This window comes from Bartonella sp. AP11XZML (assembly GCF_042196445.1).
Classification (GTDB): Bacteria; Pseudomonadota; Alphaproteobacteria; order Rhizobiales; family Rhizobiaceae; genus Bartonella.
The window spans coordinates 1-57,671 of sequence record NZ_JBHIQF010000096.1 but is presented as its reverse complement, the minus strand read 5'-3'; the positions used below and the strand labels follow the sequence as shown (position 1 = coordinate 57,671).

General features: G+C 37.8%; 41 protein-coding genes, 1 rRNA gene and 3 pseudogenes (1 of these 45 running past the window's edge). 14 read left to right on the top strand and 31 right to left on the bottom strand.

What is annotated here, in order from left to right; genetic code table 11:
- The 22 genes and pseudogenes from ACFIMG_RS09865 to ACFIMG_RS09760 form a co-directional block, all read right to left on the bottom strand.
- Nucleotides 1-1,329, bottom strand: the 5' end (the start) of a protein-coding gene (locus tag ACFIMG_RS09865) for a BID domain-containing T4SS effector (protein ID WP_375678482.1). Its footprint begins 1,911 nt before the window's first position; 1,329 of the gene's 3,240 nt are visible here — the first part of the coding sequence; the start codon lies at nt 1,327-1,329; its stop codon lies beyond the left edge, outside the window.
- A 317-nt stretch (nt 1,330-1,646) separates the two neighbouring features.
- Nucleotides 1,647-3,512 carry a BID domain-containing T4SS effector gene (locus ACFIMG_RS09860; protein WP_375678481.1) on the bottom strand — a complete coding sequence of 622 codons (1,866 nt, stop codon included), beginning with the start codon at nt 3,510-3,512 and terminating at the stop codon, nt 1,647-1,649.
- 303 nt (nt 3,513-3,815) lie between these two features.
- Nucleotides 3,816-5,102 (bottom strand): BID domain-containing T4SS effector, encoded by a 1,287-nt coding sequence (locus ACFIMG_RS09855; protein ID WP_375678480.1) that lies wholly within the window; start codon nt 5,100-5,102, stop codon nt 3,816-3,818.
- 354 nt (nt 5,103-5,456) lie between these two features.
- Nucleotides 5,457-6,278: a BID domain-containing T4SS effector gene (locus tag ACFIMG_RS09850; protein ID WP_375678479.1), complete on the bottom strand. Its 822-nt coding sequence runs from the start codon at nt 6,276-6,278 to the stop codon at nt 5,457-5,459.
- A 338-nt stretch (nt 6,279-6,616) separates the two neighbouring features.
- A complete protein-coding gene (locus ACFIMG_RS09845) occupies nt 6,617-8,056 on the bottom strand; it encodes a BID domain-containing T4SS effector (protein WP_375693605.1) in 1,440 nt (479 codons plus the stop codon).
- A gap of 310 nt (nt 8,057-8,366) precedes the next feature.
- Nucleotides 8,367-9,965 (bottom strand): BID domain-containing T4SS effector, encoded by a 1,599-nt coding sequence (locus ACFIMG_RS09840; RefSeq protein WP_375678477.1) that lies wholly within the window; start codon nt 9,963-9,965, stop codon nt 8,367-8,369.
- Between the two features lie 334 nt (nt 9,966-10,299).
- Nucleotides 10,300-10,455, bottom strand: coding sequence for a hypothetical protein (locus ACFIMG_RS09835; RefSeq protein WP_375678476.1), 156 nt, complete (start codon nt 10,453-10,455; stop codon nt 10,300-10,302).
- Nucleotides 10,456-11,165: 710 nt separating this feature from the next.
- Nucleotides 11,166-11,348 (bottom strand): annotated as a pseudogene (locus ACFIMG_RS09830) (type IV secretory system conjugative DNA transfer family protein); the annotation flags it as partial.
- Nucleotides 11,349-11,596: 248 nt separating this feature from the next.
- Entirely contained in the window at nt 11,597-13,225 is a 1,629-nt protein-coding gene (locus ACFIMG_RS09825) for a BID domain-containing T4SS effector (protein WP_375678475.1), read from the bottom strand.
- Nucleotides 13,226-13,741: 516 nt separating this feature from the next.
- On the bottom strand, nt 13,742-15,658 hold the full coding sequence (gene traG, locus ACFIMG_RS09820) for a Ti-type conjugative transfer system protein TraG (RefSeq protein WP_375678474.1): 1,917 nt from the start codon (nt 15,656-15,658) through the stop codon (nt 13,742-13,744).
- A gap of 155 nt (nt 15,659-15,813) precedes the next feature.
- The gene (locus tag ACFIMG_RS09815; RefSeq protein WP_375678473.1) at nt 15,814-17,448 is read right to left on the bottom strand and encodes a BID domain-containing T4SS effector; all 1,635 of its coding nucleotides are present in this window, start codon (nt 17,446-17,448) and stop codon (nt 15,814-15,816) included.
- Nucleotides 17,449-17,458: 10 nt separating this feature from the next.
- Complete coding sequence (locus ACFIMG_RS09810; RefSeq protein ID WP_375610603.1) at nt 17,459-17,674, bottom strand: antitoxin VbhA family protein; 216 nt, start codon at nt 17,672-17,674, stop codon at nt 17,459-17,461.
- A 65-nt stretch (nt 17,675-17,739) separates the two neighbouring features.
- The gene (gene virB11 / locus ACFIMG_RS09805; protein WP_375678472.1) at nt 17,740-18,810 is read right to left on the bottom strand and encodes a P-type DNA transfer ATPase VirB11; all 1,071 of its coding nucleotides are present in this window, start codon (nt 18,808-18,810) and stop codon (nt 17,740-17,742) included.
- Complete coding sequence (gene virB10, locus ACFIMG_RS09800; protein ID WP_375678471.1) at nt 18,807-19,967, bottom strand: type IV secretion system protein VirB10; 1,161 nt, start codon at nt 19,965-19,967, stop codon at nt 18,807-18,809. The genes virB11 and virB10 overlap by 4 nt, the downstream gene beginning before the upstream one ends.
- The gene (virB9, locus tag ACFIMG_RS09795) at nt 19,960-20,826 is read right to left on the bottom strand and encodes a P-type conjugative transfer protein VirB9 (RefSeq protein ID WP_375678470.1); all 867 of its coding nucleotides are present in this window, start codon (nt 20,824-20,826) and stop codon (nt 19,960-19,962) included. The genes virB10 and virB9 overlap by 8 nt, the downstream gene beginning before the upstream one ends.
- Nucleotides 20,823-21,527 (bottom strand): virB8 family protein, encoded by a 705-nt coding sequence (locus tag ACFIMG_RS09790; RefSeq protein WP_375610599.1) that lies wholly within the window; start codon nt 21,525-21,527, stop codon nt 20,823-20,825. Before ACFIMG_RS09790 ends, virB9 begins: the two co-directional genes overlap by 4 nt.
- Complete coding sequence (locus tag ACFIMG_RS09785; protein WP_375678469.1) at nt 21,481-21,783, bottom strand: type IV secretion system protein VirB7; 303 nt, start codon at nt 21,781-21,783, stop codon at nt 21,481-21,483. Before ACFIMG_RS09785 ends, ACFIMG_RS09790 begins: the two co-directional genes overlap by 47 nt.
- A 210-nt stretch (nt 21,784-21,993) precedes the next feature.
- Complete coding sequence (locus ACFIMG_RS09780; protein WP_375610597.1) at nt 21,994-22,980, bottom strand: type IV secretion system protein; 987 nt, start codon at nt 22,978-22,980, stop codon at nt 21,994-21,996.
- A complete protein-coding gene (locus ACFIMG_RS09775) occupies nt 22,967-23,452 on the bottom strand; it encodes a type IV secretion system protein VirB5 (RefSeq protein ID WP_375678468.1) in 486 nt (161 codons plus the stop codon). Before ACFIMG_RS09775 ends, ACFIMG_RS09780 begins: the two co-directional genes overlap by 14 nt.
- Nucleotides 23,449-25,794, bottom strand: a complete 2,346-nt coding sequence (locus tag ACFIMG_RS09770) for a VirB4 family type IV secretion/conjugal transfer ATPase (RefSeq protein WP_375678489.1) — start codon at nt 25,792-25,794, stop codon at nt 23,449-23,451. The genes ACFIMG_RS09775 and ACFIMG_RS09770 overlap by 4 nt, the downstream gene beginning before the upstream one ends.
- 31 nt (nt 25,795-25,825) lie before the next feature.
- Entirely contained in the window at nt 25,826-26,134 is a 309-nt protein-coding gene (locus tag ACFIMG_RS09765; protein ID WP_212112790.1) for a type IV secretion system protein VirB3, read from the bottom strand.
- A complete protein-coding gene (locus ACFIMG_RS09760; protein ID WP_375638526.1) occupies nt 26,135-26,455 on the bottom strand; it encodes a TrbC/VirB2 family protein in 321 nt (106 codons plus the stop codon).
- 398 nt (nt 26,456-26,853) lie between these two features.
- Between ACFIMG_RS09760 and ACFIMG_RS09755 the strand changes: the two genes are divergently transcribed.
- On the top strand, nt 26,854-27,579 hold the full coding sequence (locus ACFIMG_RS09755; RefSeq protein WP_375678467.1) for a hypothetical protein: 726 nt from the start codon (nt 26,854-26,856) through the stop codon (nt 27,577-27,579).
- A 1,139-nt stretch (nt 27,580-28,718) separates the two neighbouring features.
- Nucleotides 28,719-28,847, top strand: a pseudogene (locus tag ACFIMG_RS09750) (hypothetical protein); the annotation flags it as partial.
- Between the two features lie 1,021 nt (nt 28,848-29,868).
- On the opposite strand, the pseudogene ACFIMG_RS09745 reads toward ACFIMG_RS09750, so the two are convergent.
- Nucleotides 29,869-30,218: pseudogene (locus ACFIMG_RS09745) on the bottom strand (helix-turn-helix domain-containing protein).
- A 1,194-nt stretch (nt 30,219-31,412) separates the two neighbouring features.
- Here ACFIMG_RS09745 and ACFIMG_RS09740 point away from each other — a divergent pair.
- Nucleotides 31,413-32,258, top strand: a complete 846-nt coding sequence (locus tag ACFIMG_RS09740) for a TIGR01459 family HAD-type hydrolase (RefSeq protein ID WP_375612197.1) — start codon at nt 31,413-31,415, stop codon at nt 32,256-32,258.
- Entirely contained in the window at nt 32,258-33,259 is a 1,002-nt protein-coding gene (locus ACFIMG_RS09735) for a bifunctional riboflavin kinase/FAD synthetase (protein WP_375678466.1), read from the top strand. Before ACFIMG_RS09740 ends, ACFIMG_RS09735 begins: the two co-directional genes overlap by 1 nt.
- A 2,121-nt stretch (nt 33,260-35,380) precedes the next feature.
- Here the strand turns inward: ACFIMG_RS09735 and ACFIMG_RS09730 are convergent.
- Nucleotides 35,381-35,710 (bottom strand): TIGR01244 family sulfur transferase, encoded by a 330-nt coding sequence (locus ACFIMG_RS09730; RefSeq protein ID WP_375632881.1) that lies wholly within the window; start codon nt 35,708-35,710, stop codon nt 35,381-35,383.
- Nucleotides 35,711-36,496: 786 nt separating this feature from the next.
- Here ACFIMG_RS09730 and ACFIMG_RS09725 point away from each other — a divergent pair.
- The 10 genes from ACFIMG_RS09725 to ACFIMG_RS09680 all read left to right on the top strand — a co-directional run bounded on the left by ACFIMG_RS09725 (nt 36,497) and on the right by ACFIMG_RS09680 (nt 43,620).
- Nucleotides 36,497-36,670 (top strand): hypothetical protein, encoded by a 174-nt coding sequence (locus tag ACFIMG_RS09725; RefSeq protein ID WP_375678464.1) that lies wholly within the window; start codon nt 36,497-36,499, stop codon nt 36,668-36,670.
- 33 nt (nt 36,671-36,703) lie between these two features.
- Nucleotides 36,704-37,333, top strand: coding sequence for a ParA family partition ATPase (parA, locus tag ACFIMG_RS09720; RefSeq protein ID WP_375678463.1), 630 nt, complete (start codon nt 36,704-36,706; stop codon nt 37,331-37,333).
- On the top strand, nt 37,330-37,560 hold the full coding sequence (locus ACFIMG_RS09715; protein WP_273790969.1) for a plasmid partition protein ParG: 231 nt from the start codon (nt 37,330-37,332) through the stop codon (nt 37,558-37,560). The genes parA and ACFIMG_RS09715 overlap by 4 nt, the downstream gene beginning before the upstream one ends.
- Nucleotides 37,561-38,495: 935 nt before the next feature.
- Nucleotides 38,496-38,762, top strand: a complete 267-nt coding sequence (locus tag ACFIMG_RS09710; protein ID WP_375678462.1) for an EexN family lipoprotein — start codon at nt 38,496-38,498, stop codon at nt 38,760-38,762.
- Between the two features lie 3 nt (nt 38,763-38,765).
- Nucleotides 38,766-38,978, top strand: a complete 213-nt coding sequence (locus tag ACFIMG_RS09705) for an EexN family lipoprotein (protein WP_375678461.1) — start codon at nt 38,766-38,768, stop codon at nt 38,976-38,978.
- 46 nt (nt 38,979-39,024) lie between these two features.
- Nucleotides 39,025-39,294 (top strand): EexN family lipoprotein, encoded by a 270-nt coding sequence (locus tag ACFIMG_RS09700; RefSeq protein WP_375678460.1) that lies wholly within the window; start codon nt 39,025-39,027, stop codon nt 39,292-39,294.
- A gap of 3 nt (nt 39,295-39,297) precedes the next feature.
- Entirely contained in the window at nt 39,298-39,516 is a 219-nt protein-coding gene (locus ACFIMG_RS09695; RefSeq protein ID WP_375613558.1) for an EexN family lipoprotein, read from the top strand.
- A gap of 758 nt (nt 39,517-40,274) precedes the next feature.
- Entirely contained in the window at nt 40,275-40,424 is a 150-nt protein-coding gene (locus ACFIMG_RS09690) for a hypothetical protein (protein ID WP_375678459.1), read from the top strand.
- Between the two features lie 2,413 nt (nt 40,425-42,837).
- Nucleotides 42,838-43,044, top strand: a complete 207-nt coding sequence (locus tag ACFIMG_RS09685; protein ID WP_375678458.1) for a hypothetical protein — start codon at nt 42,838-42,840, stop codon at nt 43,042-43,044.
- 171 nt (nt 43,045-43,215) lie between these two features.
- Nucleotides 43,216-43,620 (top strand): flagellar protein FlgN, encoded by a 405-nt coding sequence (locus ACFIMG_RS09680; RefSeq protein WP_273790974.1) that lies wholly within the window; start codon nt 43,216-43,218, stop codon nt 43,618-43,620.
- A 404-nt stretch (nt 43,621-44,024) separates the two neighbouring features.
- Here the strand turns inward: ACFIMG_RS09680 and rrf are convergent.
- From rrf to ACFIMG_RS09645, 7 genes are all read right to left on the bottom strand, one after another.
- Nucleotides 44,025-44,139: ribosomal RNA gene (gene rrf, locus ACFIMG_RS09675) — 5S ribosomal RNA — on the bottom strand.
- Between the two features lie 285 nt (nt 44,140-44,424).
- The gene (locus ACFIMG_RS09670) at nt 44,425-44,556 is read right to left on the bottom strand and encodes a hypothetical protein (protein ID WP_375678457.1); all 132 of its coding nucleotides are present in this window, start codon (nt 44,554-44,556) and stop codon (nt 44,425-44,427) included.
- 933 nt (nt 44,557-45,489) lie between these two features.
- The gene (locus tag ACFIMG_RS09665; protein WP_375678456.1) at nt 45,490-48,630 is read right to left on the bottom strand and encodes an autotransporter outer membrane beta-barrel domain-containing protein; all 3,141 of its coding nucleotides are present in this window, start codon (nt 48,628-48,630) and stop codon (nt 45,490-45,492) included.
- 135 nt (nt 48,631-48,765) lie between these two features.
- A complete protein-coding gene (locus ACFIMG_RS09660; protein WP_375678455.1) occupies nt 48,766-50,760 on the bottom strand; it encodes an autotransporter outer membrane beta-barrel domain-containing protein in 1,995 nt (664 codons plus the stop codon).
- A 140-nt stretch (nt 50,761-50,900) separates the two neighbouring features.
- Nucleotides 50,901-53,249 (bottom strand): autotransporter outer membrane beta-barrel domain-containing protein, encoded by a 2,349-nt coding sequence (locus ACFIMG_RS09655; RefSeq protein ID WP_375678454.1) that lies wholly within the window; start codon nt 53,247-53,249, stop codon nt 50,901-50,903.
- 543 nt (nt 53,250-53,792) lie between these two features.
- Nucleotides 53,793-56,315 carry an autotransporter outer membrane beta-barrel domain-containing protein gene (locus tag ACFIMG_RS09650; protein WP_375678453.1) on the bottom strand — a complete coding sequence of 841 codons (2,523 nt, stop codon included), beginning with the start codon at nt 56,313-56,315 and terminating at the stop codon, nt 53,793-53,795.
- Nucleotides 56,316-57,478: 1,163 nt separating this feature from the next.
- On the bottom strand, nt 57,479-57,671 hold a 193-nt coding region (locus ACFIMG_RS09645; RefSeq protein ID WP_375678452.1), incomplete at its 5' end, for an autotransporter outer membrane beta-barrel domain-containing protein.

Here is a 57,671-nt window from a genome sequence, read left to right as displayed (position 1 = left end):
ATGATCAGAGCGTTTTTCCTTTGTCATTTGGACAGATATTGGATTATTTGTCGCTGTATTGCTGGTCTGTAAAATGTTTTTTTGGAAATCTTTTTGCATTTGCCTCATAGAGGAAGCCGATTGAGCAATTGGTTTGGTCATTTGTTCTTGTTCTTGCAAACTTTTGGGCATAGCTTCAACGCTGTCATGTAAAACATGAGAGGCAATCCATGGTGAAAAATAGGATTTTCCCTTTTTCTTTGTTTGAATGGATGCGTTGTCTTTGCTCTTTTCAGTTATTTCATCGTTTTTAAGAGTGGCTCTTTTTTCTTCTTTTTCTTCTGGAAGCAATGTTTTTTGCTGGGTTTTTTCTGGGTTTTGAATTTTTGGTGCTGTAAAGGAGAGGGCGTCACCGATTTTTAATGTCTGTATTTGCTCTGGGGTGAGATCTTTTTTATTTCCCAAGATGAAAATGCCGTTGGCATCAAGCATGAAGCCATTGGGTCCACTGCCTCTATAGGTACCATGATAGGTTTCTCCTTCTTTTGCAACGACAGCGAGATAATAATTTTTTTCATCCAATCCAAGCTCTCTCATAGAGTTGGTGAATTCTCGTAAGAGGAGCAATTTTTCTGGATTTGAGATATCCTCAAGCAGATGCTTCATAGGCTCTGGGTTACCATGTTCCATGGCAGCGGCGCGGACAAAGTCTTTACGTTTTTTGCTCACAAGAGAAAAGTCTAGCTCATGTCCTGCTGCTTGAGAGAGTTTTTCAACAAACAGTCTCTTTGTGCGCCTATTGCCCTCTCTGAAAGGATGCAAGTGGTGCAAATCTATCATTATACCAGCTGCTTGTTCAACGAATTCTTCGCGCGTTAGGCCTTGTAAATTATTCTTTTCAGCAAGCGTTTTATCTAACTTTTCTAGTCCCTCCTGTATTTTTCTGCCAATCGCAAAAGGTTTTGTAAATTCTTTTCTTTTCAAAATGGGCATAGAAGCAACAGAGCCATCTTCAAATGTAAAAGGCTCTAGGCGTGTTTGTCCGGCCCATTCAAATGTACGGGAAAAGAGGCGTTGATGAAGGTATTTTAGATAAGAGGCATTAAACTGCTCTGGTAGAGGTTCTTGGTGCAGTTTTATCATTTCTTTTTTTACATCATTAGAACAGCATTCTTTTAATATTTCTTTATCTTTGATGCGGTATTTATTTTTAAGCACTTTGCTATTGGGGTAGAAAAAATTTTGCGCTTCTTCATTGATTTGCTTTGAAATGGCTGCATTAATTACAGAGTGTTGTTCTTGCAATTCTTCCTGTGTAAAGGAGGCACAATGTTCTGTGTTTTCTTTCATGCATATTTCCTTTCAAATGGTAACATTATTTTTTGAAATCTTCTTTGTTTACATTTTTTGCCTTATGTTATTTTCATAGCGTTTTCTTCAAAGAAGAATGCCTATTTGAATGATTGAAAAAATTGACCTTATTCGCATGGAACAAAGTTAAAGTTTATAATTTTGAAGTATTATCGTGAAATTTTATCAATGAATTCTGTAAAATAATGGGGTGTCTTATTCAAAGTTTTCTGTATTTCACACACCGTCTTTGATGCAATCTTGGCAAGATAATTGCACCAAAGTTTTGGATAAAAAGCCAACAATTAGGAGATTTATCACGATAAAGCCATTGCTTTTGATGTTTCGGCTCTGCGCGTTCGAACCTGCTGTTGGTCTTCTTGTCTAGAAGTTGCTGCAACTTCTAGATGCCGCTTTGCTGTTGAGCGTTCAGGCAGCTTCAGGGGCTGCGATAAGCTTTGCTGCTTTTGTAATTTTTTATCGAAATCGGTAGGCGGTTGATAACGTTTTTGTTGTTCTGCCTGATGGTTTTGCACAATGGTTTCTTTTAACTGTTTTACAGTTTCAGCATACTCCTTAATGACGGTACAAAGAGTAGGAAGATGTTCTTCAGCGGCTTTGCGTGCTCCATTTTTTATGCCAAGGACTTGCTTACCAGCAAGTGGAGCAACAGATGCAGAATCCTTTTCAATTTGAAATACAAGCTCTTCTCCCATCTCCGGAATTTTTTGCATATCTTCTATTCTATATTGCAAAATAAATGGATCCTTATAAACAATTTGGCACCAATATTGGATCTCTCTTTGACCATATTGAACCGATGGATCTTTTTGAACTCTGCGGGCAATTTCCTCATTTGAGAGAGGCTTTATTTTCTTTTCTGAATTGAGCGGATTTTGTAAATGTTGATTTGTTAGCTCTTCCTCTTGTGTTTGTCGCTGATGTTGTTGTTCCGTGTGAGAACCTTGTAAAATATTTTCACTTTTTGTATATTTTGAAGTATACACATAACCGTTAATGGCAGCACATAGGGTGGGAAGAGTTTCTTCAGCTTTTCTGCGCGCATGGTTTTTTATGCCAAGAACTTTTCTACCAGCAAGCTTAGAAATAGACTTAGGCCGTTCTGTAACATCCCATAAGAGCTGTTCTCCCATATCGGGGTTTTCTTTGATTGCTTCTATTCTTTCATTTAAAATAAGTCGGTCGCCATAAACCTTTTCGCTCAAAAATCGTATTTCTTCTTGATATGCTACGAGCAATAGCTCTCTTTCCATTGTATTAATAGATGGTTTTTGTTCGTGAGACGGTTTTGGTTGTTCAATTGCTGTGTGTGGAGAGGAAGTTTTTGGGACGACAGTATCGCTTTGTTTTCTGTTTTCCATACGGTGCGGTTTTCTTGAAGGCGGTACGGCATATGTTCCACTGTCTTGTGATGATGAACTGCTTTGCTGCCTGACTTTCATATGTGATAGTGTTTTGGGTCTAACACTTGGTTCGTGTGTTTCAGGATTTTGGATTTTTGTGCCATTTTGTACTCTTTCTCTCATGCGTGGGGGAAGGGGCGGAGCCACTTTTGTCTGTAGAGAAGGGGATTCTTGAGCAGTTGGTTTGTTTTGTTCTCTATCTTTTGCACGCGGTGGTCTTTGTGGGGCCATTTTTATGCGCGTGGAGGGGGACTCTTGAACTGTTGGTCTATGTTGTTGCCTCTCTTTTGCACGTGGAGGTCTTTGTGGAGCTGTTTTTGTGTGCGGAGAGGAGTTTTCTTGGATTTTTGAGTTGGAGATTGTTGTGCCGGTTTGTGTTTTTTCTCTCATGCGTGGAGGAGGGGGTGGAGCCACTTTTGTCTGTAGGAAGGGGGACTCTTGAACTGTCGGTTTATGTTGTTGTCTCTCTTTTACACGCGGAGGTTTTGGCGGAACTGCTTTTTTTTGTGGGGGAGGTGTCTCTTGGTTTTTGGCGTTAGGAAGCATTGTGCTGGTTTGAGTGTTTGCTCTCATGCGGGGGGGTGGCGGTGGCGCAACCTTTGGGTGGGGGGATAAATTTTCTGGGCGTTTTTCTACAGTTGCTTTTGGCAAACTTTGAGAAACTTGGGAAGGAGGGGTTCTGGTGGGGGATTGTTCAGCCTGTTGTTGAAATTTTTCCATCATTTCGGTGATAAAAGGGGAGGGATTTCTTTTTTTCATGCATGTTCCTTTCAAACTCTTCCAATATTGTTTTTAAATACTATTTAAAAACGTACGTTGGTTTTTATTCTGTTTTATGCTTTTTCATTTGCTTTTATGAGAGAGGATATGAAACTGAATGGTTTCGCACGATTTGACTCTCTTGGCTCAGATCATAATCATTCTCTAAAGATTGTTTTCTCAGTGTTTGGGTTAAGGGACGGAAAAATAAATTTTGTTTCAATTTTCTCTCTTTCTTGGCGCAAACACCTCTTTCCTGTGTTACGCCAAGACGTTAGATTCAACGTGAAAACTTATGTCTGTTTAACTGGCAAAAGCCATCGCTTTTGGGGCGGCAGTTTTGCGAGGACGAATATCTGTTTCTCTTTGTTGAGTAGAGATTGTTGCTCCTTCATGCGTTACTGTTGAAGGCTCAGGGCGTTGAGCAGACTGTGAGACGCTTTGTTGTTGATGCAAGTTTTGCGCTCTGTCAGAAGATGCTTCATTGTGTTCTTGTTTTGCCTGCTGAGTTTTTGAAAGGCTCTCTCTTACTTGTGTTACAGCTGTTGCATAATTGTCAGCGGCGTCAATGAGGTGAGAAAGACCCGCTTCAGCATGTCTGCGTGCTTTATTTTTAAAGCCACAAAAGTTACGACCAGTGTATTTGTTAAAAGACTGAGGATTTCCGGCAAGTTGCTGTGCCAGCTGTTCTATTGTTTCAGGGTTTTGGAAAAGCTCTTCTGTTTGTGATTGCAAAATGTTTGCGTTACCAAAAACAACAGTGCACCAATATTTGATTTGGGCATGGTGTCTTCTGACTTTTGAATGTTGGTGAATTTTGGTAGAAATTTCTGTCTCTGAAAGCGTTTCTTTTTCGCGTTGATCTGGTTTTTGCAGAAGTTTAGCGACGGCTTCCTTCCCCATGAAGCGTTCATAGTTTTTGAGTTCTTGCTCTGGAGATTGTAAGAGGCTCTCTCTTGCCTGTTTTACAGCTTCTGTATAACAATCAACGGTGACACATAGGGCGGAATAACTCTCTTCCGCGTGTCTACGTACTCGACTTTTGAAGCCCAGCGCGCTGGTGCCGGAAAGTTTAGCAAAACTTTCAGGATATGCTGCCATGCGCCATGAGAGCTCCTCTCCTGCAGCGGGACTTCTTTGAATTTCCTGCATTTTTTCTTGCAAAATGTTTGGGTTACCATAGGCACTTGCGGATAAATGTTGGATTTCTTCTTGATAGGTTCGAACCAATGAATGGTGTGGAAGCAATAGAATGATCTCTTCCTCTGAGAGAACTCTTGTTGCCCTTTGTAATGCTGCTTGTGAAGGAATTGTTGCGTGTGTCGTTTCAGCTTCTTGCAGTCTTTTGGTAGAGCCGCCTCTTGTTAACGAAGCTGTTCGATTTGTTGATGCATATACAGTTTCTTCGCTTAAAAGAGATTGTCTTTCCTCATCTTCTTCCGGTATGGATGACAGTCTTTTGCTTTTTGAAGGCGTTTCTTTAGGAAGGGGGGCTGCAGCGCCTGAGACCTCTGCCGCCGCTTGTTCATAGAGCTTTATAAGTTCTTGTATTGAAGAGGATGGAAAAGGATGAGGGTGTTTTTTTTTCATGCATGTTTCCTTTCAAAAATTGTTTTAGAAAACCTCTTTGGTGCATTCTTGCCTTTTATGCTTGGATCGCTTTGAGACAAAAGAAATATCGAGCTGAATGAGCTTCCAAAGATCTGCGCTATTTGCAATCAGCTTAATGGACATTTGTGTCTTTTATACATTTTTTTTGTGAAATATTATCAATAAGTTATCAATATTTATCGTGAATTACAGGCGTCATTTTTAGGACTATTTTTTGTAACATTCTAAAACAATTCTTGGCGTAATCGCGATGAAACGATTTGCGCCAAGAAGCTCACTGAAAAAAAGATTAAATGAAAAACAAAAACTATCTGTTTTTATGTTTACGCCCCTTTACATGGCATAAGCCATTCCTTTTTCTCCGTGTCTTTGTCGTTGTGGACTGTGTTCTGGACTATTTTGTTCTTGTCCTCTTTCGTGATGACGATGATGATGATGGTGATGATGGCGTCTTTGTTCCGCTAGAGGGGTTTGCAATAGCTGTTCTTTTGCGTTTTCTACAGCTTTCGTATAACCATCAACGGCATCAACGAGCAATCTAAAACCATCTTCAGCTGCTCTTCGTGCTTGGCTTTTTATGCCAAGTGTTTGGTGGCCCGCAAGCTTATGTATAGACTCAGGATTTTCAGCAAGTTGATTTGAAAGGTCTTTTCCTTTACGGGGATCTGTAAGTATGTCTTGCAAGTGTTTCTGAAAAATATTGTCCTTTCCATAGACAGTTGCACCCCAATGTATGACCTCTTCTCCATATGCTTTAACATGTGGATCTTTTAAAAGTATGACAGTTATTTGCTCCGTTGTGAGGGAAGATGGAGATCTTCCTCTTTGGTGCGGAGCAACCGTTGTATAGTCGGTTTCAGAACTTTCTCTTCCCCGATCAGGATGTCTCCCTCTTGAAAGAGGAGAAACGCTGCTCACTGATGCGTATAGAACTTCCTTTTCACGTTTTGGGGGAGCAACCGTTGCATAGTCGGTTTCAGGACTTTCTCTTCCCCGATCAGGATGTCTCCCTTTGGAAGGAGAAATACTGCTAACGGATGCGTATAGAACGTCTTCTTCTGGGGTTGGTCCGCGCTGGTTTCCTCTGTTTGGTTTATTAACTGTTGCATAGAGGGCTTCTGGATTTGCAGAAGGATGTGAATGATGTTTTTTCATACATATTTCCTTTCAATATTTTTAGAAAACCTCTTTGGTGCATTCCCCACTTTTAGTTTTGATAACTTTTATATAAGGAAGATATCCAACCGAATGACCTCCAAAGATTTCGCGCTATTCGGGAATAGTGTAACGGACCTTTGTGTCTTTTATACAGTTTTTTTATGAAATTTTATCAATAAGTTATGATAAATTATAGGATTCTTTTTTAGAACTATTTTTTGTAATATTTTAAAACAACTCTTGGCGCAATCCCGATGAAACGATTTGCGCCAAGAAACTCACTGAAAAAAATTACATGAAAAACAAAAACTATCTGTTTTTACGTTTATGTCCACTTACATGGCAAAAGCCATTCCTTTTTCTCCATGTCTTTGTTGTTGTGGGCTGTGCTCTGGACTATTGTGTTCTCGTCCTCTTGCGTGATGATGGTGGTGATGTCTGTGTTCTGGGTCTCTTTCTGGATTTTCGTGTCTTTGACCTCTTTCTCTTTCATGCTCCCGTGTAAACTGTTTATGGAGCTTTTGTGTCTTATGTATATGTCTCTCAAGAGCTGAGCAAAGGGGAGAAAAACTCTCTTCAGCTTCTCTGCGGCTTGGAGACTTTACACCAAGTATTTTGTGACCTGCAAGTTTAGCTACACTCTCAGGATTTTCTGCAAGGCTCCATAAGATTTGCTCTGCATTTTGAGGGTCGTCAAGAATCTTAGCCAGTTGTTGATTCAAAGCATGTTCGTTACCATAAACAACTCTGCACCATTCTTGAGTTTCTCTTACACCATATTGAAAGTCTACGTTTTTTAAAAGCTTTGTTGTAACTACATCTTTTGGGGTTCTTGGAGGGGAGATTCTACTTCCGCCAACGCCTTGATAGATGGGATTTTCTAGTTGTTGGGATTCTTGCCCGCCGTCAGCTCCCATGCCAACCGTTGTATAGACAGATTCGAGAGGTCTTTGGGGAGAGTGCTCACCACGTTCACTAAAGTCAAGCTCTGCATAGAGATGTTCTGGTTCATGGGGATGTCGTCCACCCTGCGCACCTCCACCAACTGTGTCGTAGGGTGTTTGCCAACCTTGCGCCGCCAGATCCGTTATTGAATAGGGGGTTACGAGTTTGTCGGTGCGTCGCCCATCACTTGGTCTTTCACCAAGTCTGTCATAGGGATTTCCTAGTGGCTTTTGGGGAGCATAGGCCGTTTCTGATGGTTGTTGAAGTGTATATTGAGGTGAGGTGCGCTGTTCTTTGGGTGGCTTATTAACCCTTGCGTAGAGGTCTTCTACATTAGAAGCTCCTAGATTTTGTTGTTCAAGTGGCTTTTGGGGAGCATAGATCGTTTCTGGTGGTTGTTGAAGTGTATATTGTTGTGAGTTGCGCTGTTCTTTGGGTGGTTTGTTAACCTTTGCGTAGAGGTCTTCTACATTAGAAGCTCCTAGATTTTGTTGTTCAAGTGGCTTTTGGGGAGCATAGATCGTTTCTGGTGGTTGTTGAAGTGTATATTGTTGTGAGTTGCGCTGTTCTTTGGGTGGTTTGTTAACCTTTGCGTAGAGGTCTTCTACATTAAAAGCTCCTAGATTTTGTTGTTCAAGTGGCTTTTGGGGAGCATAGATCGTTTCTGGTGGTTGTTGAAGTGTATATTGTTGTGAGTTGCGCTGTTCTTTGGGTGGTTTGTTAACCTTTGCGTAGAGGTCTCCTATATTAGAAGCTCCTAGATTTTGTTGTTCAAATTGTCGTCTTAGTTCCTCTACATTGGTAGAAGGAGTTGGGTGACTTTTTTTCATGGCTGTTTCCTTTCAATATTTTTAGAAAACCTCTTTGGCGCATTCCCCACTTTTTTGATATTTTTTAGGACAAAAGAAGAATATCAAACTGAATGGTCTCCAAAGACTTCGCGCTATTCATATTGATATGTAGTGGACATTTATGTCTTTTATACAGTTTTTTTATGAAATATTATCAATAAGTTATAGTAGATTACAGGATTCATTTTTAGGACTATCTTTTGTAACATTTTAAAACAATTGGTGGGCGTAATGGAGATAAAATGATTGGTATAAAGAGTTTTGTTGGAAGGCAAAAGTTCACGCGTTTTTAGCCGGTAAGAGCCAGCGATGAGGAACGACTAACTTTCAAGCTGCGAGCTTGGCATTGTGCTTCTTGGGTGTTCTTTACAGTATTCGCAATTTCTTTTGCTTTGCTTTCCGATGTCCCAAGGAGGCAAGCTAGTCTGGTATAATCTTTTTCTTGTATGGCTTTACGATCTTCTGAGGATAGACGATTGTGTAGTTGTCGTGAAAAGGTATGGAGTTCTTGTCGCAGTGAACGAGAATGGAATAAAGCTTCCCTTTGTTGTTCTTCTGGTAAGGCAAAAAGGTTTTGTAAATTTTTTCCAGGTTTTTCGACAGTGTGGTTCAGGCGATTTTGTTCTCTTTGGTGTTGCTCTAGAATTGCATCTTTTGTTTGTTGTGTTATTGCGCCATAATTTTTAAGGGCTTGGCTGAGTTGTGGAACAGCCTGTTCGGCTTGTCTGCGATTTGAACTTTTCATGCCAAGTATTTTACTCCCAGAAAATTGAGAAATTGATTGAGGGTTTTGTAAAGTTTCATCGGCAAACTGGTTTCCTAAGTTTGGAGCTGCCGTTATGATATCTAATGTTGTCTTTAAGGCGTGGGTTTTACCATAAACAGTCTTTGATAAATTTTCGATTTCTTTTCGGCTCCCTTCAACATAAGCGTCATTTGAAATCCTTTCAAATAACTCTTCATGGGTAAGAGGGGCTAAAGTTTCTTTTGGGATCAGTGTTTCTTTTAAGCTTTGAACGTTGGTTTTTTGAAAGCAGAGGCGGGCACCGTTTTGTAATGTTTTGACGAGTTCTGGGGTGAGATCATCTTTGTGTCCGACGACGAAAGCCCCTTCTACTTCCATGACAAAACCTTCTGCTGAAAAACCTCTAAAGACGCCTTCATAGGTTACATCTTCCTTTGCTGCAACAACAACACGATCGTTAATTTCATCCAGTCCAGCGTTTCTCATTTGGGAGATGAATTCTTTTAAAACAAGGGATTTTTGTGGATGGGTGATATCTTCAAAAAGATCTTTCATCGGTTGGGAATTGCCATATTGCATGGCTTCAATACAAGCTGTTGTCATGCGTCCTTTTGTGATGAAAGAAAAGTCAATGGTATGTCCTGCGGCTTGTCCAAGTTTTTCCATAAACATTCGATTTACGCGCCCATTGCCTTTTCTAAAAGGATGTGCGTGCTCTAGCACCATAAAAACATCAGCGGCACTTTCAGCAAATTCTTGGCGCGATAAACCTTTTAAATTGTTCTTTTCATTAAGTGTTTTTTCGAGTTGTGTGAGTTCTTTTTTAATCTGTGGACCGATAGCAAAAGGAACTTCATAACCTTTGGGACGCATCGCCGGCATATGGGCAGTGGTGCCGTCTTCAAATGTAAAGGATGTATCGCGGGTGTGGCCCGCCCATTCAAAAGTTTTGTAGAAGAGGCTCCAGTGGATTAGTTTTAGATAGGAAGCATCAAATTTTCGTGGGGGTGGTTCATGGCGAAAATTGACGGCTGCTTTAGTGACGTCATGGGTACTGCGTTGATACAGTTTTTTAGGGTCTTTGATGCCATATTTATTTTTGAGTGTTTTGGTTCCTTTATATAGATAATTTTGCTCTAACATGTAATCTCTCCTAAGTAGGTAAGGTGGTGGTTGATGAGCGTCTTAAACGCTGCATGTGAAAAATTCCCCTTCGCGTATTCTTTTGAGATTTTGGTTGTTATGAGAGGGAGCACTTTTCCCTCCAGTGTATGGGATGTATCAATCGTTTTGTGATGCTTTTGAAAAGCTTTTCTGATGTTTCCTTTGTTTATTATCTTGTACTGTAAAATGCTGGTATTTAGGACGCTGATATGAATCCCATAAGTAGTCAGAAAATGGATTTTCTATAAATTGACTCTGGGTAAAATCTTCGTTCTTTGAGGTGTAAGGAAGAGGTCAAAAAGAAAAATGTTGCTTAAAATTGTTTTTTTCCTTTAACAAAGTTGTTTGCAAGAGCGCTTTGATGAGGAGCGTGGATATAGCGGGTGTAATCGCTCTTGGTTAGCGGATGGTGCTGGTACTTTTCATACACAGCTCTCAGATTGGTGAATCTATGGGCAAAAGCAGTCATCAAAAATTTTTCTCCATTATGTTTTTCTTATTGTTCCATATGAATATCTTGCCATACGAACATCTCTTTTGTGTATTTTTGCAACAAAATGTTTTTTATTTTTGTATTGTTGCTCTTATTATATTGCGCTGCTTTAAGATCCATAAGAGAGGAAACCCTTTCTTTGGTTGGGGAGAAAAGCCTTTTTCAGCGCTTTATCATTAAAATAGAACACTTTATGATATCGTAAAGGGGGAAAAGCTTGTATAAGAATGATTTATTCATTTTGATGTATATCTTAAATATTTTTTGGGAAAAATCGATGTTCTTGAGTGTAGGTGTTTTGAGAGTTGTTGTCTCAAAGATCAACCGTTTTTTTTCTTAAGTCTTGATATTGGTGATTAGCGTTGTGAAATGTTTTTGCTTGTTTGTAGGGGATAAATTATAAACAAAAAGCTTTGGAGGAATGTATTTGCAGGACGTTCTCAAGTGGAAATGTTGGTTTGATTATAGGTGATTTGAGGGGGGGGGGTGGACTTTCTTGTAAAGACGATGGGTACTGGTAAAACGATACACAAAATACAAAAAGGAAAAAACACGGATTTTTTATCATGTTTTCCTTATGTGTGAAGAAGCGGTCAAAAACTTTTTGTTAACGGGTTTTTAAAAAATAGAAATGTATGTTGTTTTTGTGGTTGGTCTTTTCATAGTCAAGATCTCATAATAAGAAGTTAGTTTTTCTTTTGTGGAGCAAAGCGGTTTTTTGCAGCTGCGGCTAACATTTCTTTCCTTCTGAAATAGATGGCGCAACCACATCGCGAAGGGGAGCCTTGCATCAGAATAATTTGTTCATCTTGACGCATTTCTCGAATAACTTCGTGGGGTAAAATGAGTGCTCTTTTTAAAATATTCATATAACCACGAAAATCGACTCCATCTAAGACAAATAAAATAGGCTTTTGTAGCTTTCGGCGGTAGTAATCATGACGTTTAAAAGGAATTAACAATTATCCTGTCCAATTGCTTTGGATATGGTGTATATGCTATGTGCAAAATTGGTGGTAGGGCGCTTAAGTAGTCTGTTTTTTGCATGTATGATAAGAATATTAAAATATCTCTTTCACATAGGTGTTTAAATCAAAAAAACAAAGTTTCATATTTTTTAGTTGGCCATAGCAAGTGTATTTGAACGATTTTGTGTGCGTGTGTAGAATTGGCTATGAGTGTTCCTTGCTTTTTGAACAATGTCGGTAATTTCTCGTGCTTTCTGTTCTGATATACCAATACTTTGTGCAAGTGTTTCATAATCTTTGTTTGTGATCGCACTACATTCGTTTGATGAGAGACGGTGTTCTAAACTGTTTATAAAAGTACGGAGCTCTTGGTGTAATTGAGGAGATTGAGACAAGATTTCTCTTTGTTTTTCCGGTGATAAAGCAAAAATAATTTGCAAGTTTTGACTGGGATTCTCTACCGCTTTTCCAAGGCGTTCTTGTTTAATTTTATGGTCTCGAGTGACTATATTATAGGTAGCTTCTACAGTATACACATAATTCTCAATTGCAAGAGAGAGCACATCAAGATAATTTCGAGCGTGTACACGTGCCGGATTTTGTAGACCGCATATACTAAAACCTGCAAGAGGAGAAACAGAGTGCGGTGCCTGTTTAATCTGATTAGCAAACTGTCTGCCTAATTCTGGATTTTTAATAATCTCTTCTATCTGTTCGTTTAATACGTTTGCGTCACCATAAACAGTTTTTGCGTAAGCTCGGACTTGCTTTTGAGCTTTGAGAACGTAACTATCTAGCGCAACTGTTTTGGCACATTCACTTTTTGTGAGAGGCGCTAATGTTTCTTTTGGAATAAGCGTGTTTTCAAGCTCTTTGCTGTTGGGGGCGGTAAAGGTAATGATATCACCAGGTTTTAGTGTTTTTAATCGTTCTGGTGTGAGATCATCTTTGCTACCAATGATGTAAGTTCCTTGCACATCGAGTATAAAACCCTCTGAATAACAACCTTTATAAGTTCCTATATAGGTTTCTCCTGCCTTTGTTGCTATAACAAGGCGATCATCCACGTTGCGTCCCGTATTGTTTATGTGGTCCATAAATTCTTTTAAAAGACGTATTTTGGGGGGATTGGAGATATCCTCAAAAAGATCTTTCAACAGTTGTGTATTGCTATATTGCATTGCTTCGCTACAGGCAGCCATCATACGTTTTTGTGTGACAAGCGAAAAGTCAAGCTGATGTCCTGCAGCTTTGGCAAGATTTTCAAAAAAGACTTGTTCTGTGTGCTCATTGCCATCTATGAATGGGTGGATTTTGTGAAGAGAATAAAATAGACTCGTTGCTTCCTTGACAAATTCTTCGCGTGTTAAGCCTTGCAAATTGTCTTTTTCGGCAAGCGTTTGATCTAATTTTTGTAAGAGTTCAGGGATTTCTTCACCGGTTGCAAAATTATTGCCCCATTCCATTCTTTTCATTTCTGGCATGGCGGCAATGTTATCGTCTGTAAATGCGAAGGGGATATGGCGCAGATGTCCAGCCCATACAAAGGTATTTTTAAACAATTGTTGGTGGATATGGCATAGATAAGTTGAATTAAAATATTCTGGCAGGGGTTCTGCACGCAGATTGATCATGGCTTTTTGCCTATCATGTGAGCATTTTTCCAGAAAGCGTTTTAAATCTGTTTCTCCATATCTATTTTTGAGAATTTGGGTACCAAGATAGATATAATTATGGGGTGAGGGAATTCCTTTTGTTTTTTCTTTTGCTTTGGGCATTGTTACATTCCTTATAATGTTACATTGTCTATGAGAGTGTGTTAAACTTTTTGTTTGAAAATCTCCCACGCATATTGTTTTGAAATGTTGAGACTTGGGTGAGGAAAAAATCCCTCAAATTCGTAGGTGTTTTTGAGTGTATCAATCTTTATCTTGGCATTTTTTTCTTTTACTGAGAGAGAATGGTTCATTTGGGTTGTTTTCATGCATATTGTCTTTTAATTTTTTTGTAGAAAAATTTTCCTATAAAAGCGGTGCCTTCAAAAGTTTCCTGATAGGATTCTCAAGGCATAGATATGATTGGTATTTATTATTTGGAGATGAGGAGAGTGCTTTATAAAGAAAATTGGCATTGGTAAGCACAGGCATAATACCATCATTTAAAGACTTTTCCCCATATTTTTCTTGTTGTATCAAGCGGGAATTCCTTCTTTATAGGCTTTTATGAGATAGAATCTCTGCTTTTATCCTTTGATGTTTTTGTTTTGATGCATGGCCTCCATTAGAGGGTGTTTTTTAGTTTTTCTTTTGTGGAGCAAAGCGGTTTTTTGCAGCTGCGGCTAACATTTCTTTTCTTCTGAAATAGATGGCGCGTCCACATCGCAAAGGGGGTTGTCCTTGCATCAGAATAATTTGTTCATCTTGACGCATTTCTTGAATAACCTCATGGGGTAAAATCAGGGCTCTTTGTTGGTAGTTGACGTTGTATGAACTCTTTCCTAAAGATAAGCCTCTTGATTTGTTCGTTCCGGTTACTTCAACGGTCATTTGACCACAGCGTTCTGAAATGTCTTTGGCAGTTTGGAGATCTTTAATGGCAGCATAGCTGACAAAGGAACAACTTTCAAACCATGAACGTGCTCCTGCTTCTCCAAAGTGGTTGACCAACTGACCAGAGGATTGATAGAAGAGCATCAAGGATGTACCGTATTTACGTCCACGGTCGCGGGCTTCTTCTAAAATATTCATATAGCCTAAAAGATCAACTTCATCTAAGACAAATAAAACACGCTTTTTATAGTTACCGTCTGCTGTAACCATGGCATTGAGAAAGGCGCCAATAATCACACGTCCAATAGCAGGATAACTGTTTAAAATGCTTGCGGGGAGATTGAGAAAAACATCTGTATTGCCATTGGTAATATCTGAGGAAAAAAAATCATCTCCGCAGACAAGATCTGCATAATTGGATAAAGAAAGCCATTGGGTGTCTTTTGAGGCGGTGGTATAAACCCCTGAAAAGGTTTGCTCTGCCATTTCTGTAAAAATACCAACCATTTCACGAATAAAAGGAGAAGGTGTTGTTTCTTGAATCATGCGTAATTGATTAACAACAGCTGTTTCTGATTGAGAGAGAATGCCACGCAATGTTTTTAAATTGCGCTCGCTGTCTTCATATTCATCAGAAAATACAACATGAGCAAGAAGAGCTGTTAATAGATTATGGGCTTGTGTTGAGAAATATTCCGCTGAAGAATTGTCTGATTTTTTATCTGTAAGAAGCAACTTTGAAAAGCTTACAATATTCGCTTCGCGTTGTGTGCGTGGTACGCTGTCGTCTAAAAGCCAATCGATGACATTAAAGTTTTTTGTTAACAATGAGTTAGGATCGAGAACAATGACATTTCTATTTCCCATTTTTTGACGCGCAAATTTGACCATTGGGGCAACTTCTGTTGAAGGATCAAGACAAATAATAGACCCTGGATAGGTTAAACACGTAGGAACTACTGTACTTGTTGTTTTATAGCCACCAGAACCAGCAAAAAAGATCATATGAGTTGAACCAAAATCAAGATTAAAGGTTAGCAAAGGGGCTGTTCCACCCTTTCCCCATGTTGTTTTATTGCCAGGTGCAAAGGGAATGTTGCACACATTATCTTGATCGACACGGTATCTTTCACCCACAACAATTTGCCCATTGGCAGGAAAGATTTTTGCTGCCTCTCTTAAATTCATCCAAGCGGCCTCACCAAAAATACCTTTTTTTGCACGCTTGACCTTACTTTTAGGGGGAAGGGTTGTTACGAATTGAATGATGGAAAAAAAAACACCAATGATGATGCCAAAAACAACCATGGGGTCCATGAATTGAAGAGCATAGCCCCATGTTATTCCTTGTTGGCCAACATAGGGACTTAAACGTTTTATTTCACCACCAATATAGTAAAGAGCGGTTGTTCCCAAAAAGACAACGGAGACAAAAGTGATCATTTTACGCAGGTGCAGTTTTTGCGAGAGACTATACAACAATGAAACAGCAGCCGTTAGTGCTAAGACTAATAAAGGCTCAGAACGAAGTGTCCAATAAATTTGATCGCTTTTTAGTCCATTTGTTATAAACAATAAAAAATGAGGGACAAGGAATATCGTTAAAGCACCTAAAGCGATCGGTGTTAAAATGAGTACCATTTGTGTTTTGGTATATTTCATTGTATTTTACTTTCAATTCTGTCAGAATATGTTGCGAAATGCTCTTTTCTAGGTGTGTGATATGAACTCTCATCTCTTTTTGCAAAGGTGCAGATAACGCCAAACAGTTTTCGCTTATGAGCCTTTCTCATTAAGGAGGAAGGTTTTGTCTATTCTTAGCAGGCCATAGCGAATGCTTTGGAACGGTGCATTGTGCATACTTGTGCTTGCTGGTGTACTTCTTTGGTTTGCTTAATAATTTCTGTAATTTGCCTAGCTTTACTTTCTGATACACCAATGCTTTGAGCTAGTGTTTCATACTCATTATTTTGGACTGCTTTATGTTCATTTGGTGAGAGACGGGTGTTGATCTTTTTTACAAAGTTGCTGAGCTCTTTTTGACATAAAGGATTTTTTGCTAAAGCTTCTTGTTGTAATTCTTTTGGCAAGGCGAAGAGGTCTTGCAAGCTTTGACTTGGCATTTCTATTGTTTTTGCAAGGCGACTTTGTTCTGTTGCATGTTCTTGCGTAATTTCCTTTTCAGCATATTTTACAGCATGCGTGAAATTTGCAACGGCAGTACAGAGCATCTCAAGATGATTTTTAGCGTTTGCACGTGCCTGATTTTGTAGTCCACATAAACTGAAACCGGCAAGATGAGAAATAGAGTGCGGTGCTCTTTCAATCTGGTTGGCGAGCGGTTGGCCTAAGTTTGGATTTTTGATGATTTCTATCATCTGTTTGTCTAATGTTTTTGTACTACCATAAACAATTTTTGACAATAGCTGGACCTGTTTTAGGCTTGCGTGGACACAAGAATCTTCTGCAACCATTTGGGCCGTTTCATTTTTTGTCAAAGGGGCTAATCTCTCTTCTGGAATGAGAATGCTTTCAAGCTCTTTTGTTTTGGGAACGGTAAAGGTAAATCTATCACCGGGTTTTAATGTTTTGAGTTGTTCTGGTGTGAGTTGTTCTTTATTGCCGATGATGTAAGCGCCTTTTACATTGAAAGCAAAGCTATCATAACCAGCACCCCTATAGGTGCCCGTGTAAGTTTCACCTTCTTTTGCAACCATAACAGGACGATCATTAACATTGCGCCCAAGTTCTTTCATGTTGCTCATGAATTCCTTTAAAAGAAGTATTTTATTGGGATTAGAGATATCTTCAAACAGATGTTGCATTGGTTCTAGATCACCATTTTCTGCTACAGCAACACTGGCGAGCATCATGCGTTCTTTTGTAACAAGTGAAAAGTCAAGCTGATGCCCTGCTGCTTGAGCAAGCTTTTCAAAAAAGACCTGTTGTGTGCGTCCATTTCCTCCTCTAAAAGGATGGAGTTGGTGAAGGAAGTTAAATAAGCTTATTGCTTCAGAGTTAAATTTCTCACGCGTTAAGCCTTGCAAATTATCTTTTTCGGCAAGCGTTTGATCTAATTTTTGTAAACCGTCTTGGATTTCATCACCGAGTGCAAAAGGATTTTCCCATCCTGTTCTTTTCATTTCGGGCATAGCGGCTATGGTGTCATCTTCAAATGTAAAGGGGAGATGGCGCAGATATCCAGCCCATTCAAAGGTATTTTTAAATAAGTGGTGATGAATAGAGCATAGATAGGAGCTATCCAACTTTTCTGGTAAGGGGGCTTCACGCAGATTAACCATTGCTTCTGCTGTATCATGTGAGCATTTCTCCAGAAAGGATTTTAAGTCTTTTATTCCATATTTATTTTTGAGTGTTGTGGTGTTTGGGTAGACATAATGATGGGGAGAAACTGTCTGTATATTTTTTGTCTTTGCTTTTGCTTTTGGCATTGTAGCTTCCTTATAATTTTACGTTATCCATAAGAGTGTTAAATTCCTCGAGTGAAATATTCCCCTTTGCGTATTCTTCTAAAATTTTGAGTGTTGTAGGATGAAGCGCTATTCCCTCTATCGCATGGGTGCTGATGGCTGCTTCAACGGCTTCACGGCGTTTTTTTAATTCTTCTTCTGTCATCGATAAAAGATTTTCTCTATTTTCTGTTTCGTTGGTTTTCATGCATTTTTTCTCTTATTTGCAATCGTTGCTTTAAAAGAGCCTTTGGCAGCCGGTGTGATCTTCTTTTAGTCACCTCCAAAGATGTTTCGTTGTTTGAAGGGATCGTAATAAATTTCTGTGACCTTAAATTTTCCTTCAATCCGTTTGCATTGGATGATGATATCAATCATTGAAATCAACAGGCCTCGAATATCATCACGCTCTAAATCACCACCGCCTTCACTTTCTTTGACCAAAAGGGTCATCTGCTCAAAGGCTGCAAGTGCTGTTGATGCGTGAACCGTCGTAATGGAACCTGGATGGCCTGAATTGACATTGCGGATATAATAAAAGGCTGTACCATCTCGAAGTTCTTGCAAAAGAATACGATCAGGACGCATCCGTAAAGATGATTCAAGTAACTCTTTGGGGCCAACGGAGGCTAAGCCTTGTCCATCTTTTGAATAGAACATTGAGACATGGTTAGGGTGTGGTATCACCAATTCTTGTGTGTCTTCAATGGTGATAATACGCTCTTCTTGAGGGATTTTGGCGATTAATGCTTTTGATAATGTTGTTTTACCCGAACCGGTTTTTCCCGCAATTAAAATATTTTTCTGGCATTCTACAGCTTGATTTAAAAAAGAGACAAAGTCTTTATTACAGTAGGCACTGGCTAATTTATGCTCGATGATTTTGAGTTCGTTAAAACGAGAATGATAGTCATTCAAGGGTGTGAAAGAGACCTGTTCACAGAGCGAGAAGAGGCCTTTCTTGGCGAGCTCTTCGAGAGAAAAACTCTGCGATGACGGTTTGCGAATTGTCATACTAATCGTGTCTTTTTCGACAGCGGGTGGAATGACAATTTGAATACGCTCATTGCCTGGTAGCGTTGCAGATAATATTGGGTTTTTATCCGATATGTTTTGCTTGGAATAGGATGCTACAACTTTCGCAATCCCCATAAGCTCATTAAAAGAGAGCCCCGGTGCTTCTATTGTTTTCCATCCATCAAATCCTTCAGTCATGACTTGATAGGGACGATTGATAACAATTTCAAAGAGTCTCTCATCTTTCAAAAAAGCACTGATGGGTTCAAGTTTTGTGAGAACAATCGCAACGGTTTCATCGCTCATGGTATGTAAGTTTGAGTTCATTCTAAAGTTACCGCCGAATTTTTGTAAAAGTTTCTTGAAACAGCTCGATTGATAATCTGTTTTTTGTTTTCGATGACTTTCAATTTATAAACGCTGGAAAAATCTAAATCGCGGGCAACAAAGATATTCACCATTTCCCCTTGGTTTTTGGATAATGTTGGAGGAATATTGGCGTAATTTTCTACGAGAATGTTTGCGATGTTTTGTCCTGAAGAGATTGTTTCAGTTTCTTCTTTTTCCTGTTTTTTTGATAAACGTTTATTGGCATAGTGTGTTGCATCTTTTATTAGTGAGACAAGAAGCGCAGACCCAATCCTCTCAAACCAATGGTTATCAATATCTCCATCCATACCAGAACGCCCTAAAGCATCCGTTGCCGGTGAAGCTAAGGATATAATGATACCATTGGGGGTTTTTGCTCTATTCCATAGTACAAAGAGACGTGTTTGGCCTTTTTTCAATCCGGCGCGATATTCACCAACAATTTGGGTGCCTTTATCAAGAAGCACAACACGACCATTGTCTGATAAGATATCTCTGGAGATGATACAACTGGCAAAACCTTGTTGATCACTGTTGATGGCTGTTTCTAAAATACAAGGAATAGAAGTTCCCATCGCGATGATGTAGTTTCGATTACCAAGGGTTGAAGCACGAATACCTTCAAGCACTGTGGGTTTGAGAAGATGATTAAAACGTTGTGTTGTTTCATCAGGTTTACTTTCAAGTTGGTGAGGCAAAGCACCATTATTTGTTTGTGCATCTATTTTGCCTTGTTGTGTACTTGCATAAGCTAATACAGGAGCACGTTGTGCTGCCTCCAGCAGTGAGTCATCAGAATTTAATTGATTGATGTTTGGTGTTGGTAGCTCGACTTTTGGTAATAGAGCGTTATTTCGTTGAGGCTGTTCAAAGGGGGGAGGGGTAGGCTTTGCAGGACGAAAAAGCTCTGTTTGTTTTATAACTTTTCCTTCTTTTGAAGATTCAATTGGTTGCTTTTTGTCTGTAACAAGTGTTGAATAGGCTAAATAAAGACAGACACTGAAAAGAATAATAAGAGCAATAGCTTTCCCCACATTGTTCTGTTGACTTTTCCCTTGAGCATTTTTTATTGTATCGCGATCATTAATGCTTTTTTCATCCACGGTGTTATTCATGGCTGCTTCCTAGGTTCACTTTACGTTGTACAGATGGTGATGTCGTACCTGTTTCAGGATTAATTCCTTTTGGTACGAACCTTTTGTTAAAGATGCACAATACTTCATTCCCACGTCGTAGCGTGAATTGTGCAGCTGTTGCATGAACAATAACCTTGTTGCCTTTAATCGATTTGGGAATAAGCGCTTCTTGCCCATCAGGCGATACAATGTAAATGGCAGGGATTTCAATGTTGCCTAAAAAGGTAAAGGTTGTTGTTTTCCCATTATCATAGACAGAAGCAGGTTCAATAAGAGATGAGCCTTGAGCTTCATAAGCCCAATTGCGTGGTCCAAAATCTTCATGGATATTTAAAATATCATTGACAAAGTTTTCTTCACGTTGTTTTTCTTTTTCTGCTTCGGCTAATTTCTTACGTAAGGCTTCATCTTCTGGATAACGAAACTTTACCAAGAAATACGTCTCATTGCCGGCTGAAACATCGCCTTCACGGACTTGTAGCTCGAATTGATAAGAGCGTTGTGTTCCATCTTGGCGGCTTGTGACAATTTGTAAATTTGTCACAGGCTGGACTTCACGTGGTTTGAGAAAAACAAAGTGTCCAGCCGGTGCAACTTGCCAAGCAACCGAATTTCCAATTCCTACATAGGTTACTTCTTCATCAACGGCAAATTCTAGTTGAACCGAAGAGCGAATGGAGCCAATGATTTGTACGACGTTGTAGGGGTCATAATTGACAAATCTGATGCGGTTATCTTTACGTGCACTGACAGGCGCTGTTTCTGCAAGTGAGAGAATTGTGTGAAAGCTGACAGTGATCGTAAAAATTAAAGAGATTGTTTGTAAAAGTCTGATCATTTTATCACCTCTGGATCAGATCTATATTCCGATACTTGAAAACCAAGAGGGTTGATAAGACGATCAGACGTTGAAATGTGTGCGTTCACGTAGGAAAAATTTAAGATTGAAATCCAATGGGAAATATTTTCTTTTTCATTCAAGTCTCTGATCGTTTTATAGTAACGAACTTGGATAAGATCTTTGCTTATAAAAGAGATTGATTTGATTGTGATCGTAGCAATCATGTTATGATAAATATTTTGCGGACTTTCTGGATTATTGCCCGCGTACCATTTTGCAAAACGGTTTTGTTCTTTTGGAGAAGATAAAAGAGAGACTAAGCGAAAATTGTTTTCTGCTTCTGATGCTTGAAAACCTTCACGAGCGCGAACATATTGGCTGGCAAAATAACGCGTTATCGCTTCATCATAGTCGTTAGGGGATTCTTTTAGGGCGCTTACAGTATCAATAATGCCTGTTGAGTTATCAACGCGGATAACAAAAGGCTCTACCGTTTTCAAAGGCGTCAAAGCTGCGACAGCTAAAGCCAGCGCAATTGTCATCAATCCAAAAAGCACTGTTAAAGCCATGGAGATTTTCATCCGCACGCGCATGCTATGCATGCGATCAATGTCAAATGAGCGCGCTTCTTTTATATATTCTTCAAGGGCATCACTTTTCACGCATAACCTCCACAGTTTTATCAGATCGTGCTTCATGAATAATCGGCTTTAATAAAGCTGAATTGGCTGTTACTTTTTCACTTTCCAAAGTATTGAGAATGATGGGAGTGGTAACAGGCTTTACGCTCTTTTCTGGGTAGACAATGTTTTTATTGTCCCAATGCCACTTATCTTTATTTAAAGCGCGTGTATGTTTGCCATTACAGCGTGGAGGTTTTTTAGGGCCACTCAAAGAGGCACAACCAGTAAGAGCGATTGTTAGGACCATAACAAAAGTTATTTTTCGTTTCATTTTTTGAACTCACAAATATCTTGGAATACAATGCATGAGAGCCTTTGTTCTGAACATTTTTACAAGTTTATGTGATGCAAGATTTTGATTGGTTTTGTTGTTAGATCCAAGATGTTAGATCTTATCTGGAACAGGATCATGGCGTGTGCGCCAAAGGGCGCACACAAGGCAAAAACAAAAATGCTTATTCTTTTAAAAAGGTGCTTTATCTTAAAATCGACCACGACCGCCTCCAGATTTACCTGCTTTTGCTGCCGCCCCTGCCGCACTTCTAACAGCGTTACCGGCAGCTCCTGAGATTTGTGAAGTGGCACTTTTTACTGCATTGCCACTCGCTCTTGCACCATTGGAAAGCATTGTAAAAATCTGTCCTCCTGAAGAGACACCAGCGTTAAAGTATGGTCCGCCAGAGGCCAGCGCTGTTGCAATACCAGGAAGCGCACGGAAGATAATAACTCCTATGATCGAAATGACGATGACAGGGGGAAAAAGAACGTAAATTGATTCATATGAAACTTTGAGAACCTGTAGGATAACTTGACATATAATGGTTCCAAGCATGATTACGAGAACTTGTAAAATGGTAAAATTGATCAAAGTTGTAATCCATGCATCGGAGTATTTTCGCGTTGCATTGAACAAATACAAACTAATGAATAGAGGCCCAAGACCTATAATCATGACGAGTGCAACTTGTGCAAACATTTGCACAATAAAACCACCTATACAAAAAAGAATAACCGCGAGAAGCATGATAGAACCAAGAAGACCCACAATGATCTTTTCAAAAAACCAAGCATTGTATAAGACTTCTTGATAACGCGAACTTGCCTTTAACAAAATATAATCAAAAACATTGGAGCTTGCAGGATTACTGTTAAGCGCATTCCCAATAGCATTGGATAAATCATTGAAGAAAATATCCTTGACATAAGTATTAAATGTATCCGCATTTGTTGCCATTGTTGTAACAACAACGATTTTAACAACATTATTGAGAAGACTATGCATGGAAAGCGCAACGCGACCTGTCATAACATTATAGCCATAAAGAAAGATAAAAATGATTGCGGCGAGATTTAAGGGCGCTGAAATAGCAGAAGACAGCCCACTCACCGTCGTGTCCATCACATTATCAAGGGGTTTTAAAATATACCCAGAAACGCTTTCAAAGGGAGAAAAACTAAAGTCTGACATTTGTACTCGTACTTTCAAGTTTTTCTTTTAATTTCTTTTCTTTTTCTTTTAATTGTGCCTCAAGATATTTATGCTTTTGTTGTTCCTTTTCTTCACGTAATTCATCTTTTGTCTTCGTATCTCTTGCTTGAATCATATCAAGAGACTGAAGTTTTAAAGAACTTACTTGAAGACCTGCTTGAAGAAGAGAAAGCTTTACTTGAAGATCTTGCCGAAGAGCTTGCAATTCTTCAGGTTTTATGTCTTTTTGTGATTTAAGTTGTTCAAGCTGATTATTTATTTCTTTGATTTTATTTGCAGTTTCAGTTGCGCTTTTATAAATGTTTTCAGCTGTTTCAGATTTTGCAGTATTTAATTTTTGTGTGTTCTCGAGTGCTTGTTTATAATATTCATCTACATCGGGTGTTGTTTGCGCTATTGCATGAGAAATAAAAGAAAAAGATAACAGTGTAACTAAGCCATATTTTTTCATTGATTTTTTCTCCTTTGATAAAATATGGGCAGCCATTTGTCAGGGGCAGCTCCATATTCGTTGATAATTTCATTCATGAGTTCAATGTTTTTTGTTGTGCCGCTTAAAACGGCGATCTCATCATTCATTCCACGTAAGTTAAGTTCTGCAACGACGGAACTTTGTCCTTGTTTGATGAGAAAACGACGGGATTCTCTGCTTAACTCTGACTGTATCAGTTCAAATTCACGCTCAGTAAGTTTGAAAGCTTCGACATAATCATTGTAATTTGCTTTTTGATTTGGAAAAAATATTTGGGTGGGGCATTGCTCAATGATTGTGTGCGCGATTGTTGAGTTCAAAGCATCTTTAGGGCTTTGTGTTGCAAAGAGCATCATGCCATTTTGTTTACGAATTGTTTTTAGCCGATCTTGCGCAAAAGCTTTAAATGAATCATCTTCTAAAGCTTTCCAGAATTCATCAACGACGATAATGATGCGCCGCCCATCAATCAGATCAAGAATGCGGTGAAAGAGATACATCATTAAGGGGCGCCGAATTTCTTCATTATCTAAGAAATCGGTCATGTCATAGCCAATGAACTGCGCATTTAAATTGAGATCATCTTGGTCATTATCAAAAACCCATCCTAAATCATTGCCTCTAATCCAGCGTTGCAGCCGTATGGCAATTCCTTCTTTGGATGTGTTGTCAAAAAACAGTTGAAGGGCACCAAGAGAGCGCTGGGTTGGGGGTAAGTTTTCCAAGGAATCAATGGCTTTGGCGATATCTTGTCGCTCTTCTTCTGTTACGATTTGCCCTTCAGCGGTCACCAGCTTTAAGATCCAATTACGAAGAAAGATTTTATTTTTTTCGGTGTATTCCATGCCCTTTAAGGGAGCAATACCCGTGGGCTGCCCATTTTTTAAAGGTTTGTATTTCCCTCCTCCAGCCCGTACAAAAATCTCTGCTCCTTGATCTTTATCAAAAAAAACCATAGTTGGATTGTGTTTTTGTAATTGTGCAAGAAGAAAATTAACAATCACTGTTTTACCAGATCCTGATGGACCACAAACAAATGTGTTTCCAAGATCGCCATAATGAAAATTAAAATAGTAAGGTGAACCAGCCTGTGTTTTTAGCAATGCGACAGCAGCTCCCCAAACATTATCGTTCAGTTTGCCAACAGGGAAAGAATGGAAGGGCGATAAAGCGGCAAAATTTCTGCTGGTAATGGCGCCTGAACGCGCACGATAGCTAAAGTTTCCAGGAAGCTGTGCCCACCATGCTGCTTCCAATCCTAAATCTTCTCTGGCAATCACGGCTCCCCCATTGGTTAAATGGGAACGTGCTTTTGATAAGTTTTCAGACAATATTTTGGGATGATCAGCAAAAACAGCTAAAGAAATGTGGTGTTCTCCCAAAACAAAACGGTTTGATTCTAAATCATCTAGCGCTTCATCCAGTGCATCGATTTGTGAGCTGGCACGGTCAGCTGCATTGATCATTTGATTTTGTTTGCGGCTCATAATCGCACTGGCGGCTGCCTTACTTTTAAAAACAAAGGATTGTGTTAAGATGAATTCAAATGGCACCGTAAGCAGACCATCAGTCATACCTGGGCGTGTTTTAGAAGGATACTCTTTCCATCCAAACATGCCCACAAAGCGTTCATTGCTTTCATGGCGAATTTCGATAATTTCTTTCCCAAAAATAACACGATCCGAGTAAATTGTTGAAGCAATAGTTCCAAATGTGAGAGGAATACGCTCACGTCTTCCCCCCACTAGCTGGTGGAGAAATTCACTTTGTTCGGCAAATAAAAGTCCTTCATGTTCATAGATTGATAGTAGACGGACTTCATACTCTTCCAAACCTTGCATAAGATCTTGACTTAACTCTTCGAGTTTACGAATAGCTTCCTCATCGGGCTCAGATTGTGTTTTCTTCGCTTTGCTCAAGCGCTGAAAAAATGAAACCAGCTTTTCTGTTTTATCTGCGGCCGGATTCCAAAGCAGTGAAATAAATAGATCATTTCTATACAGTTCTTGCGAAACCATTTTCTTTTTATATTTTTCATCTAATGTTGTTGCAAAAGATGAAAGAAAATGACCCTCTGGGTATATCGTTTCACGGCGGCGGATGATGTGAGAATATAAAGCAAGCCGCTCATCTGCGATATTTTTTAAAAGGGTATTTAATTGGTTGTGTAAAGAATTTAATTGATCAATATCCGCAGTGTCAAAATTTATACCCTCAACAGCCATCACAACCATTAAACAGCGTGAATTTAAAGCAACGACATGTTGGTTGATGTAGCGTATATAGGGAATATATTCTTCAGGCAAAGTTTCCCGTTTCATTATTGACTTCTGTTTCACCAGTTTCGTTCCTTCAGCTTAGTTCCTTATAAGTGCGGATAAGGCGTAAAGGGGAGGTTGAACCTCCTCCCCATCGGTTGAGGTTTTTTTGTTTTCCTCGGGTATTGAGCCATGCAAATAATACGCGAAATTGGTTGTGATCGTACTTTGTCACTTCTCGCAAAATAAAGTGCATCCCAATCCCAAGACCAAACATGGTAAAATCACTGGTCAAAATGAAAAGAATGGATGTTGCCATGACATTGAGCGCCATCGCTTCCATTGTAACACCAGCAAACATGGCTGGGCGCGTACAGGCAAGGAAAAGAGTATCTTCGTTCATTTATGTTGTGCCCGCTAATTTACCGACGAGAGTGGGGGCACCAAAAACAATAGCAATCCCCAGAACACAGTAAGCTGCTTTGCGTAAATCAATAAAGCCGTACATCCAACCAATCCCCACAGCAGCAACACATATAATAGCAATAAGCCTTGCCGTTGGACCCGTCATCATTGTGACGATGTTGTCTAAAACACCATCAAGCTTCCCGAAACCACCTCCATTAGTAGAAGAAGCAGCATAAGAAGGATCTGATACAAGCAATGCTGTAAAAAGCAGCATGGTCACGATAAAAATGATGTTTTGGAATCTATTATCTGTCATTTTACCTCTCTTTAACAAATAATATTTGTTCATATGTCGACATTCCATTGCCTCTAACAAACTGGAGAGTGCTGTCATTTGATGACAGTTTAATTCTTCTCGTTTGTTTGTTTTAAAAGCCTTGATCGTGGATCTGTTCACTCTCAAGCTCTTCTTCGTAAAGAGACAGAAGTCTTTTCAAATTGAGATTGTGTTACATGAAAATGGCAATTTTAAGTTGTGTATATTGGTAAAAATAACAATATTAAAATAATGAAAGAAAGAATATCATTCTTTACAAAATGTAGTTAATCTGCAACACTTATATTTGGATTTTTTCTTTAAAAACAAGGGGATTGCTGATCAATAATCTGACATGATAGGAAAAAAACGAATTTTTTGAGCGAGCGTGTTAAGAGATGCTATTTAAATTGATTGTTATTATTTACATTATGGGGGCCACAGTGTGGGGATTAAGCCAATATAAAGATAAAATGGATTTCAGCATTCTTAAAACATTTGAGATGCAAGATATCCAAGATATTGTCGATCTCTATCGAGAAGAAAAAAAGTTAGGTAAATCTATCACCAAACAGCAATTAGAAAAAAATGAAACAGCTCTCGATTTGCAGAAGAGTGTTTCATTAAATGATGTTGCAAATAATGCTGTTGTTTTTCATGGTAAGGCTTCTGTTACAAGTGGGGTTACATTTAAATTACTGACGCCTGCTGCACAATCTTGGCGCTCACATATCTCCCGTGATATTCATCTTTATGGTGTGGATACATGTGCACCCCGTCAAAAAGTAAGATTAAATGATCAAGAATGGCCCTGTGGTGCGGTTACAACGGCTTGGCTTGTCACCAAAACACTTGGACAGGATTTATCCTGTAAACAGGCTTTGATGCACAATGGTGTTTATTATGCGCAATGTTTTGTTCAAGGGGTTGATTTAGCTGAGGAAGGTCTTAAAGAAGGTATGTTGGTACTCTCAAAAGAGGGGAAAAATCCTATTCCAGCCCAGTATCATCATGCGGAAGAAAAAGCACGTGGCAACAAGATTGGTCTTTGGTCGAGTGATTTCACTGAACCTTTAAAATGGCGGCGAGATAATGGATCCTATAACCCCTTTGCTAGTCCATGATTGGTTTTAACGAACATATTTACTTAAATTTTTATAGAGAAAACTTTATCAATAAAATTGTACCAAATCGTAGAGCAAATTTGAATAAACGGTGAGATTATTTTCGTTTAGGAAGTAAATGGATGGTACTTCCCTTTTCAAGGGAGGGTTGCTTTCAAAATCGCTTCTCTATTTTTACTTATGTGTTTTATAAAAGCGGGAAAATGTCATTGTTGGTGGCAAAGCATTTTTGAGTATTTTTGTTTGAAGGAGAAAGTGAGGCGATAAAAAACGCTCAAGAAACGGATTTCTAGAGCGGTGTTGATAAAAGTAAAAAATGAACAGACCCAAAAATGGTGTAACGTTTGATATAACGGATAAAATCTTTCACAATGCCTTAAAAGAATTCATAGCAAAAGTTTTTTCATCAGAATTTTGTCTTCAGGATTGGATCACGTTTTTTACTTCTTTAAAAGTGATCAATCTGTTGCATTCCTTGAAAAGCTTTCATAATTATCTGCTTTTAAATTCAGACTTCCAAATGATGGATGGATTTCAAATAGACTCTACACGAAGAAATCTTCGTAAAATGATTTGCATTGCTGATTGTTTTCTATATATCACAAAACGTTTCTATTTAGTCCTCGATGGAGGAACAATAATCAACATACAAATAGGTAAAAAGAGCTCATACTTTTTTGTTATGGCTGCATAGTCCATTGATCGTGAGACTTAAGTATTATAATGCTCATAGGCTTTCTATAGGGTTAGGGGCGATGCCTATTGCAATGTAACTATTTGAAATCAGTTGGACGAAAGCATTAATGCGTCTTCTGATTTCATCATTTGTATTCAGTTTGGGCTCTTTCCTTTCTCATTGTATTTTATGACAAACTCATACGATGGCTATTGTGAGCTCTTCTTGCGTTATTTTACTCAGAGTATTCACTTTGAAAGCAAGCAAGTGATAGTGAGGCTGTATTCTCATACAGTGTGAAAATTCAACCCTCATTTGGGGGGATGATATTAACAGATAAGGTATTTAAAGAGGGATAAAATGAAAAAAAATTATTTTATTATGCATTCGTTGTGGGGTGTGAAAAACCTATAGCGTAGAAGATTTTAAAAAAGATGCAAAATTAAGAGAAGAATGGGGAACGAAGTGTTCTCTTTCAGGACAAGCTGTTAAGGAATCTAAAAACTGTCAAAATGTTTTACAAGCAGATACTGAAATGTTTTTCTCGCCAAAGCTTGATGTTACAGACCGTGGTCATGCATCTCAACAGTAAAGTGTGATATAAAAATTCTAAAATAAAGAAGTTACGGCTCAACGAATGCTCGCTTCTTCAATTGTTATAGCGGAATTTTTTTATCATTTTTTATCTTTCAGATGAGCTCCCCAAATCATATTCGCAATCCTATTGTTTGTTTCAACTTTATCAGATTGAGGATTATGATCATGAGAGAACTGGATAGTATTGTCTTATAGAAATATTTCTCAAGGTATCCAAGCCTATTTTGCGACGCTGTTCGTAAAGGGTATAACGGTAAAGCCATTGAGCACCATCGTTACGCTTCATAACGGAGTAAGGCCGGGCCCGGCACCATCACATAGTTTGCCAGCTCGTGGGTGTTGTTTACAGCCCTTGGTACTTGAGACGGTTCGTTTGAGGCATTTTTAATTCTTACTTAATAGTTTTTATCCATACGCCTCTTCCCACTTGTAACCTGCAAGAGATATAGTTTTGGTTGATTCAACATGGAACAAGTCTGAAATGAAAGAATCTTACGATATTCTGGATTCTCATTCAACATGTAAAACAATAAATTGTCTTTGTAAATCAATGTGTTGCCTTATGATAGAGTTGCTGTAGCATTGAGATTTTAGAGGAAAAATATGCCTTTAAGACTTTATAACAGATACTAAGTCTTTAATAGCAGGTATTTTAAATGTACATCATTTAAAATAAATAGAGCGTCCATAGCGAAAAGGGGGACACTCTTTAAATACAGATAAATACTTATTCTGTTGTGCTGTAAAACGCTATTGTTTGCGGGTGTGGTGATATAAGACATAAAACTTTATACATGGGGTGTTTTGATAAGAGAGTGTGATGAATATTCAAGGGAGGGCTTGTTTATATAATTTTGTGAAAGGAACCATATGAAATGGGAAGCTGAGAAGGAGCTATTTTTGAAAAGGCGGATCGTTTATCAACCGGTTTGAGGAGGGGGGGCATCCTTTTGGGGTGTGGGGAGAAAGACAAGAATAGGGTGTGTAGCACTTTATAGCTATGCTTTTAAAGCGTTTTAATTTTGATCACAAATTAAGTTTAAAATCGCTTTCTGCTTGACAGATGTGAGGACTCTAAAACTTTTTAAAAGCAAATATTCCTCTTTGCTCGAGGCGAATGGTACGGGGTGTTGTCTTTTTTGATGATATCAGTGTAAAAAAAGGCAAGTGGAACATTCAAAATATCGGAAATTTCCTTTAAACGCCCTGCGCTCACGCGATTTAAGCCTTTTTCATACTTTTGGATTTGTTGGAAAGTGACACCTAAATGATGCCCTAATGTTTTTTGAGACATTTTTAGCACTTTTCGCCTAAAGCGAATTTTTTTGCCTACAAAAAGATCAACATTAAGATTTTGAGCTTGCATTTTCCCCCTCAGGTGCGAGCGCCCTCGCATTGGTATTCCGGGAGCTTGAAAACACTGAACCCTAGTCAGCATTTTGCTTTTAGTGCTTGGAGCACCTGGACATAGCAAAATCTCCCGGAATTCCGGGATACCCACATAGTGGGTTTATTTTTACGCTAGGGTTTCGGATTTTCAAGACCCCTTTTGATCGTTGCGTATGCGATCAAAACATTTTTCGATTCATAAAGTAATTTTAGGAGATTGGCAATAAAAATAGTTTTTCTTGAGACGGATAGATTTTTTTAAATAGGAGGTTGTTTGCCTTTCAAAGTTTTAAGGTTTGCTTACTCAACTCATGACATCAGATATGCATTTTACGAAGGTAAAACTTGGTTTTTAAGCTCAAAGGCACCGCTTACGGTATTGCTCTTAACCAATAACCAAAATGGCTTGTTTTGATGCGTCTGAGATATCATGATGATAGGGGAAAGCTTTTATGAGTAAAGAGCCCTCATGCAAAATAAACTCAAAACATTATAGATCTGATTGTTGTACATTTACATGTTTGTTTTAGAAGATATTTCTCAATGTTAGCGCCTATTTTACAATGGTGCTTCGTAAAGTATGTAGCGTAAAAGCCTCTATGAATGGGATAAAAGCTATATTGCTATCTTTACTGAAAAAAAGATGCTCGGACGGTACATACTCTCTGCCAGTTCAAAATATTACGACAGTTTTTGCCTTGAAAGGGAGCATAAGAGCTATTTTTTCTTTCTTCACGTGTTTTTATCTGTACGCTCTCTGCTTATAATGTGTAAGCGAAAAGGTTTTGATTGATTCAATATAAACAAATTTGAAATGAGAAAATATATTGGGCTTTCTCATGATGCATGTTTTTAAGAGGGGGATACGTTTATTTTCTCAGTGAAGAATTTGAGTATTTTAGATAAAAAACTCTATCAACGTCGTTGTTGTTAGAATTAAAATTTTTATGAGAAAAATGAGCATTGGGGAATGATAAGCTTTTGCTATCAAGCATTTTAGAATTTTGCACAACTTAATGATAACTTAGTTATTTTATCATTTCTTATGATCTCTATAGACGATAAAAAGTTGGGATATGGTTTGAGAAAGCAGATGACACAAGTATTATCTTTCGGTAAGTAGTTTTGAAGTAAAAGACAGCTTTAAATGACAAATAGAGATAGGTGCTCCATGAATGAACTTACCCATATTGAGACTATTATAGCGCATTATGATGCTGTTTTTTGTGATGTGTGGGGTGTTGTGCATAACGGTGTACATGCATTTGAACCAGCGTTGAAGGCGTTGTATAAAATCCGACAAATGGGAAAAACTGTCATTTTATTAACTAATTCTCCTCGGCTACGGGAAGATGTTGCTGCTCAATTACAAAGCATGAATGTTCATAGCGACTATTATGATGCCATTATCACTTCAGGGGATGTAACGCGCGATCTCATTCAGACTGCTCCACGTAAAGTTTTTTTCATTGGTTCACAACGTGATTTGGTGCTGTTTGAAGGGTTAGAGTGTGAATTTGTTGAAGAATGGGAGGCTTCTGTTGTCGTCTGTAGCGGTTTTCTTGAAGATTTTGACGAAGAACCCTCTGCTTATGAGGAGATGTTTCGTCGCATGCGGTCACGGAATTTACCTTTTATTTGTGCGAACCCAGATGTGATTGTCCATTATGGAAATAAAGAATTTTGGTGCGCTGGTGCATTGGCTCGTCTTTATCAACAATTAGGGGGGGAAGTGCGCATTGCTGGAAAACCTCACGCGCCTATTTATGAATGTGCCTTTGAAAAACTTCAAAAAATACGGGGAACAGTAGAAAAAAGTCAAGTTTTAGCTATTGGTGATGGTCTTTTAACGGATATTAAGGGGGCGGCTCACTTTGGTCTTGATGCCCTTTATATTATGGGGGGGATTCATCATTATGATTATACGCAAAAGGGTGTGGTTGATAAGCAAGCTTTGCATTCTTTTCTTGAACATCATGGTTATAAACCACAAGCAATCATGTGGGCACTTCAGTAATGACTAAATTTTTGCGTCTTCAGGGAATTCATATGTTTCCCTCGGCTTGGCGGGGAGCAGTGTTGGCACTTGGAAATTTTGATGGTGTTCATTGTGGGCATCAGGTGGTGTTGCAAAAAGCACTTGATTTCGCGCGTATAAAAAAGAAACCATCTGTTGTTTTAACGTTTGAACCCCATCCAAGAAGTTTTTTTCAACATTCAGCTCCTGTCTATCGTTTGACAGAGGCAGCTGAAAAAGCTGAAATTTTTAAAACCCTTGGTTTTGACGGCGTGATTGAACAGCCCTTTGATGCACAGTTTGCCGCTCTTTCAGCGGACGAATTTATTAAGTTGTTTTTAAAGGAAGTTTTTGATGTTTCAGTTGTGGTGACAGGCGAAAATTTTCAATTTGGTCATCAGAAAAGTGGAAATGTACATCTTCTTTGCCAAAGGGGAGAGAAATATGGATTTGAGGTTGTGCAAGTTCCTTGCGTTGCTCGTCCTCAAGAATCACAATCTTTGATTATTTCCTCGAGTTTTATTCGGCAACTTCTCTCACAAGGGGAAGTGGACAAAGCAGCCCATTTGTTAGGGTATCACTATCGGATACGCTCCAATATTATTCAAGGTGAAAAACTTGGACGTCTTTTGGGATTTCCTACCGCTAATCAAATGTTGCCTCCCCAAGTTCGTTTGGCTCATGGTGTTTATGCGGTACGTTTGCGTCGTGCGAACGGTGTTTTGTATGATGGTGTTGCAAGCTTTGGTTGTCGTCCAACGGTTGTTAAGGATGGGGCGCCCCTTTTGGAAACCTATTTGTTTGACTTTAACGACGACCTTTATGGGGAAAGCTGTACCGTTTCTTTTTTCCAGTTTTTGCGAGGACAAGAAAAATTTGATGGGCTTGAACCTTTGATTGCGCAAATGCATCGTGATGAAAAAAAAGCAAAAGAAATTTTAAAGACAGTACAACCATTATCAACGTTGGATAGGCTGCTTACTTTTAAAAATATGTCCTAAACTGATCTGAAAAAGAGAGAAGAGCCGTAAAAATAGCACTTAAAGTGATTATAATCACAAAGATATATTCCAAAACATCGTGGAATATATGTTTTTTCCGTTGTTGAGAGGGAGAATCGAATATCTGAAGATCTGATTTTGGCATCATTTTTTTCAAAGTTAACGTTATGGTTTTTGTTGTCATTCAAAACTTTACTGCTTGTTTCTTTCTGATACGTTAAAACTTATCACAAAAGATGCAGTAATGGATAAGTATAAAGTGTATTAGGCAATGATAATAATATAATGTGAAGAGGGAGAAAGGCTGTTTTTAAAATTTCTTGCGATCTTAAGCTTATAGTTTGATAAAATTTAATTGATGACTTTTTTTTATTTTAAAAGTTTATTGTTTCTTCTTTCTAATTTGGCTTATTATGTCATTTATGCTGTATCATCGTTTATGATGAGAGTTGGTTCGTGTAACCTTACGCATGTGATATTTTGTATTATGTAATGAATATTTTTAAAAAAGTTTTGTTTGTCGAGTCTTGTGAAGAAGATTAGTGGTCAGCAGCAGTTTTCGTGCTGACCAATCACGTAAACGAGAATGAAGCTGCTGGAAAATGCTTTAAGTTTCGTTTCTCTTGTATATTGTGATGGGGAATGCATATTAAGGAGACTGCGATTGATTGTAGATAAAAGAAATCATTGCGAGAAAGCAGGTGTATTGTTTCAAAATTTCTAATGCTTTTGATGGATAAAGGCACAATTTTGTTGTCGTAACACGTCAATCTTTCAGATTTTCAAGTTAAAAACTATCCATATATTTCCTTTGTCTTTCACAAATGTAACGCCTATAATGAAAAGGAAAGACAGTCTTGTAAGGATATGAAAACACAAAGCCAATAATGTTTTGTTGTTTTTGATAGAAATATTGGATAAAAGTTAGAACATCTTTCCAATCTATGTTCGGTCTATTCGTGACTGTATCGTATTGTTTTTCTTATAAAACTTTTTCTTTAGTGTTCCTCAATGCGAGCAGTATGTTTGAGATAAAGATTAAGGCGCTTTAATGCTCTCTCTACTGTTACAGCTTTTGTATGCTAGATGAGGAGAGCCCTATTGCATTATCCATTTGCGTATTCTCTGAAATCAATCTGCAGCCTTATTGGGGAAAAATATGAAGTTATCAAGGGAAAAATCAGTCCAGATAACTGTCTTTTTTAAATTCGGCTTTGCCACTTTCAAAAGTGTCCAGAGCAATATCTCTTAAATCGTGAAAATAACAGCTTCAGGCTTTTGTTGTTCTTTGCATAGGATATCAGGTCCCACAGGTAAAATAAAATGCTGGAATATCCTTGTTTTGCTAATTTATGCACTTCTTTTAAAGAAATATCTCTCAACGCTTCTCATATTCATTTTCATGATGGCTCTCATGAATGGTATCATGCAAGTTTCGTTGAGCGCTATCATCTTTATGCCTAATAAAAGAGCAATCCGACACCATCCGTTATATTGACAAGCTTTTAGTGTTGTACAGTCTAGGCTATTTGAGAGCGTTTATGAGAGGGATTTTTTCTTAACTCGTTTTATTTCACACGAACACTTCCTGCTTGTGACATGCAAGAAACACGCTTTTGATTGCTTCACTATAAATAGACTTGAGAGAATCTTACGGTATTAGGATTTCTCACTCAACGTGCAAAACAATTAATTGTTATAAATCAATATATTGTAGTTAATCATAGATTATGGCTTACGGCTTTTTTATAAAATACTCTGCATGCCTTTTATTCGGAATATGGGGTTTTCTTAGTGGTTTTACTGTCGTTTTAGGTGTCTGTGGCGTACGAATGAGTTCGTATTGGTAAAGGAAGAGAAAAAGAAGGTGGAGCAGTGATAAAAGGTGAGGTGAAAATAATTTTCTTCGATCATCATATGAATTTTCACGCATTTTTATGGCTTCGGGTGTGTATGCTTGTTGTATATTGAGCAGCAAAGCTTGCTTGTAGAGTTTTATGAAGTGGCAAGCCAAGGGAAAGGCGCAAGACAAAGATTATTGACAGATTGTTTTTTACAAATCGATGTGTATTTAAGAATTTTCGTCTTTTAAGGTGCGGAGGAAGTGTGCGAATCCTCTGTTTAAAGACGCGCTAAACGATAAAGATGCAGCGAGCGTGCTCCGTGATGACAATAGGCAAGAAGAGGCAGAGAGGCTGTTTTTAAAATTGTTTGCATGGCTTCAACAGCTGACTTTTCTATAGTTGGAGGAGAAATGGGAATGTGATAGGCTTTTATGCCATATTCATTTGCGACCGTTTTAATGCTAGAAAAGTCAGGTTGATGGAGCTCTTCGTGATCGGGGCGGTTACAGATAATTGTTTTAAAACCAGCTTGTGCCAATGTTTTGATATTTTCTATGCTAATTTGGGCGCTGATAAAAATATCAGGTTCAATTTGTTGTAAATTCATTTTTGTTTATTCCCAATTGCACGATCTTCACGATACCCTCTGGTCTGGTATATAGAAAGAACATAATGAAGGTAAGTTTTTCAGTGGCATCTTAACAAAAATATTCTTTTTGTCGAGAAGATCTATTTGGGAAAAATGAGCTGTAAGATGCAAAATATCTCACTCCGCAACATGTTCGTTATGCGATTTATGAAAGACGGATGTTTGGTCTTTATGGATAATCTATAGTGTTTACTAAACATAGACATTTCATTGTATTGCTTGTTTACACGCTTGCTAGAGGTATCCTTATTTTTCTTAAGCCCATTTTACTTTGTCGAGCGTCAAAGAGTATAAAATTCATGGATCAGCACCCTTTTTACGCTTATGAAGAAGGAAGTCGGTACCATTGTTATATTTGCCAACCCCCAATATTGTAATAGTTCTTGGTACTTGAGATTCTGCATAAGAAGCATTTTAAATCCTTTCTTGTACAGTTTTTACCCACACGCCAGCCCTGCTTGTACGTACAAGAGATATGATTTTGATTAATTTAATATAAGAGGCATGAAATGAGAGAATCTTCCTGATTTCGGCTCTCTCATTCAACGTGCAAAACAATGAATTCTCCTTATAGTTTGTTGTATATTCAGAGTGGAGCTTGTTTGTAGAGTTGCATTAAGTGGATTGCATGAAGGGAGAAGCCCAAAAGGCCGGCGCAAAATAAGAAGCTGGATCATTTACAGCGCATTGTTTACAGATCGACATGGATTTAAAAATCTTTGTTTTAGGGTGGGGAAGAAGAGCATGCCTCTTTTAAATTTATTTTGTTATTTTCAAGAATATCATCTTCATAATGTTTTGCTCATGTTAAAAGAATATTATAAAAAATTGCGGGCTATTGTTATTTATCCTGAAAATGGGAGAAATGGTTATTTTGCACGTATTGGATGCTTGTTTCTTTTATTACTTTCTGTATAATCGTAAAAACGATAATGCTGAAAGGCGTAATAAATGATCATTGGACTTTTGAATCAAAAGGGGGGTGTCGGAAAAACGACATTGAGTGTTAATCTTGCGGCCAGTTTTGCTCGGACCGGTGCAAGGGTATTGCTTATTGATGTTGATCCACAGGGAAGCGCATTGGATTGGGCTGCTGCGCGTGAAGATGCACCTTTGTTTTCGGTTATTGGTTTACCGCGTGCAACGGTTCACAAAGAGATTACACAGATTGGTTATGGTTATGATCATATTATTATCGATGGTCCTCCGCGTGTGACGGATCTTGCTCGTAGTGCTCTTATGGCTTCGGATTTGGTGCTTATCCCTGTTTTGCCTAGTCCCTATGATATTTGGGCAGCGGATGGAATTGTAAAGCTGATTGACGAAGCACGTGTTTATAAAGAAAATCTTAAATCGGCTTTTGTTATTAATCGTAAAATCGTCAATACAGCGATAGGGCGTGATGTGAACGAAGCTCTTGGCATATACCCCGTACATGTTCTTTCTTCTAGCGTTGCGCAGCGTGTGATTTTTGCAGAAGCAGCAGCACAGGGAAAGGCGGTTTATGAAGTTGATAAGCAAGGACCAGCAGCAGCAGAGATTGAAGCGGTTGCAGCGGAAATCAAGGAGTTAGCGCGATGAATAAAAAAATTAAAATCGGCACAAAACCAACGAATAAATCAATCCCTTTAACAGCGGATGCATGGGTAGGAAGCCACAAAGGGAGCATGAGTGGAGGTATGAAGCGCCTCACGATTGATATACCAGAAAGTTTGCATCGGTTGATTAAGGTCAGTTGTGCAAGTCGTGGAACTAAAATAGCTGATGAGGTCCGCGAATTGCTTTCACAAAAATACGGAAAAGTGTAAAAAAGGATACGATAATTTCGTTGCTTTGAATGCTTTTTCTAGAGATGATATTGATTGTTTTTATACGAAGTTAATAATAAAAGCGCTCTTCCTTTTTCACGATGGTTGCTTCATTCAAGTTGTTTTTCATAAGGTTCTGTATTATCTCATGAAAGAGCTATGAGTTTGCGAAAAATTCTCCGTTTCAAACTTTTCCCTATAAATGTGATAATCATCATACTACTTGTGATCTTATCCGCTAGATGAATAGATAAGTTTCTTCTTCCATAAAAATTATCTTGATAATGATTTAAAACATCAGGTTATTTTTTTGTTTATTTTACTTAATACATGCGTAAATAATGTAATTAAGAGTAGCGTTGATTATTTTTTTCTGTTATGCAGCAATCCGTTTTATTAAATTATATTCATGTTTATAAAGGGGGGACAAAAATAAGTAAAATTTACTGATATTGACGCGCTATAATTTTTCCTAATAAACAAAAGAAGTCATTGAGTATATTATAGAAAATATTTCTTACATTTATATGATTTTATAGTCTTAAATAGTTAATGCCAGTTGTAATGGTACGCAAGGCAATAGGCTTTTTTCTTCAATTGGAATGTATAAGATCGCTTTTTTAGCATTTCTATTGGCTTTTAAAAAGTACAGGGGGACTTAAAGCTTTCTTTCTTTTCCGGTGGTTTAGAAATGATAAGAGCGCAATTAGTTGATTAAAAGCTGTATTCTTTCGTTTGCAGGGAATTTGCAATGGGTATAGGCATGACGAATTTTGGGTAAGATATCGTGCTGCTTCTCGTTACTAAGAGGTTCTTGAAGGAAAAGAAATGATTAAAAAGCTTTTTGAAAATGCACAATGAACCGAATGTACAATTTTAATCGGGTGCTAAATTGTGTCCTAAACTTTGTAAATTTGAAAAAGGGGAATTTATTGATGAATAAAGCCATTATTATAGCATTGCTGGTTTGTACTGGACTTTTCGTTGCTGGTTGCGAAAAAACTTATAGCGTAGCGGAATTTAAGAAAGATCCCAAATTACTCAATCAGTGGTTAGAGAAATGTTTTATTGCAGGAAGTTTTGATTCAAAAAATTGTAAAAACGCAGAACAAGCTGAATTAGAAACTCGTAAAAAATGGGGAATTTTTGGCTCTGGAAAGGACGACCAAGAAAAAACTGAAGATAAAAAGGAAGGGAATTAAATTATGAATAAAGTCATTATTACAGCATTGCTGCTTTGTACTGGACTTGCTGTTACTGGTTGTGAAAAAACTTATAGTGTAAAAGAATTTAAAACAAATGAAAAATTATACGAGGAATGGGCAAAGAAATGTGAGAACGATGGTTCACCGCTCAAATCCTCTCAAAATTGTAAAAACCTTCGACAAGCATATGTAGAACTTTTTTTAAGGCCCTAAATTGTGTCCTAAACTTTGTAAATTTGAAAAAAGGGGAATTTTATTGATGAATAAAGCCATTATTACAGCATTGCTGGTTTGTACTGGATTTGTCGTTTCTGGTTGTGAAAAAACTTATAGCGTAGCGGAATTTAAGAAGGATCCCAAATTACTTGAGCAATGGGCAATGAAATGCATGATATCAGAGGATTTAGATTCTCAAAATTGTAAAAACGCAGATAAAGCGTATCGTGAAGTTCATGCCCGAGATTGGCCTGGTTCAAGCTTTGTACATGATGACGAGAAAAAAACTGAAGATAAAAAGGAAGGGAATTAAATCATGAATAAAGTTATTATTACAGCATTGCTGCTTTGTACTGGACTTGTCGTTGCTGGTTGCGAAAAAAACTACAGCGTAGCGGAATTTAAGAAAGATAAAACATTACTCGAAGAGTGGGCAAAAAAATGTGAAAAGCTGGATCAATCTTCTATGGAGAAATCTAAAAATTGCCAACATGCCAGACAAGCATATATGGAACTTATGTTTGGCATTAATTAAAAACATACAGTTCAATAAATAAGGAATTGTTTAGTTCTTGATTCTATTACGTTTTTTAGGATCTCTCTAACTTTTAGAGAGTCTTTTTATGGCTTCAAGAATTAGTCGTTTACGATCAGTACTCTTTGTGTAAACGGATGCTATACTGTCATTTGTTCAGCCCAAAAGTGCTTTCAATTGTAGATAGTATTGCCTCCCAATGAGTTGTTATGTGTTACTGCTAATTTCGGAAAAATTAGGAGGAAACATTTGTTTGGAAATTACTTTCTCTGTTTTAATAAAGAGAAAAACATTCTGAATAGAATTATTATCGTTTCATACTCAAATGTTTTTCTCAAACTATTTTTAAAAAATTTCTTTTGATTTGAGAATATTATAACATTCGTTAAGTTGTGAGGCCGTTTTGCTAGGACGGTTTTGCCGGATGTGTGAGGAATTGAGTGCTCTCCACATCTTTTCATTTTTCTCCTCTCTTTTCTGAGTTTGCAAGGTTTTTCCTTGTTATTTTTTTATCTTAATTGTGTCGTGATATTATCATATTGAGCGGTGGAGCGCATATAAAACTTTACGTATGAGGTGTTTTTTGTTCTCGAGTGTGTGATGAATGTTTTTCTGAATAACACTTTGATTTATAAAAATAATTTAATTATTTTATACTGAATAAGGATCTCGAATAACGTAAGATTCTCTTATTCCAAATCTGTTCTCGGTTGAATTAATTAAAACCATCTTCTTGCATGGTACAAGCGGGGAGAGCCGTGTGGATAAAAACTGTTGAAGAAAGACGTAAAAATGCCTCTTATGAATTATCTCAAGTGCTAAAGGTTTTGTTGGCAACATTTGGGGCTGGAAAAGTGTGTGATGCTGCTGGTTTATTCTCTCATAAGGGTAAAGATGGTGTTCAATAGATTATCATAAGCTTCATGAAATATTATTCTTTAGAATTGTGATATGCCCTGAAGGGGAAATTTACTCAATAAAGAGACAAATTATTTACAGATCATATCTGATAGAAAATTTCGTTTTTTAAGGTGGGAGTGAAGTTGAGATTCAAGATAGCGTGAAAAGACGGACACTGATGGGTAAAAATGCATACAAAAAGCAGAGTTTATACTCAAATAGTTGCAAGCGATGTTTGAAATTAGGTGTGTGGTTTATCTGTAGAATTAAAATTTTGCTTTGCTCTTATGTGAAATTAAGATGCTCATTTGCACAGATTATAAAAAGCCAAAAGAGTATGCTTAGTATATTTCTATTACGAGAACTAAAATAACAACAAAAGCATTGATGGTGATAATCAAGGTTGAATAAAGCATAGCGGCTTTTACGAGATCAGCCATAAAAACCTCTTTCTGTTCTTTTTGAGGTGATTTTATGAATAACAATATGTTACATATCTGTAATATATGCTGATACAACATATTCGGCAAGCTTAAAATCGTTCCTTTTTTTATAAAAGCTTAAGGAGTTGGAGTATTGTGAATCCTAAAAAAGAAAGCTTTAAAAGGACTATTGATTGATTTTGTAAGTTTTGTGTTGCTGGAAACTTTTTTTATCCTGTTATGCTATAAAGCACTGTCATTTATAACGGTAATATAAGACATATAAGTTTTCTTGGAACGTTTAAGTATTTTTTAGTGTACGATGAATATTCGTAGGTTTATTTGTTGAGCCTTTCGTTTAAGTGAATCAGATGAGGGGAAAGTCAGGAGAAGATCGTTTGACAAAAATTCGAACTGCGTACAGAGCCGATTGAGTTAAGATCTTGGTCCTTTAAGGTGAGCGGCGGAAGACAAAAATGTTTTCTGATCGTTTATCTCATAGAAAGATTGGTTAATGCTGCTCTAATGGGGCATGTTTTGCACAAAAGTAAAGAACGCTCCAAACGAAATATACTTATGTTATATATTTGTATTGCATATTTATGTACTTGTTTTAAAGAAATATCTCTTAACGCACACGAAAGACATTTTACGATGACATTCGTAAATGGTATAGCGGTAAATGTGAATAGTATAACAGTAAAGCTCTCGTGAAATAATATAAACTTTGAATAATATAAAATCTATAAAATGCTATCATCTTTATACTTATGAAAGAGCAAGTCACAATCATCGTACGCTTGCTTCCAATGTTTATTATAGTTCTTGGCATTTGCTAAGGTTCATAAGAAGTCTTTTTCTTTCAGCGTATTTTATCAACACATCAGCGCGTTGTTTGTGATGTGCAAGCAAGTGATTTTAATTTATTCAACATGGAATAGATTTGAAATGTGATGATTATGAAAGAGAAGAGCTGCATTTAAAAGGTTGAAAACGAGAGAAAGATCGTAAACAAAAATTGTACCTTGATTATAAAATGATTGTTTCTCTGTTTTTATACCAGTAGCGCATGTAAAGTCGCGATATTAAGAGCAAACTGTGTTATGGAATGAAATAATCTGTAAGAAGATGCTGTGAAAATTCTGAAAATATCAATGGGGGGAGCGTTAAGCATTATGCATTGGATAATATTTTGATTTATAGATGATAATCTATCGTTATTCAACTTGAATTAGATCCCTTAATACTGGAAATTTTTTCATTCCAAATCTGTTTCGTGGTGAATTAACCAAAACAATGTCTTTTGCAGTTACAAGCAGGGAGCTCTCATGCGCAGAGAAATTGTACAAGAAAGGCCATGCTTTATGAACCGTCTCAAGTGCCAAGGGTATCAGAACATAAGGGGTTAGAAAAATATGTGATGGTGCTGGCTTGCTTCTTTTATTAAGCGTAAAGTGCTCAATGGATTTTATACATGTCATGGAAGATTTATCATTATACCATTGATGGGCCGCGGTGCGAAATAGGCTTGGGTGCACTTAAGAGAAATTTCTTTAAAACAAGCGCGTAAATATGCGATTGAAGACGTATCGAACTGATTGGCTAAGAAACTCTTGAAAAGGTTCAAAAAATCTTATATAGTCGTTCATTGCAAAGAAAAGCGAATGATAATTTAAAAAAGGAAGATTGATGGCTGTTTAGCTATTTGAAGATGTCTTTTTTTATATTGCTGTATGGCTGATCTGTTCAAAAGAACATTCTTTTTGTGTTTTATGCGAAATACTGCATGTGTGCAGAAAGAGCATGGGAGAGGGGGTGTCCTTTTGAATGGGTGCAAACTGATCTTGTCGGGCGCCATCTTATGGGGCGCTGGAAGGTATACAAGTTTAAGTGCAGAGAGAGCCATAAGGTTATGGAGGGTAAGGTGCTTCTATCAGTAAAATGCTGAAATTTTTAATGGGCTTACGTCTTTATATGCTGCAAGATAGGCTGCGTTTTTTTGTCGGCAGATATTTTTGTGGCTGAAGTTCTCGTGAAAGCATTGTTATTTTCTGTTGAAGATGAGCTCGTGATAAAATCGGCAAGGCGAAATAGACAGAGCAAATATGGAAGTTTCGATATTGCTGGAAGGTTTAAGTCTATAGCGTTTTTATGGACTAGTATAGCCGCAATGATGGTTTTGGAGCAAAGCAAGAAAAATATTTGAGAGAACGCGTTGAAAGTTGAAGTGGTATACGCTTTGAAGGATTGTCGTGCTGTTGTTTGAGCAATGTTTGCACCACGAGCTTGGTTGAGTGTATCAGCATTGAAGAGAACCTGTTTAATCTCCCTCATTTAGAAAGTAAGATTGAACAATAGTGTTGAAGGGGAAGTAAAAATGTCTGTAGTGCAATATGGTGATGATAGTTTTGCGGCAAAAGCAAAAGTTCTTGATAACAACCTTATTGATCGTGATTGGGCGATGACAAAATTTGTTGCTGCTGTTAAAGGATTAGCTCAAGTTGTTGATTATGAAAGCAATATGCTAGAGAGTAGTGGTGTTCCAGATTACGAAGAAATAAATTTGCGTAAAATACGTGGTTTGCGTGATCTTAATAAATCCATGAGTGATGTGAAGCGCTATATGAATCAAGATATTGAGCATGAGGTTGAAAGTTTGTTGTCTGATTTACAAGAAAAATTACAGCGTAATAGTGAATTACTTCAAACACATTTAAATGCAGTTAATGATCTTTCTAGAGCTATACAGCTATCTGGACGTGCAAAAGAAATAGAGGAATAAATTCAAATCTGATTAATACGGGCTGTTCTAAGTAATGACAATGATTAGGTAGGGCAGTTGATTTAGATAAATAGTGCGTTTAGTGAGTAGACTTGTTTTAAGTGCATTTGGATATTTAAATTATTATCCTGATGTACTGTAAAATGCTGTTCTTAAAACAATGTCTTTTAAGGTGTCGTGATGTGAACCGCATGCTGTGGGAAGCTGGCTGGAAGAGGACTAAGAGAAGGCGGATTATTTACAGAGCATTGTTTGCAGACTGAGTTAATAGGGAGCTTCATTTTTTAGTTTAGGGAAGGCGATTAAGAGGATATTTAGACCAGCCTGTGATGCCTTAAAAACAGCTTCCTTGGGGTGTGGTAATGTAAGGTTTATACATTGAGTCTTTTGCTTGCATTTAGCAGATCTGGCGGCGACTTACTCTTCCTTGCCTTAAGGCAAAGTACTATCAGCGCTGGAGTGTTTCACGGCCGAGTTCGGGATGGGATCTAGTGCGTTCACTCCGCCATAACCACCAAGTCAGCAAAAAGCATGAATGATGAAGAGTATGTGATGAATATTGCCTATAAGCTTCATGGAATATTGTCCTTTAAAGTGTGGTGATATGACGCGGTTCGTTGTTTAAATCTATATGCTTGAGATAAAAATTAAAGCGGTTTATTATTTCCTTCTGCTGTTTTTAGTTTTTGTATGTCAGATTGGAGAGAGCATCCAGATCTGAGTGGATATAGTGCGTATATCTTTGTTGGCGTAATATTTGAAATGGGGAGGCAATCTCATTGGGAAAGAATAAAGAGGTAGAAATCAGCTTCCCTCTGTTCCGCCGTTCTTTAATTTAGCTTTATGTCTTTCAAAAGTATCTAAAGCACTATCTGTTAAATAATGAAGATTCCGCATTGTTTCACGCTTTTTTATTGTGTTTTTTACTGCGGGCATGTCCTTCATGCACGACAAAATACTCAAAATAGAATGGATTTGTTATTCCTAATTCACGGCCTTGTTTTAAAGAGATATCTAAGCTCTCAAGTCTATTTCGTGATGGTGTTTGTGGGGCGGCGCAACGACATCTTTGATACAACGGTGCTTGTGAATGGTATAATAAGAAAGTTCCCATGGAAATAATATAAAATCTATAGGGCGCGACCATCTTTATGCTTAATAAAAGAGCAAGTTGATATTGTTATATTTTTCAACACTGTCATATTCTTTGTTTGATCCCAATGTTGCTACAGCCCTTGTCACTTGAGATAGTTCATTAGAGGCATTTTTAATCCTTTCTTAATAGTTTTTATCCCTATGGCTCTTCCCCCTTGTCACTTGTAAGAGATATGGTTTTTGTTGATTCAACATGGAACAGGTCTAAAATGAAAGAATCTGACGATATTCTGGATTCTCATTTAACATGGAAAACAATTAATTGTCTTTATAAATCAATATCTTGTCTTATAATGGAGCTGCTGTAGAATTGAGATTTTAGAGGAAAAACTTGCCTTTAAGAATTTATACCAGATACTAGTCTTTATAGTAGGTATATTAAATGTACATCATCTAAAATAAATGGAGCGTCCACAGCGAAGAAGGGGCTGACTTTTTTTAAATCGGCATGAATGCTTATTCTGTTGTGCTGTAAAAACATCATCGCTTGAGGTGTGGTGATAATATAAGACATAAAATTTTATGCATGGGGTATTTTGATGAGAGAATGTTATGGTATTTAGCTTTTTATTCAATATGCAAAAGAAATATTATAAGTCAAAATCTTCTTTGATGTGATAATGATTTTTGAGAATTAAAAAAAATATATAAATTTAAATAAAAAAGCAGCACTTTGTGCTGCCTTTTTTATTTAAGTTAAAATTAACTTCTGCTTTAGAAACGATAACGTATTCCGCCAGACAAATTGGTGCCAGATACACCGGCTTTTTGCAGTTTTTGCCGATAGCTGATATCGGCGTTTAGTACGATATTTTGAGAAAGATATGCATTCACCCCCATGCCTCCCTCAACTGAAGAGCCGGTAGGATCAACATGAAAGGTATCAGCAATTTTTATTGTTTTACCATCGCCAAAAGTTCTGATAACATTCATTTTACCATAGAAGGAAACAGCCTTGTTTTCTTCAACAGCCATTATCGTTTTTGTTAAACGTCCACCAAAACGGATCAACCATTGATGTGGATTGCCCATGTCTACTTTTAAGCCATTGGTATCTGAGAAAATATCAAACATGAGATTTTGATAAATGAATTGAGCTTGTGGTTCAAAGACAAGCCCTTTTGTATCGGTTGCTAATTTCTGACCAATGGTTGCAGATATATTAAGCATCTCGGTACCATCCAATTTTGCGGCATTCCCAACAAGAGCTGTGGTAATATTTCCTTTTAAGGTTCCGTAAGAAAGAAGAGCGTTGACATATATACCGTTGCTATGCTGGATGCCGCTATAAGCGGTAAGTGACCATTTATCAAGCGTTGTCTTTTCAGAATCTTGCATCTCTTTTGGCGTAAAGGCAAGCTTTCCGTACGTTCCTAAAAGACCAAAATGTGCGCTTATGTCTTTGCTTTCTAAGGCGGCTAATATGCCCCCTAATTGTAAGGCAGTATAGTTTACATCAGCACCATAACCATAGTGCAGTGGATCGCGGTTGGAAGATAGGGTGACCTTCTCGCCGTAGGAAGAGAAAAAGATACCATTCTTTTTATTGTCTTTTGCCCCAAATACTGTTGTTTGCATATTGTCTAACAACGTGTTTTGATTGTTTACATCAGTAAATCCAGCAGAAAATAAAGTATTAGATATGGTTAAATAGTTTGCTACCTGTGGTAAAAGGGCTCGAACTTTTTTGTCTTTATCAATGTAGGCATTCTGTAAGCGGAAATCCCAGAAATCACTATTCTTCTTGCCAAAAAGATTTTGGCTCTCATGAGATGTTCCAGGCTTATAGCCTGTGAGTACATATTTATAAGGTTGTTTCCCTATTGTCATATAGTTTCCTGCTAACGTGAAGGAATTTTCGTTTGCTTGTCCGGAAACTTGAATGATTGAAATCCCATGTGTCCCTAAAGGAAGAGAAGCCATCTTCTCTGCCCAAACAGCAGAGCTATCGGTTTGGAGATTGATGTGAACAACAGTACTTCCTGAGACATCACCATTAATCACAATGCGATCAGTTTGTTGTTCTGTGATAGGAGAATGTTTATCCCATTGAGTGTTTACATAAATCTCTGCAAGACCCGCTGTACTATAAACTGCTGCTGTGTGAGTTGTTTCGTCTTCTTGCGAAAGGTTAGATCCTATAAACAGAGTTTGATAATGTCCCTCAATGGGCTTGTCAAACATAATGGCACTGTTTGTAAGATGCAATTCAGAAAGATTAGAGTATGATTTTTCATCAACACCAAACTGTCTATAGTCATTTAAAATATTATCATTATTTGTGGCATTTTTATTCGCCTTTACAAGCCATTTCGTCCTCTCTTTTAGATCAAAAACTGTTCTATTATCTTTAGAAGTTCTTACCCGACCTTCTAAAGAAGAGTGGTCTGCAACTAATGTAATGGTGTTTGTGGAGGCACTTTCGTTCTTGATATTTTTTAATAAAATATCGGCATGAACTTCTGAATTTTTAAGGTTGACTTCCCCGTTTACGCCTGTTCCATAAAGGTTGATACCGCTACCATGTTCAACGAAAAGCTTTGTATTCTCTAGGGTTACTTTATCAGCAATATTGGCTACATCTTGTTCTTGAACGGCATTGGTGTTCCTTTCAGCATTGCGTGTATATCGTTTTCTAGGGGCATTATACGGATTGTTGCGGAAAATAATACCGTCTGCTTCATAATTTCCCGTGACATGGACGCTTGAATCCTTAAGTTTGATTGTGCCCTCCATGTTTACCAAACCAGCTGTTTCTGCTGTTACAGTAATGCCTGTAGCATCAATTTCTCCACCATCTGATACACTTAGTGCAACAAAACGCGCATCAACTGTTCCCCCTATCATGTTGACTTTTGAATTATTTCCCTCTGCATGTACAGCAAAACCATTGTCTTGAATTTTTTTGTTATGTAGCGTTATGATCTTACCGTTTTTAGCTTCAACTCCAGCGCTTATATCCTCAATTTGTGTAGACTTTTCAGGTTGTTTTATTGGTGATATTGGTTTTTCAATCTCTGATTTTTCAGATATTTTTTGTGCAGATGAAGATTGCACTGGCGCTGGTTTTGCAGATTTTGGTGGTACCAGTAATGTTGTTTTTTCAGTTTCTACTCTTAAAGATATTGGCTGTGCGAGTTCTGGTTCATTAGATGTTGGTATTTGCTCTGTTGTTGGTTTTGTAGGTTCCGTTCTTGTAGGTTCAGACTTTGTAAGTGCTGGTTGTAAATTCGGTGAAGGTTGTGTAGGTTCTGGCTGTGAAGACACAGCAGAATTTGATAGTGTTTTTTCGCTGGAAGAGTCTGCAGAAGAGGAGGGCGTCCCTGAACGTCTTCTAGATTTTGCTTCCATTCCTGTTGTTGAAGATTGTATAATAGGAGTGTTTTGTGTTGTAGGGTTAGATTGTACACCTTCTGTAACTTTAGTCTTTGGTGTTTGTGTACTTCCTTGACTAAGATCAGAGTTTTGTTTTGAAGAAGAAATTATATTTCCAGCTGAATTTCCTTCAAGTTGTGTTTTGGGAGTTAGAGTGCTTGTAGAAGTAGGCGTTGTAAGTTTACTTCCTGTAGAAATAGGGCTTGCGCTCGTTCTTGTGGAGCTAGGTGCTGTAGGGGGAAGGAGGCCATTAGGGGTTGAAGATGGATATGATGGCATAACTTGCCCGATTCCATCATATAGATCTTTATACGGATCAAAAACTCCGGATAGATTTATTTGTGACTTGACACGAGCAGGTTGTAGAGAAGAAGAATCTATCGTTGTTGATGGATTTGTACTATGAATAGCATAAGACATACTGGTGGAAGAACAAAACAGAACTCCAGAAACTGTGTATAGTAAGAAGCTTTTTTTCATATGGATGTATTCCTAAAATATTTCTCCCCTCTCTCATAAAAAATAAAACTTTGGCCTCATTATGTCTCTTTTGTAAGAGACAAAACGAAACATAATGAGAGCGCGTTATATTTCAAGATAGGAATACAAGTATTTTTAAAAGTGATAGCGCATTCCAGCGGCAATATTTATTGCAGAGATGCCAGCTTTTTTGAATTTATGTTGATAGCTGATATCACTATGAAGCTCTATATTTTGTGATAAGTGCGCCTGAATACCAAAACCACCTTCAATTAAAGATTCCATAGCAGCAAGCGAAAAGTTTTCACTAAAAGTTTTGATCATGTTCAGTTTTCCGTAGAAGGAAAGGGCATGGCCTTTGTTTTGTGTCAAACGTCCACCAATACGGAGCAACCATTGATGAGGTTTGCTTATGTCTATTTTAGAGTTATCGCCATCTGATTTAGAGTTATCGTCATCTGATAAAGAACTCTTCTCTGATAAAGAACCAAGCATGAGACGTTGATAAACAAGTTGTGCTTGCGGTTCTAGGATTACACCTTCCAAACTGGTTGACAGTTTTTGACCAACAGTTGCAGCGGCTCCTAATGTTTTACTATTCTTCACTTTTGAGGTATGTTTGATGAGAGCTGTAGCGTGATTTTCTTTGAAAATTCCATAAGAGAGAAATGCACTTGCATAGATGCCACTGTCATGCTGAATATTTCCATATGCGGTGAGTGACCATTTATCAAACATATTTTTTTGAAAGCTCTCCTTGTTTTTAGGAGTAAAAGACAATTTCCCATATGTTCCGAAAAGACCAAAGTTGCTGCTGATATTTTGATCTTTTAGCGCTATTAGTGTTGCTCCTGCTTGCAATGCAGCATAGCGAATATCTGCTTGGATACCATCTTGTTTTGCTTGAACCTTAGAAGAAAAGGTGCTTTTATTGCCATAAGAGGATAAGAAAACGCCTCTCTCTGGATGATCTTTGGGTTCAAACATTGTTATTTGCATATTGTCTAACAAGATATTTTGATTGTTGACATCACTAAACCCAACAGCAAACATCGCAATAGGCATGGTTAAAGAACTTTCTCCTTGTGGTGTAAGAGTTGTGCTTTTTTCTGTTCCACCAAGAGAAGTAGAAGCTGCGGTTGCTTTATCATCATCTGTAAGTTTAGAGGAGCTCTCTGTCGCAGCGGTAGCGGTATTCTCAACCTTTGGGAGCAATTTCATATGCGCTTTTTCTGATGTATTAAGAGTCGTTTTTGATTCCGAGGAAGTGGTGTTTGTTTGGGGATCAATATCAGATTGCGAATTTTCATTTATTTTAGGCTGTGTAATTCCATGACCTGTTCTTATGGATGAAGTGTCCGTTGGAGGAGGGGATGTTTTTTCTTTTCTCTCCACGTTGGTTATTCCATCCGCGTTCAAAGTCTCTAATACTGCTTTGCGTAAAGTATTGGAAAGTTCCTTGTTTTGTCCTTGTAAGGCAGTATCCACTTGTGCCGCCTTATGTAATATTTCTGCTGTATTTTGCAGTTTGTGCCAATCACGATTGTCTTGGCTTACCCATTGTTGGTGTGCAGCATTAACACGCTGTTGGTTATCAGCTTCAAGGATTGCTGCCGCCTTTACGGCATCGGAAACTGCTTTGTCGTAGCCACGTAATAAATTTTCTCTTGTTTTTAATCGATTCTGACGTAATTGTTCAAGTTTTGCTCTGGCTTGCATTATGCGGTCCGCATCACGATTAAATTGCTCTGACATAGCACGAGCGTATATAGAATCTCTTCCTTTCTGCATTTCCTCTCTATGATCAGGAGTTGCATAACGACCGATCCCTGAGAAATATCTGTTAATTTGAGTTCCTGAATCATCTAATGCTTCTTGAAGTACTTGATTGAAGTGCAAATTATCCTCCATCATGGCGCCAGAGGCTATCTTCTCAAGATTCTTTTCTGCTTGTGTTGGTGTGTTTATTAAATCAATGGCATGGCGATATTGTTCAGGTAATTTCATAATCCCTTCAATGGCATGGCGTTCCTGGGGGCTTAGAGCAGAGGCGGTGCTGGTAGATGTGAAATTAAAAGAAGAAAAAAATAAAGCACAAGCGGCTGTACATAACAAAAGATTCTTATGCATAGAGATGTTCCTTAAGATATTTTCTTTGTTTTGCTAAAAATGAACTACTTTTTGACACATTACGGTTTTTTGTAATGTAGTTAAGCAGCACTGTTTTCATCTCAGCGCTGCTTATGCGTCAAAATAGAGAGTTAAGATTTCTAAAAGCGATAACGCATTCCTCCGGAAAAATTAATTCCAGAGAACCCAGCTTTTTGAAGTTTATGTTGGTAATTAACGTCAGTATGAAGTGCGATATTTTTAGAAAGCTGCGCGTTAATGCCAAGTCCACCTTCAAGGGAAGAGCCCATAGAATCGAGATGGAAAGATTCCATAACATCGATAGTGCGCTCCTCACCAAAAGCTTTGATGACATTCAATTTACCATAAAAAGAAAGAAAACGATCTTTTTCAATAGGAAGTATTGTTTTTGTTAAACGCCCTCCAATACGGACCAACCATTGATGAGGGGGCTTTATATTAACTTGGAAGCCATCAATATCTGAAAGAGTGCCAAAGGCAATATGTTGATAAATAAGTTGTACTTGTGGTTCAAAGGACAGCCCTTCAACACCAGTTGCTAATTTTTGTCCAACGGTAGCTGATATATTTAATGTATCCGTATTGTTTAATTCTGTGGTGTTGCCGATAAGGGCTGTTGTAATATGTCCGTTTAAAATGCCGTAAGAGAACAGTGCATTAATATAGAGACCATTGTCATGGTGGAGATTTCCATATGCCGTAAAGGACCATTTATCCAGTATGCTTTTGTCAGAACCTTCCATGTCCTTTGGCGTAAAAGCGAGCTTTCCATATGTGCCTAAAAGACCAAGATTCGCGGTTATATTTTGATTTTCTAACGTTGTTAATGTCATGCCTGCTTGTATAGCAGCATAGTGAACATTAGCACCATAACCATATTCCAATGGACTACGGCTGGAAGATAACGTCATCTTGTTGCCATAAGTCGATAAAAATATCCCTTTTTGTTTATGACCTTCTAATCCAAAAACTGTTGAGTGCATATTATCTAACAGTGTATTTTGATTGTTTATATCAGCCAAGCCAGAGGAGAATATTGCATTATGCATAACCAAATAGCTTGCCATTTGAGGAACAAGAGCTTTGATTTTTCCTTCATCATCAAGAGTCGCATTTTGTAGACGGAAATCCCAAAACTCTTCACTTTCTTGCAAGAGACTTTGCTGTTTGTCAGCTCTCCCACGGCTGGATGTTGGTCCATAGCCATTTAATACATATTTATAGGGCAATCCACCCATTGTAGTGTAGCCATTTGCCAGCGTGAAGGCGGCTTCCTCTGCTTTTCCAGACACCTGAACAAGTGAGAGACCACGCGCATTCAAAGGAATTGAAACTTCATCATCATCGAATGGTTCTGCACGCTTTGAAAGATTGTTGAAATAGATCGTTGTGGTGCCTGAGACATTACCATGAACGAGAACACGGTCAGTTTTTTGTTGTTCTTTTATAAGACCATTACTCCATTCGGTATTAAAGTAAATCCTTGCGTTGCCCAATGCATTGTAAACCGTTGTTGCATCGGAGCTTCTGTTTTGCTCTGCTTTCGCAGCTTCAGCTGTTGGCTGTTTTCCCACATGCAAGGTTTGATACTGATTGTCTGCTAGTTTATGCGGCGCATTAAATATAATAGAGCTATTATTAAGGTTCAATACTGAGACAATAGACTGTGCACGTTGTTTAATATCAGTGAGCAAGTATCCTTTAGAGCTGTCAAATTCTTTGTCTACTTCAAATTGACTAATCTTTAGGGACCACTTGCTGTTATTGTTGAGAGTAAAAATCGTTGTATTTTGAGGTAAAGTCTTTGCTCGTCCTTCTATAATCGAATTGTCAGCGCTTAATATAAAAGTGCGAGGATCGATATCTTTTGAGTTTTCTGGGATTTTATTTTTTAATAATATATCAGAACGAATTTCTGAACTTTTAAGTTCTACCGCAGCAACAGATTTTGCATAATCTGGTCCTAGAATACCAATACCATTTTCAACAAGAAGTTTTGTGTTGGTAAGAATTGCTTTATTGATAACTTTTTCGCCCTCTTTTACTTGGGAACTTGGGATGTAATCAAAAAGGATACCACGACTTTTGTGATGTCCGGAAACATTTATGATTGAATCTTCAATATGGATGATGCCGTTTGAAATTTCTAAACCACGGGAATTTGATTTTCCTACAGTTTTTTTAGCATGAATACGTCCACCTGTTGTTGCGGTAAATAAATTTGAGTCTGAACGCATTGTTGAATTTGTAATGGTGATAAAGGCTTTGTCATCAGCAACCACTGTTGTATATGCGCTGCGGATAAAAACGTTATTAAAGGTTTTTTCTTCTCCTGCTTTATCCGCACGAGCCATAACCATTGTAGGAGCTGATGTATTTGCATAAGTTGAACCGAAATGAGAAAAAATCAAAGTTCCAGCAATTGTACATAACAAAAAATTTTTCTTATAAATATATTTCTTACACATAGATATGCCTTTAGTATTTGGTATGCTTTGATGCTTACTTCATTCCCCTGATGGCGCAAGTACCCAGACAGTTTCTATATCATTATGTTTTTATTGTAAACAACAAAACGAAACATTGCGTCGTGTTCTTTATCGTTTAAAAAATGATTTTAGAAGAGCTTTTAAAATAGAGATTGCAGTTAGAAACTATGAATTGCAGAAAAGCTAGATTGATCAGTATTCCGTTTAAAAGTGTTAAGAAACAAAATATTTTGCAAGGATGTTTGTTGCTTAAGGCTGTTGTTATGGAAACTTTACAAAATTTTTGGAGAAGCTGTTGTTGTGTGCTTACAAAAAGCTTTTAATTGATTTTCTTACACAGATAAGTATTCATTTAGAGATAACAGATTTTATTACATTTGGTTTGAGTGAGATTAATTGGCTCAAGAAAGGTGGTAGAAAGAATAGTTGTTAACGGTTCTTTCCGATAGATTGTAAAAAGGCAGTACATTTGCACTGCCTTTTATTAAAATGAATAGAATATAAATTGTTTTTTGCGTTTTCTTAAAACTGATAGCGTATTCCGCCTGAAAAGCTTGCTCCGGATATACCAGTTTTTTGAAGCTTATATTGATAGTTAACATCAGCATGAAGGGCGATATTTTGTGATAATTGTGCATTTACACCAAATCCACCTTCAAGGGCAGCTCCTATAGAATCAAGGTGGAATGGTTCACCAATCTGTATCGTACCATTGTTAGAAAAAGCTTTAACAATATTCAATTTACCATAGAAAGAAAGAATACCGCCGTTTTCAATAGAAAGCTTCGTTTGCGTTAAGCGTCCACCAACACGCACTAAGTATTGATAAGGATTTCCCATATCCACATCAAAGCCATCGACATCTGAGAGTGTGCCAAGCATGAGGCGTTGATAAACAAGTTGTGCTTGTGGTTCAAAGACCAATCCTTTCCTACTGGTTTCGAACTTTTGTCCAATGGTTGCTGATGCACTGAATGTATCAGCATTTTTCAATTCTGCAGTCTTTCCTATGAGAGCTGTGGTGATATCTCCCTTGAGCATTCCATAGGAGAAGAGTGCATGGATGTATATCCCATTATTATGGCGCAGCCCACTATATGCAGCAATTGACCATTTATTGAGTGTACTCTTGTCAGCACCTTCCATGTCTTTAGGGGTGAAAGCTAATTTCCCATATGTCCCCAAAAGACCGAAATTGGCGGTCATGTTTTGATCTTCTAGAGCTGCTAATGTAATGCCTGCCTGTAAAGCTGCATAGTGAATATCGGCACCATAGCCATATTGTAATGGCGTACGGTGAGAGGATAATGTCATCTTATTTCCATAAGTTGAGAAGAAGACTCCTTTGTTTTTATGATCTTTTGTCTCAAAGGTGTTTTCCTGCATCGAGTTGAGTAAAGTGTTTTGATTGTTTATATCAGCCAGTCCAGCTGAGAATAGTGCGTTAGGCATGGACAAATAGCTTGCCACTTGAGGAACGAGAGCTCTGATCTTTCCTTCATTATCGAGAGTCGCATTTTGCAAGCGAAAATCCCAGAAATTTTGATTTTTTTCCAAAATGTTTTGTGCGTTGTTTGCTTGTCCAAGGGATGATGAACCGGTATTTTGCGCTTCTTTCTCTTTTGGTGAAACGCCTTCAATCATTTTTCCTGATGCTGATATCGTGTAGATTGTGTAGTCTTTGAGGGTGTTTTCTTTTGATTCTTGTGATATTCCGCTAAAATGACTTTGTGTGCTATCGGCTGTCCCATGGCTGGATGTTGGACCATAGGCTTTGAGTATATATTTATAGGGCACCCTCCCCATTGTGGTGTAGCCGTGTGCAAGTTTGAAGGAATCTTCATTTGCATTTCCAGAAACTTGAATGAGTGAAAGACCACGCATATTCGAAGACACAGAATCTTCAGCTTTTAATATCTCACCTTTCGCAAGGTTCTTGATATGGACTGTTGTGCTGCCTGATACATCACCATGAATAAGGAGGCGGTCAGTTTTTTGCTGTTCTTTTACTAGACCATCACTCCATTCAATATTAAAATAAATTTTTGCATCGCCTGTGGCATTGTAAACTGTATTATAAGTGCTTTCTATATCGGGGATTGTACTTCCCTCAGGTCTACGAACCTCAGCTGTTCGCCCTACATACAAGGTATGATAATGATCTTTTTCCCGCCCTTGTGATGTCTTAAATATGATAGAACTATTATTAAGATTCAGTACGGAAACGGTAGAAAGGGCTCGTTGTTTCATATCACTGAGCTCATAGTTAAACACATTAAAGTCAGTATCGACTTCCTCTTGAGAGGTCTTTAAGTACCATTTGCTCTTGTTATTCAGAGTCAAAACCGTTGTATTGACTTTTAAAGTTCTTGCTCGTCCCTCTATTGTTGAATTATCAGCGGTTAATGCTAAAGTTACAGGAAGAGTATCGTTGTCATAATATTTACGTTTCGTTTTATTTCTCAATAATACGTCAGATCGAATTTCTGAGTCTTTAAGTTGAACTTCAGCAACGGCTCTTGAGCAGTAGGGACCAAGAATACCGGTACCGTTTTTCACAAGAAGTTTTGTATTGCTAAGAACAACCTTATTGACAACTTTTTCTCCACTTTTCAGTGAAGAATCTTTTGTTTCATAAAAAACGATACCACCGGCACCTCCTCGTTGGACGGTTATGGTTGAATCTTCAACGTTGATTATACCATTCTTTGTTTCTAAACCTTTGTACACTGTATTTGCTTTAATTTCTTTAGCATGAATGCGTCCACCTGCTGATACAGAAAGTGCAGACATTTCCGTGTGTATTGTTGATTTTACAATTGTGATAGCTGCTTTATCATGCGCTAATATTCCAGGTCCTTTATCGCGGACAAGAACATTATTTAAAGTCTTTTCTTCTCCCTTATTTAATTCAATCTTCCCCAAAATTCCAGGAGTTTCAGGAGCTGATGTATTTGCATAAGTTGAACCGAAATGAGAAAAAATCAAAGTTCCAGCAATTGTACATAACAAAAAATTTTTCTTATAAATATATTTCTTACACATAGATATGCCTTTAGTATTTGGTATGCTTTGATGCTTACTTCACTCCCCTGATGGCGCAAGTACCCAGACAGTTTCTATATCATTATGTTTTTATTGTAAATAACAAAACGAATTATATCGATGGTGTTCTCTATGATTTGAAGTTTTGCTTCAGAAAAACTTTTTTCATGATCATAAAAAGTCGAGAAAAGTGGATTTCATAAAACCTAGCTTGGTTAAGCTTATGCTAAAAGCACTATGAAGTATGATATTTAAAAATTGTCTATTAAAGATAATCGCTATAAAAGCTCTATAGCGTTGAGATGTATTATTTGATGCATTCACCAAAACGATCAGCAAATTTTTTCTGCTATAAAAAGAAGAGATGAGGGGGCTATTCACAGGCTTTCTTTAAAGAGGCTAAGGGTACCAAAGTCCATTTTTCTAAGGAAGCACAGCCCATTTCGCGATGGTGTTTATGAATGCTATAACGCTAAAGCCATAGAGTCCCATCATTTTTATGCTTACGAAGGAGCAAGCCCGTCACACATTTTGCTAGCTCCCAATGTTTGTGACAAGCCCTTGGCACTTGAGGCAGTTCATGAGAGGAATTCTCAGGCTTTTCTTATATAACTTTTCTCCACACGCCAGCCCTGCTTGTAACGTGCAAGAAAATTTTTAATTGATTCAACATAAAACAAGTTTGAAATGAGAGAATCCTACGATATTAGGGACTCTCATTCAACATGGAAAACAAAGAATTATCTTTATAAATCAATATACTGAATGGAATGAGAGGGATAAGCATTGTCAAAATGATTTGCCTAAAAACGGTACATGGACATATAAATGAATCCTTACAGGGTGGTGTTAAGCTAATGGATTGAAGAAACAGGAGGATAAACATAGAAAAAGTATGAAGAGAGAGTTTCTTTTATCATTATCTTTTCCAATGTAGTCTTCTTTATATTGTCTAAAAATACACTTTGCTTAGCTTTATAGACAAATTCGATAATGAATATGCCGCGCGACTCGTGTAAATAGGATGGAAGGAGATTATTGAGGAGAAAGAAAAAAGTTTTAGGGGATAAGAATAGTAGCTTACATAGATTAAAAAAGGCAGTATACTATACTGCCTTTTTTATTAAATTGAATAGAATGAATAGGCTATTTACAGCCTTGATTTAAAACTGATAGCGTATACCACCTGAAAAGCTTGCACCACTTATACCAGTTTTCTGAAGCTTTTGTTGATAGCTTACATCACCATGAAGCGAGAAATTGTGGGAGAGTTGTGCATTGATGCCAACGCCGCCTTCAATTGCAGGTCCCATAGGATCAAGGTCAAAATCTCTGCCAATCTGGATGGTACCATTA

Excerpts from the sequence above, each read along its gene's own strand:
- ACFIMG_RS09845 (WP_375693605.1), bottom strand. The coding sequence starts at position 8,056 with ATGAAAAAAAGTCACCCAACTCCTTCTACCAATGTAGAGGAACTAAGA.
- ACFIMG_RS09775 (WP_375678468.1), bottom strand. The coding sequence starts at position 23,452 with ATGAAAAAATATGGCTTAGTTACACTGTTATCTTTTTCTTTTATTTCT.
- ACFIMG_RS09815 (WP_375678473.1), bottom strand. The coding sequence starts at position 17,448 with ATGCCAAAAGCAAAAGCAAAGACAAAAAATATACAGACAGTTTCTCCC.
- ACFIMG_RS09785 (WP_375678469.1), bottom strand. The coding sequence starts at position 21,783 with ATGAAACGAAAAATAACTTTTGTTATGGTCCTAACAATCGCTCTTACT.
- ACFIMG_RS09700 (WP_375678460.1), top strand. The coding sequence starts at position 39,025 with ATGAATAAAGCCATTATTACAGCATTGCTGGTTTGTACTGGATTTGTC.
- ACFIMG_RS09650 (WP_375678453.1), bottom strand. The coding sequence starts at position 56,315 with ATGTGTAAGAAATATATTTATAAGAAAAATTTTTTGTTATGTACAATT.
- ACFIMG_RS09825 (WP_375678475.1), bottom strand. The coding sequence starts at position 13,225 with ATGCCCAAAGCAAAAGAAAAAACAAAAGGAATTCCCTCACCCCATAAT.
- ACFIMG_RS09735 (WP_375678466.1), top strand. The coding sequence starts at position 32,258 with ATGACTAAATTTTTGCGTCTTCAGGGAATTCATATGTTTCCCTCGGCT.
- ACFIMG_RS09840 (WP_375678477.1), bottom strand. The coding sequence starts at position 9,965 with ATGTTAGAGCAAAATTATCTATATAAAGGAACCAAAACACTCAAAAAT.
- ACFIMG_RS09790 (WP_375610599.1), bottom strand. The coding sequence starts at position 21,527 with ATGAAGCACGATCTGATAAAACTGTGGAGGTTATGCGTGAAAAGTGAT.
- ACFIMG_RS09655 (WP_375678454.1), bottom strand. The coding sequence starts at position 53,249 with ATGTGTAAGAAATATATTTATAAGAAAAATTTTTTGTTATGTACAATT.
- ACFIMG_RS09860 (WP_375678481.1), bottom strand. The coding sequence starts at position 3,512 with ATGAAAAAAAGAAATCCCTCCCCTTTTATCACCGAAATGATGGAAAAA.
- ACFIMG_RS09705 (WP_375678461.1), top strand. The coding sequence starts at position 38,766 with ATGAATAAAGTCATTATTACAGCATTGCTGCTTTGTACTGGACTTGCT.
- ACFIMG_RS09660 (WP_375678455.1), bottom strand. The coding sequence starts at position 50,760 with ATGCATAAGAATCTTTTGTTATGTACAGCCGCTTGTGCTTTATTTTTT.
- ACFIMG_RS09770 (WP_375678489.1), bottom strand. The coding sequence starts at position 25,794 with ATGAAACGGGAAACTTTGCCTGAAGAATATATTCCCTATATACGCTAC.
- ACFIMG_RS09715 (WP_273790969.1), top strand. The coding sequence starts at position 37,330 with ATGAATAAAAAAATTAAAATCGGCACAAAACCAACGAATAAATCAATC.
- ACFIMG_RS09850 (WP_375678479.1), bottom strand. The coding sequence starts at position 6,278 with ATGAAAAAACATCATTCACATCCTTCTGCAAATCCAGAAGCCCTCTAT.
- ACFIMG_RS09670 (WP_375678457.1), bottom strand. The coding sequence starts at position 44,556 with ATGCCCGCAGTAAAAAACACAATAAAAAAGCGTGAAACAATGCGGAAT.
- traG (WP_375678474.1), bottom strand. The coding sequence starts at position 15,658 with ATGAAATATACCAAAACACAAATGGTACTCATTTTAACACCGATCGCT.
- ACFIMG_RS09740 (WP_375612197.1), top strand. The coding sequence starts at position 31,413 with ATGAATGAACTTACCCATATTGAGACTATTATAGCGCATTATGATGCT.
- ACFIMG_RS09710 (WP_375678462.1), top strand. The coding sequence starts at position 38,496 with ATGAATAAAGCCATTATTATAGCATTGCTGGTTTGTACTGGACTTTTC.
- ACFIMG_RS09835 (WP_375678476.1), bottom strand. The coding sequence starts at position 10,455 with ATGACTGCTTTTGCCCATAGATTCACCAATCTGAGAGCTGTGTATGAA.
- parA (WP_375678463.1), top strand. The coding sequence starts at position 36,704 with ATGATCATTGGACTTTTGAATCAAAAGGGGGGTGTCGGAAAAACGACA.
- ACFIMG_RS09730 (WP_375632881.1), bottom strand. The coding sequence starts at position 35,710 with ATGAATTTACAACAAATTGAACCTGATATTTTTATCAGCGCCCAAATT.
- ACFIMG_RS09725 (WP_375678464.1), top strand. The coding sequence starts at position 36,497 with ATGCCTCTTTTAAATTTATTTTGTTATTTTCAAGAATATCATCTTCAT.
- ACFIMG_RS09780 (WP_375610597.1), bottom strand. The coding sequence starts at position 22,980 with ATGTCAGACTTTAGTTTTTCTCCCTTTGAAAGCGTTTCTGGGTATATT.
- ACFIMG_RS09755 (WP_375678467.1), top strand. The coding sequence starts at position 26,854 with ATGCTATTTAAATTGATTGTTATTATTTACATTATGGGGGCCACAGTG.
- virB11 (WP_375678472.1), bottom strand. The coding sequence starts at position 18,810 with ATGAACTCAAACTTACATACCATGAGCGATGAAACCGTTGCGATTGTT.
- ACFIMG_RS09810 (WP_375610603.1), bottom strand. The coding sequence starts at position 17,674 with ATGAAAACCAACGAAACAGAAAATAGAGAAAATCTTTTATCGATGACA.
- ACFIMG_RS09760 (WP_375638526.1), bottom strand. The coding sequence starts at position 26,455 with ATGACAGATAATAGATTCCAAAACATCATTTTTATCGTGACCATGCTG.
- ACFIMG_RS09765 (WP_212112790.1), bottom strand. The coding sequence starts at position 26,134 with ATGAACGAAGATACTCTTTTCCTTGCCTGTACGCGCCCAGCCATGTTT.
- virB9 (WP_375678470.1), bottom strand. The coding sequence starts at position 20,826 with ATGATCAGACTTTTACAAACAATCTCTTTAATTTTTACGATCACTGTC.
- ACFIMG_RS09695 (WP_375613558.1), top strand. The coding sequence starts at position 39,298 with ATGAATAAAGTTATTATTACAGCATTGCTGCTTTGTACTGGACTTGTC.
- ACFIMG_RS09680 (WP_273790974.1), top strand. The coding sequence starts at position 43,216 with ATGTCTGTAGTGCAATATGGTGATGATAGTTTTGCGGCAAAAGCAAAA.
- ACFIMG_RS09665 (WP_375678456.1), bottom strand. The coding sequence starts at position 48,630 with ATGAAAAAAAGCTTCTTACTATACACAGTTTCTGGAGTTCTGTTTTGT.
- ACFIMG_RS09855 (WP_375678480.1), bottom strand. The coding sequence starts at position 5,102 with ATGAAAAAAAAACACCCTCATCCTTTTCCATCCTCTTCAATACAAGAA.
- virB10 (WP_375678471.1), bottom strand. The coding sequence starts at position 19,967 with ATGAATAACACCGTGGATGAAAAAAGCATTAATGATCGCGATACAATA.